The 57,671-nt window shown below is 42.1% G+C and carries 54 protein-coding genes, 2 tRNA genes and 1 pseudogene (1 of these 57 running past the window's edge); 22 read left to right on the top strand and 35 right to left on the bottom strand.

Annotation, left to right across the window (positions count from 1 at the left end; all coding sequences use genetic code 11):
• Both WS34_RS03600 and WS34_RS03595 read left to right on the top strand, forming a co-directional pair.
• Positions 1 to 417, top strand: the final stretch of a protein-coding gene (locus tag WS34_RS03600) for a carbamate kinase (protein WP_022160993.1). Its footprint begins 543 nt before the window's first position; only the last 417 of its 960 coding nucleotides appear in the window; its start codon lies off the left edge, out of view; the stop codon is at positions 415 to 417.
• A gap of 104 nt (positions 418 to 521) precedes the next feature.
• A complete protein-coding gene (locus WS34_RS03595; protein WP_022160992.1) occupies positions 522 to 1,523 on the top strand; it encodes an ornithine carbamoyltransferase in 1,002 nt (333 codons plus the stop codon).
• Positions 1,524 to 1,667: 144 nt separating this feature from the next.
• Here the strand turns inward: WS34_RS03595 and WS34_RS03590 are convergent.
• Positions 1,668 to 3,093 (bottom strand): annotated as a pseudogene (locus WS34_RS03590) (alpha-L-arabinofuranosidase C-terminal domain-containing protein).
• A gap of 314 nt (positions 3,094 to 3,407) precedes the next feature.
• Between WS34_RS03590 and WS34_RS03585 the strand changes: the two are divergent.
• Positions 3,408 to 4,493 carry a 6-bladed beta-propeller gene (locus WS34_RS03585; RefSeq protein WP_046402681.1) on the top strand — a complete coding sequence of 362 codons (1,086 nt, stop codon included), beginning with the start codon at positions 3,408 to 3,410 and terminating at the stop codon, positions 4,491 to 4,493.
• Between the two features lie 159 nt (positions 4,494 to 4,652).
• Here WS34_RS03585 and WS34_RS03580 read toward each other — a convergent pair whose 3' ends face one another.
• The 3 genes from WS34_RS03580 to WS34_RS03570 form a co-directional block, all read right to left on the bottom strand.
• Positions 4,653 to 5,960 carry an MATE family efflux transporter gene (locus WS34_RS03580; protein ID WP_046403198.1) on the bottom strand — a complete coding sequence of 436 codons (1,308 nt, stop codon included), beginning with the start codon at positions 5,958 to 5,960 and terminating at the stop codon, positions 4,653 to 4,655.
• Positions 5,961 to 6,419: 459 nt separating this feature from the next.
• Positions 6,420 to 6,493 (bottom strand) — tRNA-Asp (locus WS34_RS03575).
• 27 nt (positions 6,494 to 6,520) lie between these two features.
• Positions 6,521 to 6,594 (bottom strand) — tRNA-Asp (locus WS34_RS03570).
• Between the two features lie 330 nt (positions 6,595 to 6,924).
• On the opposite strand from WS34_RS03570, the gene gcvH reads away from it, so the two are divergent.
• Together gcvH and glmM are read left to right on the top strand one after the other, a co-directional pair.
• Positions 6,925 to 7,299 (top strand): glycine cleavage system protein GcvH, encoded by a 375-nt coding sequence (gene gcvH, locus WS34_RS03565; RefSeq protein WP_022159273.1) that lies wholly within the window; start codon positions 6,925 to 6,927, stop codon positions 7,297 to 7,299.
• A 130-nt stretch (positions 7,300 to 7,429) separates the two neighbouring features.
• Positions 7,430 to 8,812, top strand: coding sequence for a phosphoglucosamine mutase (gene glmM / locus WS34_RS03560; RefSeq protein WP_046403196.1), 1,383 nt, complete (start codon positions 7,430 to 7,432; stop codon positions 8,810 to 8,812).
• 83 nt (positions 8,813 to 8,895) lie between these two features.
• On the opposite strand, the gene WS34_RS03555 is transcribed toward glmM, so the two are convergent.
• Positions 8,896 to 10,074: a class I SAM-dependent rRNA methyltransferase gene (locus WS34_RS03555; RefSeq protein ID WP_046403193.1), complete on the bottom strand. Its 1,179-nt coding sequence runs from the start codon at positions 10,072 to 10,074 to the stop codon at positions 8,896 to 8,898.
• Positions 10,075 to 10,317: 243 nt separating this feature from the next.
• On the opposite strand from WS34_RS03555, the gene pgl reads away from it, so the two are divergent.
• The gene (gene pgl, locus WS34_RS03550) at positions 10,318 to 11,028 is read left to right on the top strand and encodes a 6-phosphogluconolactonase (protein ID WP_013612052.1); all 711 of its coding nucleotides are present in this window, start codon (positions 10,318 to 10,320) and stop codon (positions 11,026 to 11,028) included.
• A gap of 155 nt (positions 11,029 to 11,183) precedes the next feature.
• Here pgl and WS34_RS03545 read toward each other — a convergent pair whose 3' ends face one another.
• Positions 11,184 to 11,429: a coregulated in stationary phase A gene (locus tag WS34_RS03545; protein WP_013612051.1), complete on the bottom strand. Its 246-nt coding sequence runs from the start codon at positions 11,427 to 11,429 to the stop codon at positions 11,184 to 11,186.
• Between the two features lie 268 nt (positions 11,430 to 11,697).
• Between WS34_RS03545 and WS34_RS03540 the strand changes: the two genes are divergently transcribed.
• Entirely contained in the window at positions 11,698 to 12,996 is a 1,299-nt protein-coding gene (locus tag WS34_RS03540) for a DEAD/DEAH box helicase (RefSeq protein WP_022159277.1), read from the top strand.
• Between the two features lie 133 nt (positions 12,997 to 13,129).
• On the opposite strand, the gene WS34_RS03535 is transcribed toward WS34_RS03540, so the two are convergent.
• Positions 13,130 to 13,660 carry a DUF7935 family protein gene (locus WS34_RS03535; RefSeq protein ID WP_286693616.1) on the bottom strand — a complete coding sequence of 177 codons (531 nt, stop codon included), beginning with the start codon at positions 13,658 to 13,660 and terminating at the stop codon, positions 13,130 to 13,132.
• Between the two features lie 224 nt (positions 13,661 to 13,884).
• Between WS34_RS03535 and WS34_RS15395 the strand changes: the two genes are divergently transcribed.
• Both WS34_RS15395 and tnaA read left to right on the top strand, forming a co-directional pair.
• Entirely contained in the window at positions 13,885 to 13,998 is a 114-nt protein-coding gene (locus tag WS34_RS15395) for a hypothetical protein (protein WP_228026163.1), read from the top strand.
• Between the two features lie 232 nt (positions 13,999 to 14,230).
• Positions 14,231 to 15,610, top strand: coding sequence for a tryptophanase TnaA (gene tnaA, locus WS34_RS03530; RefSeq protein ID WP_022159279.1), 1,380 nt, complete (start codon positions 14,231 to 14,233; stop codon positions 15,608 to 15,610).
• A gap of 91 nt (positions 15,611 to 15,701) precedes the next feature.
• Here the strand turns inward: tnaA and WS34_RS03525 are convergent, their stop codons facing one another.
• Positions 15,702 to 16,310, bottom strand: a complete 609-nt coding sequence (locus tag WS34_RS03525; RefSeq protein WP_013612046.1) for a DUF4251 domain-containing protein — start codon at positions 16,308 to 16,310, stop codon at positions 15,702 to 15,704.
• A gap of 285 nt (positions 16,311 to 16,595) precedes the next feature.
• Between WS34_RS03525 and mnmE the strand changes: the two genes are divergently transcribed.
• Positions 16,596 to 17,990 (top strand): tRNA uridine-5-carboxymethylaminomethyl(34) synthesis GTPase MnmE, encoded by a 1,395-nt coding sequence (mnmE, locus tag WS34_RS03520; protein WP_046403191.1) that lies wholly within the window; start codon positions 16,596 to 16,598, stop codon positions 17,988 to 17,990.
• 383 nt (positions 17,991 to 18,373) lie between these two features.
• On the opposite strand, the gene WS34_RS03515 is transcribed toward mnmE, so the two are convergent.
• The 3 genes from WS34_RS03515 to WS34_RS03505 form a co-directional block, all read right to left on the bottom strand.
• Positions 18,374 to 18,775: a DUF4890 domain-containing protein gene (locus WS34_RS03515; RefSeq protein ID WP_013612023.1), complete on the bottom strand. Its 402-nt coding sequence runs from the start codon at positions 18,773 to 18,775 to the stop codon at positions 18,374 to 18,376.
• 100 nt (positions 18,776 to 18,875) lie between these two features.
• On the bottom strand, positions 18,876 to 19,412 hold the full coding sequence (locus WS34_RS03510) for a GNAT family N-acetyltransferase (protein WP_013612022.1): 537 nt from the start codon (positions 19,410 to 19,412) through the stop codon (positions 18,876 to 18,878).
• A complete protein-coding gene (locus WS34_RS03505) occupies positions 19,399 to 19,779 on the bottom strand; it encodes a hypothetical protein (RefSeq protein WP_140398549.1) in 381 nt (126 codons plus the stop codon). The genes WS34_RS03510 and WS34_RS03505 overlap by 14 nt, the downstream gene beginning before the upstream one ends.
• Before the next feature lie 237 nt (positions 19,780 to 20,016).
• Between WS34_RS03505 and miaA the strand changes: the two genes are divergently transcribed.
• Complete coding sequence (miaA, locus tag WS34_RS03500) at positions 20,017 to 20,937, top strand: tRNA (adenosine(37)-N6)-dimethylallyltransferase MiaA (RefSeq protein ID WP_286693615.1); 921 nt, start codon at positions 20,017 to 20,019, stop codon at positions 20,935 to 20,937.
• Here miaA and WS34_RS03495 read toward each other — a convergent pair.
• Entirely contained in the window at positions 20,921 to 21,415 is a 495-nt protein-coding gene (locus WS34_RS03495; RefSeq protein ID WP_013612019.1) for a hypothetical protein, read from the bottom strand. The two genes, miaA and WS34_RS03495, sit on opposite strands and share 17 nt — an antisense overlap.
• Before the next feature lie 61 nt (positions 21,416 to 21,476).
• Positions 21,477 to 22,400: a site-specific tyrosine recombinase XerD gene (gene xerD, locus WS34_RS03490; RefSeq protein WP_022159438.1), complete on the bottom strand. Its 924-nt coding sequence runs from the start codon at positions 22,398 to 22,400 to the stop codon at positions 21,477 to 21,479.
• Positions 22,401 to 22,706: 306 nt separating this feature from the next.
• On the opposite strand from xerD, the gene aroQ reads away from it, so the two are divergent.
• From aroQ to WS34_RS03475, 3 genes are read left to right on the top strand one after another with little or no spacing between them, the layout of a single operon-like run.
• On the top strand, positions 22,707 to 23,129 hold the full coding sequence (aroQ, locus tag WS34_RS03485) for a type II 3-dehydroquinate dehydratase (protein ID WP_046403185.1): 423 nt from the start codon (positions 22,707 to 22,709) through the stop codon (positions 23,127 to 23,129).
• 60 nt (positions 23,130 to 23,189) lie between these two features.
• Positions 23,190 to 24,587 carry a pyruvate kinase gene (gene pyk / locus WS34_RS03480; protein ID WP_046403183.1) on the top strand — a complete coding sequence of 466 codons (1,398 nt, stop codon included), beginning with the start codon at positions 23,190 to 23,192 and terminating at the stop codon, positions 24,585 to 24,587.
• Between the two features lie 25 nt (positions 24,588 to 24,612).
• Positions 24,613 to 25,395, top strand: coding sequence for a Cof-type HAD-IIB family hydrolase (locus tag WS34_RS03475; protein ID WP_013612015.1), 783 nt, complete (start codon positions 24,613 to 24,615; stop codon positions 25,393 to 25,395).
• A gap of 137 nt (positions 25,396 to 25,532) precedes the next feature.
• On the opposite strand, the gene WS34_RS03470 is transcribed toward WS34_RS03475, so the two are convergent.
• The 5 genes from WS34_RS03470 to WS34_RS03450 form a co-directional block, all read right to left on the bottom strand.
• Entirely contained in the window at positions 25,533 to 26,366 is an 834-nt protein-coding gene (locus WS34_RS03470) for a PepSY-like domain-containing protein (protein WP_046403180.1), read from the bottom strand.
• Between the two features lie 16 nt (positions 26,367 to 26,382).
• The gene (locus WS34_RS03465) at positions 26,383 to 26,820 is read right to left on the bottom strand and encodes a PepSY-like domain-containing protein (protein WP_013612013.1); all 438 of its coding nucleotides are present in this window, start codon (positions 26,818 to 26,820) and stop codon (positions 26,383 to 26,385) included.
• An 80-nt stretch (positions 26,821 to 26,900) separates the two neighbouring features.
• Positions 26,901 to 28,187 (bottom strand): sensor histidine kinase, encoded by a 1,287-nt coding sequence (locus WS34_RS03460; protein WP_022159442.1) that lies wholly within the window; start codon positions 28,185 to 28,187, stop codon positions 26,901 to 26,903.
• Entirely contained in the window at positions 28,184 to 28,867 is a 684-nt protein-coding gene (locus tag WS34_RS03455; RefSeq protein WP_013612011.1) for a response regulator transcription factor, read from the bottom strand. The genes WS34_RS03460 and WS34_RS03455 overlap by 4 nt, the downstream gene beginning before the upstream one ends.
• Before the next feature lie 225 nt (positions 28,868 to 29,092).
• Complete coding sequence (locus WS34_RS03450) at positions 29,093 to 29,431, bottom strand: STAS domain-containing protein (protein WP_013612010.1); 339 nt, start codon at positions 29,429 to 29,431, stop codon at positions 29,093 to 29,095.
• A 330-nt stretch (positions 29,432 to 29,761) separates the two neighbouring features.
• On the opposite strand from WS34_RS03450, the gene gcvT reads away from it, so the two are divergent.
• The 5 genes from gcvT to WS34_RS03425 all read left to right on the top strand — a co-directional run bounded on the left by gcvT (position 29,762) and on the right by WS34_RS03425 (position 35,690).
• Positions 29,762 to 30,862, top strand: coding sequence for a glycine cleavage system aminomethyltransferase GcvT (gene gcvT, locus WS34_RS03445; protein WP_013612008.1), 1,101 nt, complete (start codon positions 29,762 to 29,764; stop codon positions 30,860 to 30,862).
• 257 nt (positions 30,863 to 31,119) lie between these two features.
• Entirely contained in the window at positions 31,120 to 32,199 is a 1,080-nt protein-coding gene (serC, locus tag WS34_RS03440; protein WP_013612007.1) for a 3-phosphoserine/phosphohydroxythreonine transaminase, read from the top strand.
• 90 nt (positions 32,200 to 32,289) lie between these two features.
• Positions 32,290 to 33,210: a 3-phosphoglycerate dehydrogenase gene (locus WS34_RS03435; RefSeq protein WP_013612006.1), complete on the top strand. Its 921-nt coding sequence runs from the start codon at positions 32,290 to 32,292 to the stop codon at positions 33,208 to 33,210.
• 7 nt (positions 33,211 to 33,217) lie between these two features.
• Complete coding sequence (locus WS34_RS03430) at positions 33,218 to 34,468, top strand: DUF1015 domain-containing protein (RefSeq protein WP_013612005.1); 1,251 nt, start codon at positions 33,218 to 33,220, stop codon at positions 34,466 to 34,468.
• Positions 34,469 to 34,574: 106 nt separating this feature from the next.
• On the top strand, positions 34,575 to 35,690 hold the full coding sequence (locus WS34_RS03425) for a DUF4934 domain-containing protein (RefSeq protein WP_046403177.1): 1,116 nt from the start codon (positions 34,575 to 34,577) through the stop codon (positions 35,688 to 35,690).
• Between the two features lie 37 nt (positions 35,691 to 35,727).
• Here the strand turns inward: WS34_RS03425 and WS34_RS03420 are convergent, their stop codons facing one another.
• The 10 genes from WS34_RS03420 to WS34_RS03370 all read right to left on the bottom strand — a co-directional run bounded on the left by WS34_RS03420 (position 35,728) and on the right by WS34_RS03370 (position 49,546).
• On the bottom strand, positions 35,728 to 36,813 hold the full coding sequence (locus WS34_RS03420) for a BF3164 family lipoprotein (RefSeq protein ID WP_046403175.1): 1,086 nt from the start codon (positions 36,811 to 36,813) through the stop codon (positions 35,728 to 35,730).
• A gap of 155 nt (positions 36,814 to 36,968) precedes the next feature.
• Positions 36,969 to 37,226: a hypothetical protein gene (locus WS34_RS03415; protein ID WP_046403172.1), complete on the bottom strand. Its 258-nt coding sequence runs from the start codon at positions 37,224 to 37,226 to the stop codon at positions 36,969 to 36,971.
• 922 nt (positions 37,227 to 38,148) lie between these two features.
• Complete coding sequence (locus tag WS34_RS03405) at positions 38,149 to 39,495, bottom strand: ABC transporter permease (RefSeq protein ID WP_013611998.1); 1,347 nt, start codon at positions 39,493 to 39,495, stop codon at positions 38,149 to 38,151.
• A gap of 33 nt (positions 39,496 to 39,528) precedes the next feature.
• Complete coding sequence (locus WS34_RS03400) at positions 39,529 to 40,473, bottom strand: ABC transporter ATP-binding protein (protein ID WP_022159757.1); 945 nt, start codon at positions 40,471 to 40,473, stop codon at positions 39,529 to 39,531.
• Between the two features lie 259 nt (positions 40,474 to 40,732).
• Positions 40,733 to 41,059 (bottom strand): acyl-CoA carboxylase biotin carboxyl carrier protein subunit, encoded by a 327-nt coding sequence (locus WS34_RS03395; protein ID WP_046403166.1) that lies wholly within the window; start codon positions 41,057 to 41,059, stop codon positions 40,733 to 40,735.
• Between the two features lie 88 nt (positions 41,060 to 41,147).
• The gene (locus tag WS34_RS03390; protein ID WP_022159755.1) at positions 41,148 to 42,692 is read right to left on the bottom strand and encodes an acyl-CoA carboxylase subunit beta; all 1,545 of its coding nucleotides are present in this window, start codon (positions 42,690 to 42,692) and stop codon (positions 41,148 to 41,150) included.
• A 420-nt stretch (positions 42,693 to 43,112) separates the two neighbouring features.
• Entirely contained in the window at positions 43,113 to 44,063 is a 951-nt protein-coding gene (locus WS34_RS03385) for a Ppx/GppA phosphatase family protein (RefSeq protein ID WP_046403164.1), read from the bottom strand.
• On the bottom strand, positions 44,056 to 46,143 hold the full coding sequence (locus WS34_RS03380; protein WP_046403162.1) for an RNA degradosome polyphosphate kinase: 2,088 nt from the start codon (positions 46,141 to 46,143) through the stop codon (positions 44,056 to 44,058). The genes WS34_RS03385 and WS34_RS03380 overlap by 8 nt, the downstream gene beginning before the upstream one ends.
• Before the next feature lie 99 nt (positions 46,144 to 46,242).
• Positions 46,243 to 47,982 carry a thiamine pyrophosphate-dependent enzyme gene (locus tag WS34_RS03375; protein ID WP_286693617.1) on the bottom strand — a complete coding sequence of 580 codons (1,740 nt, stop codon included), beginning with the start codon at positions 47,980 to 47,982 and terminating at the stop codon, positions 46,243 to 46,245.
• 178 nt (positions 47,983 to 48,160) lie between these two features.
• Positions 48,161 to 49,546: an MFS transporter gene (locus WS34_RS03370; protein WP_022159751.1), complete on the bottom strand. Its 1,386-nt coding sequence runs from the start codon at positions 49,544 to 49,546 to the stop codon at positions 48,161 to 48,163.
• Between the two features lie 84 nt (positions 49,547 to 49,630).
• On the opposite strand from WS34_RS03370, the gene WS34_RS03365 reads away from it, so the two are divergent.
• Positions 49,631 to 50,224, top strand: coding sequence for a uracil-DNA glycosylase family protein (locus tag WS34_RS03365; RefSeq protein WP_046403212.1), 594 nt, complete (start codon positions 49,631 to 49,633; stop codon positions 50,222 to 50,224).
• Between the two features lie 10 nt (positions 50,225 to 50,234).
• On the opposite strand, the gene WS34_RS03360 is transcribed toward WS34_RS03365, so the two are convergent.
• From WS34_RS03360 to WS34_RS03350, 3 genes are read right to left on the bottom strand one after another with little or no spacing between them, the layout of a single operon-like run.
• Positions 50,235 to 51,185: a glycosyltransferase family 2 protein gene (locus WS34_RS03360; RefSeq protein ID WP_046403209.1), complete on the bottom strand. Its 951-nt coding sequence runs from the start codon at positions 51,183 to 51,185 to the stop codon at positions 50,235 to 50,237.
• Between the two features lie 16 nt (positions 51,186 to 51,201).
• Positions 51,202 to 51,732 carry a DUF4199 domain-containing protein gene (locus tag WS34_RS03355; protein ID WP_022159748.1) on the bottom strand — a complete coding sequence of 177 codons (531 nt, stop codon included), beginning with the start codon at positions 51,730 to 51,732 and terminating at the stop codon, positions 51,202 to 51,204.
• A 16-nt stretch (positions 51,733 to 51,748) separates the two neighbouring features.
• Positions 51,749 to 52,696 carry a glucosaminidase domain-containing protein gene (locus tag WS34_RS03350; protein ID WP_046403157.1) on the bottom strand — a complete coding sequence of 316 codons (948 nt, stop codon included), beginning with the start codon at positions 52,694 to 52,696 and terminating at the stop codon, positions 51,749 to 51,751.
• Between the two features lie 115 nt (positions 52,697 to 52,811).
• Between WS34_RS03350 and WS34_RS03345 the strand changes: the two genes are divergently transcribed.
• Entirely contained in the window at positions 52,812 to 53,279 is a 468-nt protein-coding gene (locus tag WS34_RS03345; protein WP_022159746.1) for a cytidine deaminase, read from the top strand.
• A 24-nt stretch (positions 53,280 to 53,303) separates the two neighbouring features.
• Here WS34_RS03345 and WS34_RS03340 read toward each other — a convergent pair whose 3' ends face one another.
• Positions 53,304 to 54,065, bottom strand: coding sequence for a M23 family metallopeptidase (locus tag WS34_RS03340; RefSeq protein WP_022159745.1), 762 nt, complete (start codon positions 54,063 to 54,065; stop codon positions 53,304 to 53,306).
• Positions 54,066 to 54,342: 277 nt separating this feature from the next.
• On the opposite strand from WS34_RS03340, the gene WS34_RS03335 reads away from it, so the two are divergent.
• Positions 54,343 to 56,004 (top strand): putative transporter, encoded by a 1,662-nt coding sequence (locus WS34_RS03335; protein WP_046403155.1) that lies wholly within the window; start codon positions 54,343 to 54,345, stop codon positions 56,002 to 56,004.
• Positions 56,005 to 56,039: 35 nt separating this feature from the next.
• Here the strand turns inward: WS34_RS03335 and WS34_RS03330 are convergent, their stop codons facing one another.
• From WS34_RS03330 to WS34_RS03320, 3 genes are all read right to left on the bottom strand, one after another.
• Entirely contained in the window at positions 56,040 to 56,762 is a 723-nt protein-coding gene (locus WS34_RS03330; protein WP_046403154.1) for a LytR/AlgR family response regulator transcription factor, read from the bottom strand.
• 262 nt (positions 56,763 to 57,024) lie between these two features.
• Positions 57,025 to 57,318 (bottom strand): hypothetical protein, encoded by a 294-nt coding sequence (locus WS34_RS03325; RefSeq protein WP_046403152.1) that lies wholly within the window; start codon positions 57,316 to 57,318, stop codon positions 57,025 to 57,027.
• Between the two features lie 152 nt (positions 57,319 to 57,470).
• Positions 57,471 to 57,671 (bottom strand): hypothetical protein (locus WS34_RS03320; protein ID WP_046403150.1); only part of this gene is annotated, 201 nt, incomplete at its 5' end.

Raw genomic sequence — 57,671 nt, 5'->3', positions numbered from 1 at the left:
TTGGTGGAACGGATGGCTCGTTCGGGAAGTATTGTGATCACCGGTGGAGGTGGCGGTATCCCTGTATATGTGGATGGGGAAGGAATGTTGCAGCCGCTCGAAGGAGTGATCGATAAGGATTTGGCTTCGGCAATGATCGGAGCAAGGGTGAAAGCCGATGAGTTGTATATTCTGACCGATGTCCCTTATATTTATAAAGATTTCCGTAAACCGACCCAAGAGGTTTTGGAGTTCCTCGATTATGCCGATACGATGAAATATCTGGAAGCCGGGACTTTCGGAGAAGGAAGTATGGCACCGAAGATCCGGGCTTGTCTTTCTTTTGTCGAGAAAGGTGGACAGAAAGCGGTAATCACCGAAGCTACCAAGCTGGAAGACCGTCGTTACGGTTCTAAAATTACCATGCATTACGATTAAGAATAGGTGTACGAAATTAGTGTTAGAATTAGTTTATTTTTTATACTTTTGTCCATTACCAGGATTTTGGAATCTGAAATTTACAATTTAAAATAAAGAAGATTATGGCTTTTAATTTAAGAAACAGGAATTTTCTGAAGTTGTTGGACTTCACCCCCGCAGAGATTAAATACATGTTGGATCTGGCTGCCGATCTGAAAAGAGCAAAATATGCCGGAACTGAACAGCCCCGTTTGAAAGGTAAAAATATCGCTTTAATATTTGAAAAGACTTCAACCCGTACCCGTTGTGCTTTTGAAGTGGCTGCCTATGATCAGGGTGCTCATGCCACCTATCTGGGACCTACCGGATCGCAGATAGGTGTGAAAGAATCGATGAAAGATACGGCCCGTGTACTCGGGAGAATGTACGATGGTATCGAATATCGTGGATTTGCTCAGGATGTTGTTGAAGAATTGGCTAAATATGCCGGTGTACCTGTTTGGAACGGTTTGACCAATGAATTCCATCCGACTCAGATCCTGGCTGACTTCCTGACTATGTCGGAACATACCGATAAACCCCTGAACAAAGTAACTTTTGCTTATTTGGGAGATGCTCGTTTCAATATGGGTAATTCTTTGATGGTCGGTGGTGCTAAAATGGGTATGGATGTTCGGATTGTTGCACCTAAAGCTTTACAACCGGCTGCAGAATTGATCGCTACTTGCCAGGAGATTGCAAAGGAAACGGGTGCAACGGTGACTGTAACCGATAATGTAGAAGCTGGAGTGAAAGGATGTGATTTCTTATATACCGACGTATGGGTATCTATGGGAGAACCTGCCGAAGTATGGGCAGAACGGATTAAATTGTTGATGCCTTATCAGGTGAATGCAAAAGTGATGGAAATGACAGGAAATAAGAATTGTAAATTTATGCACTGTCTGCCCGCTTACCATAATCTGGAAACTCAGGTAGGTCGTGATGTACATAAACAATTCGGCCTGAACGGTATCGAAGTGACGGAAGATGTATTCGAATCTCCGAATTCTATCGTATTCGATGAAGCTGAAAACCGTATGCATACGATTAAAGCTGTGATGGTTGCCACTCTGGGTGACTAAAATGAACTCTCGGCAAAAGAAATGTGTCAGGTTTTCCCTGGCACGTTTTTTTGTTTTCAGTAACCTAAGGTTAACTTATCTTATTGGTCCTGCTATTTCTTTTTGGAATTTATAGATAGCAAAAGTACTGGCAGGAATGGTTTGCTACAGCGTTTTGCCGGAAAATTGAATCGGAAATTCGTCCGGTTGGATCAAATTGGACTGCTCCAGGGTGTTTTCTAGTCTCGGTTCATTGGACCGGAGTTGGATGCAAGTTCCGTTTGTCAGTCTTTCCTGGGGGGGCAATCCGTCGAAATTGAATGCCAGCTTCTGAGGTTGCCCGGAAGTATTGACTACCTTCACAATAATTTCCCGGGTATCGTTATCCCAAACCGCGCTGGCAAAGAGGCCGTACTGATCGTCATTGCCGGCAACAGGCTTTTGATTCATCGTTAGGGGGAGTACCTGATTACCTTTATTTCTCGAAAATAGTTGTTGTACATAATAACTACTAGTGCGTACGGCATGTAGATTGTCGAACCAAATCATATCCGGTCGCCATTGCCATCCCTCTGTACGGGCAAAGAGAGGTGGTGCATAAGTGGCCATGTGGATTACGTCGGCGTTCCGTTCCATTCCCGTCATAAAGGCTGTTTCCAAAAGTGCTGCATTGAAATGATTCCATTTTTTCCCCTGACCATGACAAGCATACTCTCCTGCTAAAACTTTAGGACCTTTACGGTCATATCGATCATACCGGTTACCTTGGGATAAAAACCAGCTTTCCGGTCTGTAAAAATATTCGTTGACCAGGTCTACTTGTAGGCGTTTTATTTCCGGCCATAGATAGTCGAATTGATCTCCTTCGGAATTCGGACCCGAACTGCCGATAATCTGAATTTCCGGATAGGTATTCCGGATGGTCCATTTCTGCCCGTATTTTGCCCCAGGTTGTACTCGGAGTCGGAGTACCGTTAGCGAACTCGATCAAATCCAAAGCATTCTGAATATAAGGAGCGAGATCGTCGGGAGCTATGTGAGCAGAAGCATCGTTATTCTGGAACTGGCAAGCCGGGCCATAGCTTAAAACCGGAAGTGGTGTCGCTCCGATTTCTTCGGCTAATTGGAAAAACTCAAAAAATCCCCAACCGTAACTTTGGTAATTTACAGCTTCTTTCCCGTCAGGTATACGTGTCCAGACGCTGAAGCGGTATTGTTCTCCTTTTTTTACACCGATACCGAAATAACCTTCATTTTCCAGGCTTGTCCATTTATGGGGATAACCGGAGGGAGAGAGGCGAACATAATGAGGGTTGTATTCGAACGGACCGTCATTCTTTACTTCTAGCTTTCCGAATGTTTGCCAGCCCATCAAAGATTAAGGGAATTCGAAAGAGCGGTTTTTGATTAATTCTGCATACAATCCTCCGTCTGCACCATAATTGATGTCTTCAAAAAAGAGACCGTACATGGTAAGCTGAATGGGAGCTCCCGGTTTGTAGGTCGAAATGTTCATTTCGTGGATTTGACTTTGTACCAATAGGTGGGCGGACAAAAATAAGCCTGTAAATAATCTGTTGAGTTTTATCATTGTTTGGCAAATTTTGAATTTTATGTAATAATACATTCAAAAATTTATTTTTTAGGTAGAAAAATACTTGTAAAAGGTCAGTGTATAGCTAAACATTATAAAAACGTAATTTCAACACTTATGTTTGTTGTGCTGAGGGAGAAGGGATAATCAGCATAATTTTAAATCGATGAATTGGGGGAAATGTATAATTTTAGGTATATTGCAGACATAAATGTAAGGCAATAACCTTTGAAATTGACTTGAGCAAAAGCAAGTTGATAGGGGGTGGATAATTTTTTAGAAAGATGAGGAACGTTTGTATTTTTTTGCTTATGGTATGCAGTCTATACGCTTGCAAAGAGGGATGCGGAAACAAGGAAGTGAATGCAGATCTGACGATATCTTTTCCCCCTTCTGTTAACACACCTATCCTGGAATATATCGATACTGTAAAATACTTGAAATTGGAAGATAAAGACGAAGCTTTACTGGCTTATGTAAATAAAATGGTTTGCAGGGAAGATAAGATCTATCTGGGGGATTTTTCCAATCACAAAATAGTTGTCTATGATACAATAGGAAGGTTTCAGTATGTGATCGACCGGCAGGGGCGTGGCAGTGGAGAATATCTTCAGATCAAAAGTTTTGCCGTCGACGACTCCTGTCTTTATGTGTTAGATACTTTTCTGCCCGGTCTTCATGTTTTTGACAACCGGACGGGGGCCTATGTTGCCAAGAAAAAAATGGCTTTTATTGCTTGGGATTTCGAGACTTTGAGTCGGGGACGGATGATTTTTACTTTTTGTTTTTTCAAAGATGGGCATTTACCCCCCTCTCAACCTTCTTATCGTCTTTTGATTACGGACAACGATCTGAATATTATTCAACGCCTGTTGCCTTTTGAGGAAGAAGGCGATCCTATAGGAAAAGAGGTCTATTTTACTTCAAACGACCGGGAAGTGGTTTTTAATTGGTGTATGAACGATTCGTTCGTTATACTGGATAAAGCAAATCCGGATAGTCTGAGAAGAATCCGGATCGATTTCGGTGTGAATCAGATTCCGGAATCTTACCGCGGGGACTATGACTTGATAATCGGAGGTTCTTGTAACTATATATACGAAACTCCGGTTGTTGACGGAGACTATATCGCAATGGAAGTAAGGAAAAAAGATTTGGACGAATGTTATCTTTTTCATGTACCGTCCGGGCAGTTGCTTGCAAATCCTTCCGAAGTTTCCTCTCCTTATATGGCTTTTCCGGATTGCTGTGATACTCAGGGACATTTTATCGAAGCGATCGTCAATAAAGAGTTTTACGACGAGCACGTCGAATCCGGTTTTCCCCGGGCTGATGCAGAGTTCGAAAAACATTTGGAGGATGGGATGGCTTTGTTAATTTATAAAATGAAAAAGTAACTCGGGGTGCTAGAAATACTCCGCGGCTAAGCTTAAAAATATTAAACTGTCATCGAGACTTTAGGGTAATCCTTTATAACCATAGTGTCCATGCGTTTACAGATTTTGCGGGTAGGTATACCGTTTGTTTGTCTCCGGTACGAGGATATATTTTCGACATCATTTTATTTGTTTTTTAATAGTGTTTCTTTTCAGATAGACGATGGATTGTAAGGCCAATAAAATTACAAAAAGATATTCAGCCGTTAAGTATAGCGTTAGTGTAGTATTTGTACTGTTATTTAATCCATACAGATAAATTAAGTATATGCCTGTTGCGATGGCCTGAAATATAAAAGTGATCTTTGTTTTTCCGGTACCACCGACTGCATTGAGGTAAACATAACCGGGTAAAGCAAATGTATAATTCAGCAATGTGACAACCAAAGGTGCAACAGCCGATTGTATCAATGATTCATCGGTTGTATAGATTCCTATAATCGATCGGTGGCAGATCAGGACAATGCCAATCAAGGGGATACCGATGGAATACCCCAATTTTAGAATTTTTCGGCAGATAGGGAAGAGATTTGCTTTTTCTCCTGCTCCTATGGAATTACTGACTAATGCTCCGGTGGTGACAGCGAAGGAATTAACGATGACAAAAAATAGAGCGGAGACACTTCTGGTGATATTAGAAACAGCTAATTCGGTTTTACCTAAATGTTCGATACCTACAAAAAACAGGAACCAGGGGGCTACACTGATAAAAGCATGAAACATGCTCCATACCGATAATTTGAGTACTGCGATGAGTAATTGTCCATCATAGACTGTCCGTAAACCATATTTTATTTTGTCTGTTTTTATCCACATATAGATGCATAAGATAATGAAAGAACCTCCTTCTGCCAGTGAGGAGGCGATAGCCGCTCCGGATATGCCTAAATGCAGCATGAATATCAGGAAGTAGTTGAGAGGAATATTGATCCCTATTGCAACGATAGCTGCTCCTGATAGAGCCCGGGTATACGTTATGCCGACAAGGAAGGAACGTATAGCTAAAAAAGGAAATGAAAACAATAATCCCAGGCTACGCCAATCCAGATATCGGATAATTGCCTGGTAAATTTCGGGAGAATTGATCGATCTTTTGAAAATGACTGGCGAAACGATATGTACCGTTAGGTAAAGAAAGAGGGCTAGTCCCATTAGAAACAATAACCCTTGAAAAAATATTTTGCCTGTTTCTTGGTAATCTTGTTCTCCGTTTTTTCGGGCAATCATCACTTGCAATCCGATACTGAATCCGAACCCAAGCATATAAACGGCCAGATAATAAATTCCGGCAATGGCAGAAGCTCCTAATTCTATTTCTCCGACATGGCCTAAAAAGACTGCATCTGTAATATTGATCAGCTGTTCCATTAAAATGCTCATCATCACCGGAAAGTTGATGAGCCAGATTTGTTTATAGGTATAATTCATCGCTCAACTGTAAATAGTGCGGTCTGACTTGCTGTACACAAGCAGTTGCCTCAGTTCGTAAATTCATAAATAAAAGGATATAAAACTCAGGACAAATTTTTGGAAATATTTGTCTGATAGCTGAATAGCTTTATCATGTGGAGCTATTCGTCGGGCGTAGCTATATACAGAGTTTCATTGGAAGTGAATACTTTTTGTTAAGCGATTGCAGGACAAAAGTATAGAAAATAATTCTGTTTCGATGATCGTGTTTCCAACTTTTTTAGAATCAAGATTGTTTTATTAAAAATGAATAGATTTGCAAAGATGGAAAAACAAGGAAAATACACACTTTTTGAAACACTATCTGCACTATCTGGGAACTACCGGATTCGGGTACTTTCGCTTGGGTGAGTGGAAAAAGAAAAAGTCCCAAAGTATTAAACCTCAGGACTTTTCTTGTTTTTCCTCTTTATCAAGCGGTGCGGACGGGACTCGAACCCGCGACCCCAGGCGTGACAGGCCTGTATTCTAACCAGCTGAACTACCGCACCAAAATTATTTTCATCATTTCAAAAAAGCGGTGCGGACGGGACTCGAACCCGCGACCCCAGGCGTGACAGGCCTGTATTCTAACCAGCTGAACTACCGCACCTTTTTTCATTTATGCATCAAACAACCACTGTTGTTCTCAATTGCGAGTGCAAATGTAGGACGTTTTTTTGAATCTGCAAATATTTTATCAAAAAAAGAGAAGAAATTTTGTAGAAATTATTTTGTAGCTGTAATAAGAAATTCAGAATGAGAAGGTTGAAGAGAACAATGAGAGATGGAAAATAAATCTTGGGAAAAAATGTGCTTTTTTGACTTTTTCATTAACTTTGGCCTTAGTTAAAACAAATAATAAACTGGATTTGTTTTCAGGTTAGTCCGGTGACAGACTAATGTGTAAATATTTAAAATTATTAAATCTAAATCATTAATAATGAACGTACCAGCAGAATTAAAGTACACCAAAGAACACGAATGGATTCGTGTAGAAGGTGAGGAAGCAGTTGTAGGAATTACAGATTATGCTCAAAGTCAATTGGGCGATATCGTTTTCGTTGAATGTGAAACAGTCGGAGATGCATTGGAAGCAGGTGAAACTTTCGGTACCGTTGAGGCTGTGAAAACTGTTTCTGATCTTTATTTACCGGTGGCAGGTGAAGTGCTCGAATTTAATGAAGAGCTCGAAGGTGAACCTGAATTAGTGAATAAGGATCCGTATGGAAAAGGATGGATTGTAAAAATTAAAATCAGTGATGAGACTGAACTGGATGGGCTGTTGAATGCTGATGCATACAAAGCGATAATTTAAGTCCTTGGAATGAGATAATTAAGGCTGTATTACGTGTAAGTAATACAGCTTTTTTTATGTATATTAGGCGGACTAACTGATTTTTTATAATTTTGAATTTCTATTGAAATGAAATCTAAAATTTAAAGATATGACTTTGATAAAATCAATTTCGGGTATCCGGGGGACTGTCGGTGGTTGTCCCGGAGATAATCTTACCCCGCTGGATATCGTGAAGTTTGTTTCTGCCTATGCAACCTGGCTGAAGACAGGTGCCGGGAAAAAAAAGGCTAAAATAGTTCTGGGTAGGGATGCCCGGGTGTCGGGCGATATGTATGCCAAATTGGTGGCTGCAACATTGACGGGTTTGGGACACGATGTGGTCAATATCGGTTTAGCCACGACGCCGACAACAGAGATTGCTGTGACTGCTGAGAAAGCGGATGGAGGTATCATTCTGACAGCCAGTCATAATCCAAAGCAATGGAATGCGCTGAAATTATTGAATAGCCGGGGAGAATTTTTATCGGCAGCCGATGGGGAACAAGTCTTGAAATTGGCGGCAAAAGAAGAGTTCGAGTATGCTGAGGTGGATGAGTTGGGTACTGTTGTAGAAAAGGATTATACCCCATATCATATCAATCAGGTGCTGGCGTTAAAATTAGTGAATCGGGATGCGATAGCTCAGGCTGATCTTAAAATTGTCGTGGATGCGGTAAATTCGGTAGGAGGTGTTGTCATTCCGGCTTTATTGCGGGCCTTGGGGGTAAAAGAGATCATTGAATTGAACTGTGAGCCTACCGGACATTTTGCTCATAATCCGGAACCGATTCCTGAAAACCTGACTCAGATTGCTGCTAAAATGAAAGAATCCCGTGCAGACCTGGGAATCGTGGTCGATCCGGATGTCGATCGGCTGGCTTTGATCTCCGAGAACGGTGAAATGTTCGGTGAAGAGTATACCTTAGTGGCAGTAGCTGATTACGTATTGAAACACACCCCAGGGAATACCGTGTCTAATTTATCTTCCTCCAGGGCTTTGAAAGATGTGACAGAAGCTTACGGACAACAATATCATGCTGCGGCAGTGGGAGAAGTGAATGTGGTTGCCGAGATGAAACGAACGCATTCGGTGATCGGTGGAGAAGGGAATGGTGGTGTGATCTACCCGGAAAGTCATTACGGGCGGGATGCTTTGGTCGGAGTTGGATTATTCTTGTCCCATTACGTTGCCCAGAGTAAGAAGATGACCGAATTGAAAAGTACCTATCCGCCATATTTTATCTCGAAGAATAAGATGACCCTTTCCCCCGATATGGATGTAGATAAAATTCTGGAAGGGCTGAAAGAGAGATATGCCACAGAAAAAGTGACAGATATCGACGGGGTAAAAATCGATTTTGCACAAGGATGGGTGCATTTACGGAAATCGAATACTGAACCGATCATCCGTATTTACTCGGAAGCTAAAGACGAGGCTGCTGCCAATCAATTGGCAGAGGAAGTGATTGCCGCAGCTAAAAGTACGTTTTAGAGCGTGAGAAATTGAACTGTAAGCAGTGACCGTAAGGCTTATTTATCGTTTTCCGGATAAACCGGAAAACGATAGGCTGTATATTATTCGACATATAATACCAAGCCTTTCAGGTATTCGCCTTCCGGGTGGTATATGCTTACCGGATGATCTGCCGGTTGGGTTAACTGGTGGAGGATACGTACTTTCCTTCCTGTGTTGGCTGCTGCTGTGAATACGGTCTGACGGAACAGTTCCTTAGTCATGACTTGTGAGCAGGAGAAGGTGAAAATGATCCCACCGGGTTTGACTACTTCAATGCCTTTCCGGTTCAGTTTTTTATATCCCTGGATGGCATTGTTGAGTACATTCTGATGTTTCGCGAATGCCGGAGGGTCTAGAATGATCAAGTCGTATTTATTGTGAGATTGTTCCAGAAATCTGAAAGCTTCTTCTGCAAATGCTTCATGCCGCCTGTCTCCGGGAAAATTGAGTGCTACGTTTTGTTTGGCCAATTCGATCGCCCGGGTGGAGACATCTACGGAATGTACTGATCGGGCTCCTCCCCGCATGGCATAAAAAGAGAAACCTCCGGTGTAACAAAACATGTTTAAGACCTGTTTATTACCGGCATATTTTTCGAGCAGATGTCGGTTTTCCCGTTGGTCGATAAAAAAACCGGTTTTCTGGCCTTCTAACCAGTCGACATTGAATTTTAACCCATTTTCCTGTGCTATAAAATGATCCGCTTTTCCGTATAAGTAACCGTTATGTGGATCGATCGCCGCTTTGTAGGGAAGGGTAGATTCCGATTTATCGTAAATGGCGGTTAATCTGTCTCCTAAAGTTTCGAGTAGGGCCCGGGTGATATTTTCCCGTTCCAGGTACATACCTACGGAGTGGAATTGAACGACAGCAACACCGGCATAATAATCGACGACTAATCCGGGAAGATTGTCGCCTTCTCCATGGATCAACCGGAAAGTATCGTTGTCTGCTCTGTCGGTCAAACCGATAGCTCGGCGCATGTGATAGGCTGCTGTAATTCGTTGTAGCCAAAAAGAATAACCGATATCTTCATCTTTAAAAGTGAGAATTCGGACTGCGATAGAACCGATCTGGTAATGCCCTGTCGCCAGATATTGATTGTCCGAACTATAGACTCTGACCAGGTCTCCTTCCTGTAATTTCCCCTCTGTTTTGGCGATTGCCCCTGAGAATATCCAAGGATGATAACGAAATACCGAACGGTCTTTTCCTGGTTTTAGTATGATTTTATTCATGAGATGAAGCATAACTGATTACTGGACTGCAAAAATAGATAAAAAACTTTGATCTGTTTCTTTAAAAGTCGATATTATAACCCTAAAACGAACGATTGCGTAATACACAAAGAATATTTGAGAGATAGTTTCTTGTTTTTGTTGGAAAAGTTCTTAAAAATTCATAAATTGCGAATATTGTAGGGGTATGTAATTTTGAGCTGAAGTGCCCCCTAAGAAGTTTAATACGATAAATACAAATAGATGAGACTTAAAGTATTGGGTTCTGCTGAAGATGCTTTGCGTGCAATGACAGAACAATTGATAGAAAAAATGAATATGCGGGGAATCTCTCCGTTCCATTTAGCATTGTCGGGTGCCGGTACGGCCCAACAAATGTTCGGGCTTTGGATTCGGGAATACCGGGAGAAAATAAAATGGGAGCAATTGAGGTTTTATTGGGTGGATGAGCGATGTGTTTCTCCTGATGATGAGGAGAGTAATTTCAAACATGCGGATGAATTGTTGTTCCGGCCTTTGGATATTCCACATGCCCATGTCCATCGTATTCATGGTGAACGGGAGCCTGAAGTAGAGGCTGAACATTATTCGGAATTGGTGAAATGGGAACTACCCGGATATGCCTCTTGTCCTCGTTTTGACGCAATCATTCTGGGAATTGGAGAGGATGGACATACTGCTTCTATTTTTCCTTCAACGCCGGAATTACTAACGGCAAAATGTTGCTATAAAGTATCCCAACATCCGGAAAGTGGACAGAAAAGAATTACAATGACAGGTAGTTTGATATTGAATGCGAAACTACTTCTTATCCCTGTATTGGGAAATGCAAAGACAAGCATTTTACAAAGAGTGATCAATGCAGAAGAAAACTCGGTCCTCCCTGCGGCTTATATTATCAATCATGCGCCGGAAGCGATGATCTTTACAGATTTGCAAGTAAGTCTGGAGTAAAAAAAAGCATTTTGTATTCTGAAAGTCATATACCTCGGGTCAGGATACCGATGGGGTGGAGATATTGATATCTTCAAAACGATAGACTATCGTATGTATTTATCTGCCGGAGGTATATGTGCTGACTTTTAAAAGAATACAAAATGCTCTTTTATTTAACATTCAAGCATTTCTTTGGCTTTTTCCAGGATCGTAGTATCGTCTAATTTTACTATGCCCCCATTCGGACCTTGCTCAATATGTAAACCGACAGCCTTGCCCTCATCATAATGGTCTCCACCAAAATAATTACGTACTGTTTCTACGTCGAGTCCCAGTTCGTCCGCAATTTTTTGCATACTCCCTGAGGGCAACATGTCTTTGATTTGTCTCAACTCATTGAAGGTAATCATTGTAGTCATATCTCAAAAGTTTTATGGTTTATCAGTGGAATAAATATAGGACTAAATCTCTGAATAAACAAGTAAAACGTTTGCGAATTTCACATAAAAAAATTAATAAAATCAATTATTTGTGTAATCTATTGATATTAAGTGTATTTCTGTAATACTCAGAATGTCTGTGAAAATTGTTTCCTTACCGGATAACTTTTTGTACTTTTGTAGAGAAAAAACAGGATCGGTCGGATCTTATCCGACCGATGAATTGAATTTCTAATGCATTGTATACATGACTTTTAATGAATTGAATATTAGCAAACAGATCTTGATGGCTTTGGAAGATGCCGGATTTGAACAACCGACACCGATTCAGGAACGGGCTTTCCCTGTCATTCGTTCCGGAAAGGATGTGATTGGAATAGCCCAGACGGGGACCGGTAAAACTTTGGCTTATCTGATTCCTTTGCTGATGAAACTTCATTATGCGCAGGGAAATTACCCACGTGCATTAGTGATTGTACCTACCCGTGAGTTAGTGGTGCAGGTATGTGAGAGTGTAGAGTTGCTGACGGAGTATATGGATATCCGTTGTGTCGGCATTTACGGAGGAACGAATATCCGGACACAGCAAGCTGCGGTATACGAGGGAGTCGATTTGTTGGTAACGACTCCGGGACGTTTTATGGATATTTATATGAATGGCATTATCCGTACCCCTCAGATTAAGACTGTGGTTGTCGATGAGGCTGACCGATTGATGGATATGGGGTTTATGCCTCAGCTCAGAAGTATTCTTGAGGTAGTACCCGAGAAGCATCAGACTTTACTGTTTTCCGCGACCTTTTCAACTACAATTGCTGAATTGGCAGCAGAATTTTTGGCTCCGGAACCGGTCCGGATAGAGACAGGTAACCCGACGACTCCGGTAGAATTGGTTACCCAGCTGCGCTATGATCTTCCTAATATTCAGACTAAAATCAACTTATTGAAGTTACTTCTCACGGATAAAGAAGAATTTCGCAGGGTCATGATATTTACCGAAACAAAGAAAAATGCCGATCGGATTGTGGAGAGACTGGGCGACCACTGGAAGGGGGAACTGAGTGTACTGCATTCGAATAAGGCCCAGAATTCCCGATTAAATGCTTTGAAAGCATTTAAAGAAGGAAAGACTCGGATCATGGTTTCTTCAGATGTTGCGGCACGTGGAATCGATGTGCAGGATGTCAGCCATGTCATCAATTTCGATATACCTTCTATTCCTGAGGAGTATATCCACCGCATCGGACGTACTGCCCGTGCCGGAAAGGAAGGAACGGCTATCAGCTTCGTGACAGAAAAAGAAGAGCCGAAATTCGAAGAAATCGAAAAGCTGATCGGGCAGCAGGTCGAATGGGCTGCCTTACCGGAAAATCTGGTGATCTCAGATGTCTTACTTGACGACGAAAAAGTACAGACTTCGAATATTGTCTATCAAAAAGGTAAACCGAAAGGTGGTGGAGCTTTCCATGCCAAATCAGCCAAAAATAGTAAAACGCCCCAAAAAGTACGTAAAGACCGAACCAAAGAGGGAAGACGGAAAAAGTAGGAAAGGCTGAAAGCAATAAAGCTAAATGCTAAATGCTATAGGCTAAAAGCTGAAAAAATAATTTTAACTTTGCGTCATAGCCTCTAGTCTTTAGCTTCTAGCCTCTAGCCTTTAGCCTCTAGTTTTATCACTTTTATTGTATTTCTGCCTTGACGATTTTTAAAATCTGATCTCCTTTCAGGTCCGACGAAATATAATGCTCTAAAATTTTTCGGGCCAGATCGCCGGCTGTTGCTTGGGGAGGACAGGAGGTGGCTGCACTATTGATCAGCGTAATGATATTATCCTTGAAATTGACCGTGACCTCCCAGGCATTTTCGCTTAAATAAAGCTGCTGGGAAAGATTATATTCAAATTCTTTCCGAATTTCGTTGATCAGTAATAATTGATATTCCTGATAAGGAAGAGAGGGAGAAAGGGTACGGGGGATAAACGAATCCGGCTTTATTCTTTCAATAAATAGAATAATCCTTTCATAAGCTAATAATTTCAGATTAAATAGCGTTTGTGAAGTAGACGACGTATTCGCTTGCTTTTCCTGAGTAGTTTGCTGTACCTGTTTATTTACCAGAATTTCTAGTAAAGCAACAGCCTTCCTGACCAAGGGATACAGTAAAATAACAAATAAGACAAGGGGAATCAAAAAGTAAGTGGTGATGTTCATCGTCTTTATTTTTTGCAAATATAAAAGATATAGCTTGTTTTTAAAAATTTCTTATCGGCTGTTTTGAAAATAACTATTGAAGTAGTTGTATAATTATTTTTATAGTTGTGCGTTTGTGTAACGATACTTGGATGGGATAACTAAAAATGAGTGAATAATGAATAAAATGGAGGAATTAACGAAGGCAGAATTGCAAATCATACAAATCCTTTTAATATTATCCTTTGGTCAATCGGGAGGATTATATGGAACGGTATATGAATAGTGTGGTCAATAATTTTTTTAGTGGTTCGGTGAAAGTTGTAGTATCTTTTTTGTTCAAAACTTGTCATTTCTAAATTATTTTATATTTTTGCAATCGTATGCAACGCAGTGGAAACATATTGCCTTTAAACCGGCTTTTTCTGAATATTAAAAAGCGCGATGAGTTTAATTTCTGAAACTCATTTATTCTTGTTGTTCTATATTTTCTGTTTAAAAGGTCCTGAGGTGAGGATGTCTGTAAAGAGTTATAGATAACTTTCCGGTTTTGTTTTGTTATTTTTTGTTTAAAACTTAATTTATATTGTTATGGAATTACCATTTTCAGAATCATTTCGGATTAAGATGGTGGAAACCATCCGTAAAAGTACACGTGAAGAACGTGAACAATGGATTAAAGAGGCTAAATACAATCTTTTTAACCTGAAAAGCGACCAGGTATTCATTGATCTGCTGACCGATTCGGGTACCGGGGCTATGAGCGATAAACAATGGGCTGAGCTGATGTTGGGAGATGAAAGCTATGCCGGAGCCCGTTCTTATTATAAGATGAAGAATGCTATCAAGGAAATTCTGGGATTCGATTATTTCTTACCGACTCACCAGGGACGTGCTGCGGAGAATGTTTTATATTCTACCATTATCAAAGAAGGAGATGTGTTGCCGGGCAATTCCCATTTCGATACTACGAAAGGACATATTGAATTCCGGAAAGCTTTGGCTATCGATTGTACTATCGACGAAGCAGCTGATACGCAGTTGGAAATTCCGTTTAAAGGCAACATGGATCCTACCAAGCTGGAGGAAGTATTGAAAAAATATCCCAAAGAAAAGATCCCTGCAGTCGTATTGACCGTTACGAATAATACCGCCGGAGGTCAGCCCGTATCTATGCAGAATATTCGGGAAGTATCTGCCCTTTGTAAAAAGTACGGAGTGAACCTGCAGATCGATTCTGCCCGTTTTGCAGAGAATGCTTATTTCATTAAAACAAGGGAAAAAGGGTATGAAAACAAATCCATCAAAGAGATTGTAAAAGAAATGTTCTCTTATGCCGATATCATGACCATGTCTTCGAAAAAAGATGCGATTGTGAATATGGGTGGATTTGTAGCATTCAAAAGCGAAGAGTTGTGGAAAAAATGCCAGATGTTCTGTATCATGAACGAGGGGTTTATTACCTATGGCGGAATGTCGGGCCGGGATATGAATGCTTTGGCACAGGGATTGGATGAAGGTACTGAATTCGAATACCTCGAAACCCGGATTAAACAGGTGGAATATTTGGGGGCGAAATTGGATGAATACGGAATACCTTATCAGCGTCCTGCCGGTGGACATGCGATTTTTGTGGATGCCAAGAAAGTACTTACTCATGTACCTAAAGAAGAATTTATCGCTCAGACGTTGGGAGTAGAGTTGTATCTTGAAGCCGGAATCCGTGGTGTGGAGATCGGTTCGATATTGGCCGACCGGGATCCGGTAACCCGCGAAAACCGTTATCCCCGCCTGGAATTATTAAGGCTGGCTATTCCGCGCCGTACTTATACCAATAATCATATGGATGTAATAGCTGCTGCACTGAAAAATGTATATGATCGCCGCGAATCCATTACCCGTGGTTATGTAATTACGAAAGAATTTCCGATCATGCGCCACTTTACTGTCGAATTGGAAAAGGCAAAATAATTAGATTAACAACGATCGTAAAAAGGCGCCCCGCAAGGCGCCTTTTATTTTACCGGCTTTAAGTATAAAGCCGTAATTTATAAACTTCCGGTCAATAACTGATGAATCCACTTCTGAAGATTCCGGATTGTGAGGTGGGAACAAGAGTTCCGGAGAAAGTCAGGTTATTACCGTTCATCATCGGGTAAACCGTTGCATTGGCATAGTTACTGCCTGCACTCAGATTGACCACAACCTGGGCGGTTAAAGCGATTCCGTTCACATAGAAGGAATAAGTGATATTTCCATGTTTATCTGTATTGGTGGTGATTTGTGAAGGAGTACCCTGTACGGTGATTCCACCAAGACCGTTCGGACCAGCAATGCCGTTGAAAGCTAACTGTACATACACGGTATTGCCTTTAAATTGGATGAAGTTGGTATTGTCGGATACAGGTATAGCTGAACCTCTGGGGCCATAAAGTGTACTGGCCATTAATACCCAATTCCGGTCTTTCAAAGCATCTACAGCAGCGTTGAAAGCTTGTTGGTTAGCAACCTCACGGGCTTTCTTGCGAAGATCCCGCTTCACTTGTCGTTGTTGTTGTTTGGTTAGCTCCTGATAATGAGTCGGAGTTTGTGTTCCTTGTACCTGTGCTTCGCTATGGAAAGCGGGCAGCATAAATACAGATACCAGCAATAAAAATAATACTCGTTTCATAATAGGTCGTTTTTATTTAGTTGTTTTATATTATATCCGGTTATTCAGATTGTTATCATATATCACCGTTTATTAATTTCCCTCATATACGTGTTAATTTCTCCAATAGTTTTCAACCTGTATTTAAAAAAGTATAAAACTTCGTTTCTGTCATGTCAGTAAAAAAGAGTACTTTTGTCAGAAATAGCTGTTAGGAAAGGTTTTGCATATTTTATGCCATATTGGGAATGACGCTTCTAAAAAAATGATAAAATTGATTTTATAAAACGATAAATTCTGGCTATCATGGAAACTTCTGAGGTAATTTGCGCTGTATCGACGGCTCCCGGAATCGGAGCTATCGCAGTTTTGAGAATGTCCGGGGCGGGTTGTATCGCTCTTACCGACCGGATTTTCGAGTCTCCATCCGGGAAAAAACTGACCGGCGCGAAAGCGAATACAGTGCATTTCGGCAGGATCCTTGAAGAAGGTTGTTTGTTGGATGAAGTCCTGGTGACTATTTTTCATGCACCTCATTCATTCACAGGGGAGGAGTCTGTAGAAATCGCTTGTCATGGCTCCTTGTATATCCAACAGCGTTTATTGCAGCTGTTGGTGAATCAGGGGGCCCGGCTGGCTACTCCCGGCGAATTTACGCAACGGGCTTTCCTGAACGGAAAAATGGATTTGTCGCAGGCAGAAGCGGTTGCAGACTTGATCGCCTCTTCTTCGGCTGCATCGCATCGGATGGCTCTGAAGCAAATGAAAGGTGGCTTTTCAGCTGAATTGATGAAATTGCGGGCCGAATTGTTACATATTACTTCCTTGCTTGAGTTGGAGCTGGATTTTTCAGAGGAAGATGTTGAATTTGCCGATCGTTCGGAATTGAGACGTATTGCCGGAAATATCGATGAATTACTGACCCGCTTGTGTAGATCTTTTTCTTTGGGAAATGTGATTAAAAATGGGGTACCTGTAGCTATTGTCGGCAATACGAATGTAGGAAAGAGTACCTTGTTGAATGCTTTGTTGCGTGAGGACCGGGCTATTGTGTCGGATATTGCCGGTACAACCCGGGATGTGATCGAAGATACGATCAATTTGAATGGAATCACTTTCCGTTTTATCGATACGGCCGGTATACGGGCCACCTCGGATGAGGTCGAAAATATCGGGATCGAAAGGACTTTTGCTAAAATCGGTCAGGCTAGTGTCGTCCTGTTATTGACCGATCTGAATCGGGGAGTAGAGTCTTTCGAAGAATATTATCATCAGGTGAAATCCCGCCTCACTTCGGATGCAAAGTTAATCATCGTCCTTAATAAAACCGATCAGGTGGAAGATTTATTGACGCCTCAGGAAACCATCCGGCTTTTTACCTCCGGTGAAGAGATTATTCCGATTTCAGCCCGTACCGGAGCAAATCTGGATCGCTTGATTCAGGAATTGACCCGGACTGTAAATCTAAATACCCTCAATACTTCCGATGTCATCGTCAGTAACGTCCGTCACTACGAAGCCCTTCGTAATGCCCGCACAGCCATCGAGCGTGTGAACGAAGGTCTTGAATCCGGACTCAGTGGCGAATTCATCTCTCAGGATATCCGTGAGTGTCTTCATTATCTTGGTGAAATTACCGGCGAGATTACTACGGATGAGGTTCTGGGTAATATTTTTAAGAATTTTTGCATCGGTAAGTGATGGCTTATGACACGTACAATACATTGATTGTTAATATGCTCGTATGGAGAATTTCCCTTTGGAATTGTTCGATGCAGAAAGTCGGAATACTCTCTTGGAGCTGTTGTAGGAAATTGTGGTAAGTTGTTGGATGATGTATCGTGGGGAGTGTGAAAGATTTGATGATATAACCAGAAGTAGGAACTTAGGTCGGGAGGCAGGATGAAAGTAAACTATAAAGGCTTTAATTAAGATATTCTTTATGTTGTAATGGTCGATTGGATGGAACAAAGTCTATGCGTGTGTATGGATGAAGAGCTTGTCAATTCGGGCTGGAATGAACAGGGGATAGGGCTAGGATAAAAAATAACCTGAAAGTTGTTGCTTTCAGGTTATCAATTATTTTATCGTTGAGGGTGTCCGCCACCTTGACGACCTCTTTGTTGCCACTCTTTCATGCGTTTTTCTTCGTTGGCCTTGTAGGTTTTATATTGCTCTTCGGTCAATACTTTTTTTAGTTCGGCGTCTGCAGCTTCACGGTCTTTTTTCATTTGATCACGCATGGCTTCACGGTTATCCCGGTTTTTCTGCATGGCTTCTTCACGCTTTTTGAACGATTCGGTATACCATTTTTTCAGGTCTGCCTGTTGTTTGTCTGTCAACTTTAATTCGGTGGTCAGGCGTTCGACCGTCCGGGTCGCTTGCTGTTCCGGAGTCATTCGTTCACGCGGGCCCCTTTGTTGGGCATTTACTGTTATGGCCAGGAACATCAATAATGTGGTGGCTAAGAATACTAACTTTTTCATAATCGCTTTTTTAGTTCAATAAATGTTTTCTATAAAAATTGGTTTTATATTATATAAGACAATCTATCCGAACAAAGGTTTATAGCGTATGAGAGATTATTTAGTTGTTATTCCAGGTAGAGGCAAGTTGCTGGAAGTAAATGACATCTTCCCATTCATTACCCCTTTTTAACCATTGTTTCCGGTAACCGGTTTGGGTAAAGCCCGTGGCTTCGAAGAGTTTCAGACTGGCCACGTTACAACTGGGCACACTACTGTATACCTGATTCAAGCCCAGGGTTTCGAAACAATAATCCAGCATGAGCTTAATCGCCGAGCTGGCATAGCCTTGTTTGCGGTTTTCCATATTGTGAATCATGATTCCCAGGCCGGCCCGCTGGTGATAAGGGTCGAAATCGTACAGGTCGATCAGTCCGATGGGCTCTTGGGTATCGACACGTGTAATCATCAGCCGCAATTGCTTGCTGGTATAAATGTCTACATGGGCATTTTCAATGTATTTTTTCAGTGTGAAATGAGAGAATGGGGTCAGGGTGTCACTGACATCCCAAAGGTCCATATCGTTTTCCCACTTGTAGAGGTACTCCAAATCTTCGGGTTCGAGTGCCCGGATCAGAATGTTTTCATCTTGCATCATAAGTTTTGTCATTTATTCTATGGTCAATATTCATATCTATAATAGGGCCTAATTTTCCTTCCTGGTATTCCCGGATGCAGGCTTGTGGGTATAATCGGCGAATAGGGATTAACGCTTGACGGGCAGTGTCCAGTGCATGGTATTGAGAGAAAATATACCGGTATAATTCACCCATCCGGATGATCTTTATTTTGTTGCTTTCTGTTAGAATCGGATCTGCCGGTGTATCGAACGACGTGAATAATTGTATGGTATAGTTTTTACCCGGGAGAGTATCCCGGAAGTCGTATTCTCCGAAAGAAAAGGAGGATACGACTTTATTTTGCGGACCTGCAAAGGCCGAAGAATAGTGCCGACTCGTTACCATATTATTGTTTTGTTTGCTTCTGGATAAAGATTGACCTAAGAGAGCGGAATGAAAACCGCAGTAAAACAGACATACTGTAATCAATCCTTTTCTTAACTTTTCCCTTATCCGAATGGAAATTTCCATCTTTTACAAATATAGTTTTTTTACTCCGTATTTAACTCCTTTTGGCTTGTAATTAATTTATCATTTATATTTTCACTACCTTTGCCTGGGTAATACGTAATCGAAGATAAAATGTTTGATTTGTTGTGTATCGTCGGACCGACTGCGAGTGGAAAGACGAATTTGGCTGTTCGTTTGGCTGCTGCATTCGGCGGAGAGATCATCAGTGCCGATTCCCGGCAAGTATATCGGGGGATGGATATCGGGACCGGTAAGGATCTGGATGAGTATGTATGGGAGGGGAAAAAAATTCCTTACCATTTGATCGATGTTGTGGAGGCTGGGTATAAATATAATGTCTTTGAATATCAGTCGGACTTTGTGAAGGTTTGGGAAGATTGCAGGCAGCGGGGTGTTTTGCCTGTGTTATGCGGTGGAAGTGGCTTGTATGTGGAGGCTGTGTTGAAAGGGTATAAGTTATTGGCTGTACCGGTCGACGAGGATTTGCGGGCTTCATTGGCCGGACTGTCTTTGCCGGAATTGGCCGCTCGTTTGGCGACATATAAGAAATTGCATAATACGACAGAGATAGATACACCTAAACGGGCCATCCGGGCGATAGAAATTGAAGAATATTATAAGACACATCCTTATGAGGAGAAAGACTTTCCTCAGATCCATCCTTTGGTTGTCGGGGTAGGTGTGAGCCGGGAGGTGAGGCGTGAGCGTATCACGCAGCGATTACATGCCCGTTTGCAGCAGGGCATGGTGGAGGAGGTGGAACGGATTTTGCAAAGTGGTGTGAAGCCCGAAGATTTGATTTATTACGGTTTGGAATATAAATACCTGACGCTGTACCTGACCGGACAGTTGGGCTATGAGGAAATGGTGCAACAATTGAACGTGGCCATTCATCAGTTTGCTAAACGGCAAATGACCTGGTTCCGGAAAATGGAACGCGATGGATTCGATATCCATTGGTTGGAATCCGGGATGCCTATGGAAGAAAAAGTAGAGGTCGTAAAAAGGTGGTGGCTCACTCCTGATAACTGAGTTCTTCCAGTATATTTTCAGCTAAAAACTTTTTGTCTTCGGGAAATATTTGCAGTATGTCGGTTAATTTTGTCCGTTGTTCTGGCATCAGGTGAGGAACCAGATTTTCAATCACTGTGGAAGCTTCGAAAGCTACAGTAAAATCGTCCTCCTGCAAGATTTGTAAAAAATGATCTAAATAGGAGGAGTAGTCCAATGAAGATTCCCAGACAATCCGAAGTAATTCCTTCTTGAGCGTTCCTTCGGAAGTCTGTTCCAGTTTTTGGATTAACAGGTCTTTGAACTGATTATCTTTAATATCGGCCAGCAAATTGGCGATGATAGTGATTGTCGACGGTGCGAGAGGCTGGGACAGGATGTCCAGTAATTTACCGGCAATAACCAGGTCGCCGTTTTCCTTTACGGTATCGACAGCTTCTGCGATTGCTTCGGGATCTCCGCTGCTGATTTTCTTTAGTATTTCCTCGTTATTTTCCATCGTATTTTATTTTGCCGCGAAGATAAAAAAAAGAGCGTTGTTCACGCTCTTTTTTTATTTATTATTTCGTTTCTTCCTCATTCCCTTTGGAACGCGGGTGAAATTTATTAATTGTATCTTTCAGATAATGATCGTCGAGATGGGTATAAATTTCTGTTGTCAGGATGGATTCATGTCCCAACATATCTTGTACCGCTCTCAGGTCTGCTCCTCCACTCACCAAATGAGAAGCAAAAGAATGACGGAAAGTATGAGGAGACACATTTTTCTTGATTCCGGCACGGGTAGCCAGGTGTTTGATAATATTGAACACCATTACTCTCGAAAGAGCAGTTCCCCGTTTGTTCAGGAATAAAACATCTTCGTATCCTTTTTCAATTTCCAGGTAATCGCGGTATACTTTCATATATTGTTTGATTTCCTGTTTTGCATTTTTGCTCAGTGGAATCATCCGTTCTTTGTTCCCTTTCCCTTCGATTTTCACAACTCCCTGACGGAAATTGATGTTGGATAATTTTATACTGATCAGCTCTGAAACGCGTAATCCGCAGGAATAAAGCATTTCGATAATGGCTTTATTACGCTGGGCTTCCGGTTTGTACATCTCTACAGAATTCAACATGGCGTCGATTTCTTCGGTTGTCAGGATGTTCGGTAATTTCCGTCCGATTTTCGGAGCTTCGAGTAATTTGGTCGGATTGTTTTCCAACTGTCCGTCGAATACTAAAAATTTATAAAATGAACGAATACTGGAAATACATCTCGCTTGTGTACGATTGGTAACTCCAACTTCGTTTATAAACATCAAATAATCTTTCAGATGGTCGTAGGATATCGCATCAGGCGTTGTAACGTGATGTTTGTCAGCGCAATACTTTGCCAGCTTCTTAATGTCGTTTAAGTAAGCTTCTACTGAATTCGATGAAAGTGATTTTTCTAAAATCAGATAAGTTTTGTAACTTTCAATAGCATCTTCCCAAGTCATTGTTGTCAAATTTATATGTATTAATAATTAAACAAAAGTCCACCTTATCACACAGTATATTTTTAATTAATGCCTAAAGGTATATCTTTTTTTTTTATTCGATTTATATTTTTCTGAATTTAACTATGTAAAGTAAAATAATTAACAAATACATTTGTGTAAAAAGTTGATTATTATGGATTTGAGATTTTGAACAAATATAGTAAAAAAGTAGGAATTTGATATTAGAAATTTTGAAATACCGACGTAAAAGTTAGAAAAATGAGTAATTTTGTAGAATAAGTTTAGATCACAAATACGGAGAAAATGCAGATATTATTACTTAATGGCCCCAATTTGAATTTACTGGGAGTGCGGGAACCGGAGGTGTATGGAAAAGAAACATTTACAGATTATTTTCGTCAGTTAAAAAATAAATATCCGTCGGTGGATATTTCCTGTTTTCAATCCAATGTAGAGGGGGAACTGATCGATAAGATCCACGAGGTAGGTTTCAGTTACGACGGGATTATTTTGAATGCAGGTGCCTATACCCATACTTCGATCGCTTTAGCCGATGCGATTGCTGCGGTTAAAGCTCCGGTGGTCGAGGTACATATTTCCAATACAGCCCGGCGGGAGGCTTTCCGGCATGTTTCTTATCTGACGGCTGTTTGCCGGGGCGTGATCATGGGGTTCGGACTGAAATCTTATGAATTAGCCTTATTGGCTTTGATTAATGAAAAATAATGTATACGGAAAAGGACGGATTGCGTATATAAAAATATAACGGGATAAATAAATTACTAAATGAAAAGAACAAAGATTGTCGCAACCATTTCGGATAAAAGATGCGAAATAGGCTTTTTAAGAGAGTTGTATGAAGCCGGGATGAATGTGGTTCGGTTGAATACTGCTCACCAGACGCTCGACGAAGCGATGAAAGTGGTACGGAATGTACGTGCTGTCTCAGATCAGATCGCCTTGTTGATCGATACCAAAGGCCCCGAAGTCAGAACTTGTGATATTGTCGTGCCTGTCCGTGTCGAGAAGGGGGAAATTATTTTTATGACGGGTGACCGGACTTTGGTGGCTGAAAAGTTGATCCATGTGTCTTATGAACATTTTGTCCGTGATGTTCAGATCGGCGATAAAATTCTGGTAGATGACGGGGATGTCGAGCTGATCGTACGGGATAAAAAAGAAAACTGTCTCGAATTGGAAGCTTCGAATCCGGGAGAGATAAAAGATAAGAAGAGTATCAATGTGCCGGGAGTGAACATGCATCTCGAGTCGTTAAGTGATAAAGACCGGAAATTTATTCAGTTCGCTATGGATAATAAATTGGATTTCATCGCCCATTCTTTTGTCAGAAATAAGCAGGATGTGATGGAAATCCAGCAAATTTTGGATGAACAGCATAGCAACATCAAAATTATTGCAAAAATAGAAAATCAGGAAGGGGTGAATCATATCGATGAGATTCTCGATCATGTATATGGCGTGATGGTGGCCAGAGGGGATTTAGCTATCGAGATCGATGCTGAAAAGATACCCCTGATTCAGCGCTATATCGTCAATAAATGTATCGAGAGTAAAAAGCCGGTGATCATCGCAACCCAGATGTTGCACACGATGATCGACCATCTGCGTCCGACCCGGGCCGAGGTGAGCGATATTGCCAATGCTGTTTTCAGTGGAACGGATGCCATTATGCTGAGTGGGGAGACGGCTTATGGAGATTATCCTTTGGAAGCCGTTAAAGTGATGAGCCGTGTTGCTGAGGCCAATGAGTCGATTTTACCGCCCGATGCCAACCGGAATTTAGTTCGTATTAATAATGAGATTACAGCAGCTTTGGCCAGAGTGGCTGTCCGGATGACTACCATGTTGCCCATCAAGGCGATTGTGGTAGATACGAATTCCGGACGTACAGCCCGTTATCTGTCGGCTTTTCGGGGCGGTTTGCCTGTATATGCCCGTTGTTACGACGAACATGTGATGCGCGAATTAGCTCTTTCTTTCGGGGTGAGACCTTATTTTTCCGTAAAACCCCATTCAAGGGATGAGTTTATGCGGGACATTCCACAGGTATTATTGCAGAACGGTTACCAGCCTGAAGATCAGATCCTGGTGATCGGAGGAAGTTTCGGACATGTCCGCGGGGCATCTTTCCTTGAAGTTTGTAAAATCAGTGATATAAAATAACAGGGAACAGGCAGAGGAGTGTAGGATGATAAAAGCAGTTTTTTTTGATATAGACGGAACATTGGTGAGTTTTCACACTCACCGGGTTTCCGAAGCTACCCGGCAAGCTATCCGGCAGTTAAGGACTCAGGGAATAAAAGTATTTATAGCTACCGGGCGGCATTTACAAGTAATTAATAATCTGGGTGATCTGGAGTTCGACGGGTATGTGACCCTGAATGGCAGTTGTTGTTATATCGGACGGGATCGGGTCATTTACCGGAGGATGATTCCGGAGATCGCCTTGGAACATCTGATAAAGTATCAGGAAGAGAAGGAGACCTTCCCCTGTATTTTTGTCCGGGAGAAGGATATGTTTATCAACTATAATAATCAGCATACCCGGGAGGTATTCCGGATGCTGGATTTTCCGGAACCGGTAGTGAAAGATATTCATGAGGCTACCCGGGAAGGGGTTTTTCAGTTGATTGCGTTTTTCTCAGAGCAACAGGAAGACCGGATTATGCAGGCCTTACCGGAATGTGAGGCTACCCGCTGGAATCCGTTGTTTACCGATGTCGTGCCGGTTGGGGGAAACAAGAGTATCGGAATGGAAAAAATATTGGCTTATTTCGGAATTTCCCGCGAAGAGACGATGGCTTTCGGGGATGGAGGAAATGACATTCCTATGTTGGAATATGCCGGAATAGGGGTGGCTATGGGAAATGCTTCCGAAGAAGTGCAGCGGCACGCCGATTTCGTTACATCCGGTGTCGACGACGAAGGTATTGTACATGCCTTGAAACATTTTCATATCGGCGGACTTTAAAAGTGTGGGTGAATTCCGATTTCACATCGATACGTCCCCGGAGTTTATCTGTTATGCTGCGGCGGTATAGGTTTAAACGATTACAAGGGTTTCAGAAACTATCTCAAACCCTTGTCCGTTTTGCCCGTTGTCACTGTTTAAAGCAGTTTCCCTGACAGATCTATTTTTATTTCGATTTCTTTGGCTCCTTTTTCGAGTTCGAACAGGTAATAGGTTTGATCCGGCGTTTCGTAACGTTCAATATCGTCGATGATATAATCGGCATAAGCCGAAGTTTTCAAGGCATTCATTACGGCGGTTTCAACTTCGTTTTGACGGACATCGTAATGGGTATTCAGCCAATTGCCGGAGGCATCGAATATCACTTCTTTGCTGCGGTTTTCGTGTATGATATCTACCTCTGTACGGTTATGTTCGGTTTCAGTTTCGATGATACGGCAAGTCGGATATTTGTCATTGATGAATTGCTGGAGCGAAGCCGGTAATTCCGAGGCGTCGGGAAGATAGTTTTCGTAATCGTCATCGGTTAGGTCGGCCTGAACTTTGACCAAAATTCCGTCGGCTGAATAATAGAGATCGTATTCTTGTTTGTCTTTTTTCACTTCAATGACATAAATCGTTTCGGTTTCGTTACGCTCCAAACGATCGATATCGTCGATATACCATTGTGCATATTCACTGTTTGCCAAAGCTTTTTGTACGGCCTCAGGCAGTTGGCCGGTGTGGGTTAACTCGGTTTCGGTCATATACCATCGGCCTGTAGCATCGAACCAGGCTTTCCCGTCGAGTTGATTGTCGATGAATTCTGCTATCAGGTAATTGTTTTTCTTTTCCCATTCCACTTGTGTGGCGTTGGGATATTTACTTTCAAAAGCTTGGCGGGCTTGAGGATCAGGAGTTACCGAATCATCATTGTCGCAACTGCAAAAGCCGAATAGGGCTAATCCGAAAAATAATGCGTATAAGTTCATAGTTATTTATTTTTAATTAATTATCGATATCGATGAGTTGAAACGCTTTGTTGAATTCGAGTTCAAGCTGATTGTTCAATTTTACTTCATAAGTTTTACTGTCCCGTTCAATTTTCAAAATTTTAGCTTCCGGGTAGTGTTTGCTTACGTAGTCTTTAATGGCTTGAGGTACGATTCCTGTCGGTACTGTAGAATATTTACAGTCGACTTTTTCCCATGAGCCGTCTTTCAGAAATTCAGCTTTTTCTCCGTTGACAAATACAACTTCATATTTCTTTTCCCAAAAGTCTTTTTCCATTTTGGCCAGGGAAATTTCATTCTTAGGGAAATACTTTTGGATAAATTCCTGAGCTTTTTGAGGTAGTTGATCGACTGTAATTGCTCTATCGTCGTCGGCTTTCGCTAAGCCCTGCAAAGCGAACAGGCAGGCAAATAATAAAATGATTTGTTTCATAGCTTTCAAATTTTAAGTTTTACAATTCAAAAATAGAACCCAAAACTGAAAAGATTTTGAAATCGGGAAAAAAATGAATTTTATTTCGACTTATTGAGAAAATCGATCTGGAAACAATGCTTTCCTGTATAATAATATCGGATGTGAAGCTGATATAATTTGCAGATCGATTCGGCAATAGACAGGCCCAGGCCGCTGGAGCCTTCACCGGTATGTTTGCCTTGATAGAAACGATGGAATATACGGGAGGCATCCAGTGCTTCCGGGTGACCGGTATTGCAAATGGTAAGGTGATCGGACTGAATTTCGATGTCGATTTTTCCTTGTGATTTATTGTGGATAAAAGCATTTTTGAGCAGGTTTGTGATCAGGGCGGTTGCCAGTGTTTCGTTCATATTCACCGTTAAAGTGGCTGATTGATGCACTTCGACTTGGATGTTTTTATAGTCGTAGATCTCCTGGTAATCTTCGAGCTGTGAGCTGATCAGATCGTTCAGACAAATTTCCTGACTCTCCTGGAATTGGCCGTTTTCTATTTTGGAGAGGAAAAGCAAAGACTTATTCAGTCGGATAATATAGGTAAGGGTCTGTTGGATCTTGGCTATTTCGGTCAGTTGGTCTTCTGTAAGTGACTCGCTTTCTGCCATCATTTCCAGACGGTTTTGGCAGATTGCCAGAGGAGTCTGCAATTCATGCGAAGCATTACCGATGAATTGTTTTTGTTGTTCATAGATCGCCTGGTTACGTCGGTGAGTTTGAATGGCTGCTTCATTTAATTTCCGGAACTCTGTAATGTTGGTTTGCAAATCCGGAGGACTCTGGCTTTTACCGATCGTATATTGGTCCATCCATTTGAGTAGCACATAAAGGGGACGCATACTCCGGTAGTAAACCCAGGTATTCACCAAAAGAATAAGCAGGAGAAGCGAAAAATAGAGGAGAAGCATCCAATTCAGAATAGCTTCCTGTAAGTCTTGCTTTTCGATCGTCGGAGTACTGACCGTGAGTTCGTAATATTGTCGGTCTTTGTCTTTGAAAATGGTTCTTAGGACCCGTGCCGGCTCGGTTTCTCCCTTGGCTTCGATGTGGACCATTTCGTCGGAATACCGGATCCGTTTCTGTTTCTCGGCATAATCTGCAGTTACTGTAATCAGATAATAACTATTATTACTACCGTCAGATTGGGAAGGTAATTGTTCTCCTGCCAAGGCCCGGGTGATCAGTACCTCTGAATAATCTTCCAGAGAATCGTCTACTTCATCGTTGACTTCATCTATAATAGCCATATAAAATAGTATGCCCCAAGCCGCTAAAATGATCGGTAGGGCCAGGGACAGATGAATCAGGATGCGGTAGATTAATTTCATAGGGCTTGAAGTGACATTTTATATCCAAAACCATAGACTGCTTTGACCTCCGCGTTTGCACCCGCTTCGGTCAGTTTTTTGCGGAGGTTTTTCACCTGGGCATAAATAAAATCGAAATTATCCACCTGATCGATGTGATCTCCCCATACCGATTCTGCCAGAGTCATTTTATTGATTACTCTTTCGGGACGCTGGATAAAATAAAGTAGTATATCGTATTCTTTTCGGTTCAGTTCGATGGGGGTACCTGCAACAAATACCTGGAAATGGTCCGGGTCGATCCGGATATTACCGTATTCGATATAAGTGGCACCGGCGTGATGATTTCTACGGATAACACTTTTGACCCGGGCAATGAGTTCGGCCAGATGGAAAGGTTTGGGTAAATAGTCGTCGGCACCCAGATCCAGGCCGGTGACCTTGTCCTCCAGTGAATCTTTGGCCGAAATGATGATGATATTTTCTTTCTTATTTTCCTTTTTTAATTCTTCCAGCAGATCCAGCCCGTTTCCGTCCGGTAACATGATGTCGAGCAGAATACAATCGTAAGTATAATCGGCCGTTTTTTCCAACGCTGTTTGAAAATCAGGAGCTTCCTCCGTAACATACCTTTCTTTCTCGAGGCTACGGCAAATAATTTCGCGTAATGACGGATCGTCTTCTATAACAAGAACTTTCATAAACTCATTTTTTCTACAAACAAATATAGTAATTCTGAAATACAACTGAAATCGCCTGGTTGGAAATCTGCTCCGTTTTGGAGGGGAGAAATAAATTGGCGAACCGGGAGTCCCTGTTTATTATGGTGTCGGACTCTGGATTCGCCAATCGAAAATTTGCCTGACAGGCAATTCTCGGGTTAAAAAGTTCAATCTGATAAAAAAGACCCCGGGTAGGGAGCTTTTTTAGAAACTGGTCAGTGCACTGGCCAAGTCGGGTTCAATATCGAGAATCATGGGTAAGTGTAATAATTCCAGAACGTCCATGACTTCTGACGATATATTGCACAATTTGATTTCAGAATGATTGCTTTTGGCTGTTTTTACTAATGAGATAATACAGCCGATACCACTGCTGTCTATAAATTCAATGTTTTTAAAATCGAAAATCATTTTATTACCTTCTTGCGAAAGTATAGGTTTTAATTCTGATTTAACTTCTTCTGTCACTGCTAATGTAAATCTCTTTAAATCGATAAATTCTGCAATGATGCATCCTTTCTGCTCAGTTAATTTTGTAATCATTTTTTTGATTTTTAATAATGCGTTTTGGTTTAGATTAGTTGTTTTTCTTGAATGTAAATAAATTATGTTTCCTTAGGTTGCCTATAGAATGTCGAAAATAGGACAAAAAGTATAAATAACCAAATCTTTTTTATAAGAAAATCATATTCCGGCCGGATAAAAATTTGACGAAAGAGGAAGTCTGAACAGATATAAATTATATCTTTGTGATGTTTTTAAATGCTAACGTTTGCAATTATGACGGGGAAGATGACAGGTGGATTTGTGTGGAAGCGGTGACGGATCGGGATGAATGTGAATCGACTAAATTTACGATATAAATAAAATAAAATGAAAACAACACCTTTTACCCATTTTCATGAAGCTTTGGGAGCACGTATGGCTCCGTTTGCAGGATATAATATGCCCATCGAATATCCGACAGGAATTAAAGAAGAGCATCTGAATGTCCGTAATAAACTTGGAGTTTTTGATGTTTCCCATATGGGAGAATTTTGGATTAAAGGACCGAAAGCTTTTGAATTGGTTCAGAAATTAACCACAAATGATGTGGCCGCTTTGATAGACGGAAAAGTACAATATAGTTGTTTCCCCAATGATAAGGGTGGTATTGTAGACGACTTGCTGGTGTATCGTTTCAGTGCTGAAAAATACCTGCTGGTAGTTAATGCTGCTAATATCGAAAAAGACTGGAACTGGGTGGTAAAATACGGCGCAGAACTGGGTATGAAACCGGGCGTCGAACTGGAAAATGCTTCCGACAATATTTGCCAGCTGGCTATCCAGGGGCCTTTGGCATTGAAAGCCATGCAGAAGCTGACCTCGGAAAATGTTGTCGATATGGAGTATTATACTTTTAAAGAAATACCGTTTGCGGGGATCGATAAAGTTATTTTCTCCACGACAGGTTATACCGGTTCTGGTGGTTGTGAAGTTTATGCTTATAATAAAGATGCTGAGAAATTGTGGAATGCCGTTTTCGAAGCCGGAGCGGAATTCGGGATACAACCGATCGGATTGGGTGCCCGCGATACCTTGAGATTGGAAGCCGGTTTCTGTCTCTATGGGCATGAAATCGACGATGATCATTCGCCTATCGAAGCCGGTTTGGGATGGATTACTAAATTCGTGCCCGGAAATGATTTTATCATGCGGGAATACCATGAAAAATTGAAAGCAGATAAACCGACCCGTTATATGAAACCTTTTGAAATCATCGACCGGGGAATTGCACGGCAAGGATATCCTATCGAAGATGCCGAAGGAAATGAAATCGGTGTAGTATGTTCGGGAACGGTATCTCCTTTAACCGGAAAATCTATCGGTACGGGATATGTTAAAAGCGGTTTCCATAAATTAGATAGTGAAATATTTATCCGGGTGAGAAATAAGGCGTTGAAAGCAAAAATTGTAAAAACTCCTTTTTTCTGATACCGGAAATTCAAATACCGAAAAACTATCCCAAAGTCATTATTTTGACTTTGGGATTAGTGTCTCTCTTAGAGAGAGTGATTAAATGATTTCTTTTTTGAGGTATATTCGGCACCGATTTGTTAAGGTGATTTTAAATTATAAGTAAATCCGAATATTTCTCTTATAAAATGATATTTTGCGCAGTATATTTTGCATATTTGTAACGTTTGAAGAAAAATTGAATTAAAATTTAAAACCTTTAATTATTATACAAAATGAGAAAACATATTTTTAACGCAGGTCCTTGTAAGTTGCCGGATATGACATTGGAAAATACGGCAAAAGCTGTGATGGAATTAGGGAATTGTGGCCAGTCTATTCTGGAAGTATCTCACCGTTCAGCTGATTTTCAGGCTGTTTATGATGAGACTGTCGCCCTGTTCAAAGAAGTGTTGAATATCCCCGATAATTATTCTGTTATTTTCTTGGGTGGTGGTGCCAGTATGCAGTTCTGCATGATTCCTTACAATTTCCTGGGTAAAAAAGCGGCTTATGTGAATACCGGCGTTTGGTCTAAAAAAGCAATCGCTGAGGCTAAACTTTGGGGTGAAGTTGAAGTGATCGCTTCTTCTGAAGACCGGAATTTTACTTATTATCCGAAAGGATTCCAGATTCCTGCCGATGTCGATTATCTGCATATTACATCGAATAATACGATCCGTGGTACCGAGATTTTCGAAGATCTGGATAGCCCTGTGCCCTTGATTGCCGATATGTCGTCCGATATTTGTAGTCGTCCGATCGACGTAAAAAAATATATGATGATCTATGGCGGATGCCAGAAGAACTTAGGACCTGCCGGTGCTACTTTCGTGATTATCCGTAACGACTATCTGGATAAAGTAGTGGCTGACCGCAAGATCCCGACCATGCTGAAATATCAGACTCATGTCGATAACGGATCTATGTTCAATACCCCTCCTTGTATCAATATCTTTGCCGTTGGTCAGACCCTGAAATGGATCAAACAAATGGGCGGTGTTGAAGCTATGGAAAGACGTGCTATCGAAAGATGCAATGCATTGTACAGCGAATTCGACCGCAATACGGTATTCCGTGCTGTTGTTGAAGAAGGTTCACGTTCTCGTATGAATATTCCGTTCTTGTTAGCCGAAGGATATGAAGAACTGGAGAAAGAATTTTTGGATTTCTGTAAATCTAAAAACATCGTAGGCGTGAAAGGTCACCGTTTGGTGGGTGGTTTCCGTGCTTCTACCTACAATGCTTGTACGATGGAAGATGTAAATGCTTTGATTGCTGCCATGCAGGAATTTGAAAAAGCACATAAAAAATAAATAATATTAATTCAGATGAAAGATTTACGATTTACGACCGTGCTGAGGCCTCTCGTAAATTGTAAATCTTAATCGTAAATTTTGGTAGTTATGACAAAGGTTCTGATTGCAACCGATAAACCTTTTGCTCCGGTGGCAGTAAAAGGTATCCGCGAAATCGTGGAAGCTCAGGGTTATGAATTGGCTTTATTGGAAAAATATACTTCTCCGGAAGAATTGATCGCTGCTGTTGCCGACGTAGATGCTATGATCATCCGTTCGGATAAAGCGACAAAAGAAGTGATCGATGCTGCTAAAAAACTGAAAGTAATTGTACGTGCCGGAGCCGGTTATGATAATATCGACCTGCAGGCTTGTACCGATCATGGCGTAGTGGCTATGAATACTCCGGGACAGAACTCGAATGCTGTGGCTGAATTGGTATTCGGTATGGCTGTTTATCTGGCTCGTAATTTCTATAACGGTAAATCCGGGCATGAACTGAAAGGAAAGAAAATCGGTGTACATGCTTACGGAAACGTGGGACAAAACGTGGGACGTATTGCCAAAGGCTTCGGAATGGAAGTGTATGCTTTCGACCCGTTCATGACCGATGAACAAATCAAGGCTGCGGGGGCTACTCCGTTGCATTCTGCCGAAGAAATGTATGCGATGTGTGATTATGTATCTCTGCATATCCCGGCTACCGAGAAGACAAAGAAATCGATCAATTATGAATTGTTGAATCGCATGCCGAAAGGAGCTGTATTGATCAACACTGCCCGTAAGGAAGTGATCAATGAAGAAGAATTGGTGAAATTGATGGCCGATCGTCCCGATTTCAAATATATTTCCGATATCGCTCCGGACAATGCCGCTGAATATGCCCAGTTCGAAGGCCGTTATTTCTTTACTCCGAAGAAAATGGGTGCTCAGACTGAAGAAGCGAATGTAAATGCAGGCTTGGCTGCTGCCCGTCAAATTGTGGCTTTCCTGGAACATGGAGATGCTAAATTTAAAGTAAATAAATAATATTTTTATGGCTATAGTAAAACCATTCAAAGGCTTACGTACTCCTAACCAGGAAGTATGCGAGGAATTGGCTTGCCTCCCGTATGACGTGATGAATTCGGAAGAAGCTGCACAGATGGCTGCAGGAAAACCGAAATCATTGCTGCATGTTACCCGGGCCGAAATCGATTGCCCTGCCGGAACGGATATCCACTCGGAAGAAGTTTACAATAAGAGTGTTGAAAATTTCAAAATGTTTCAGGACAAGGGATGGTTGGTACAGGATCCGGAAGCGAAATTTTATATTTATGCTCAGACCATGGAAGGCCGTACCCAATACGGTATTGTCGGTTGTGCTGCCTGTGAGGATTATATGAACGGGGTGATTAAAAAACATGAACTCACCCGTCCCGATAAAGAAGAGGACCGGATGGTGCTGACCCGTTATGTGAATGCTAACCTGGAACCGGTATTTTTTGCCTATCGTGCCGTGCCTGAAATTGACGCTATCGTTGAAGATATTGTGAAGAATCAGAAAGCAGACTACGATTTTGTGGCAGAAGACGGGTTCGGACACCATTTTTGGGCGATCAACTGTCCGGAAACCAATAAACGGTTGGAAGAGTTGTTCGCAACGAAAGTGCCGAACACCTATGTGGCCGACGGACACCACCGTACAGCTGCAGCTGCCCGTATCGGTGCCGAATATACAGCAAAGAATCCGAATCATACCGGTAAAGAAGAGTACAACTTCTTTATGGCCGTACATTTCCCCGACCATCAGCTGAAGATTATCGATTACAACCGGGTAGTGAAAGATCTGAATGGTCTGACCGAAGCTCAGTTGCTCGAGAAATTGAACGCTCATTTCGAAGTAAAGGAAATGGGTACCGAGATTTATCATCCGGCAAAATTGCACGAGTTCAGTATGTATCTGGGCGGTAAGTGGTATCGTCTGACCGCTAAAGCAGGTTCGTATGATGACAACGATCCGATCGGAGTATTGGATGTGACCATTCTTTCCAAACATGTGTTGGCCGATATCCTCGATATTCAGGATTTGCGTACCTCTAAACGAATCGATTTCGTGGGGGGGATACGTGGATTAGGTGAACTGAAAAAACGCGTAGACAGCGGGGAGATGAAAGTGGCTTTCGCTCTGTATCCGGTTTCTATGGAACAGTTGCTGAATATTGCCGATACCGGTAATATCATGCCGCCGAAAACTACCTGGTTCGAACCGAAACTTCGTTCCGGTTTAGTAATCCATAAAATTTGATTTTTGAAAATCTGAAATAAGATACCATCTTCTCTCAGAGGATGGTATTTTTTTCGGATGTGAATTTGGGTGTTAGTTTCAGTACAGGATAAAGCGTTCATGATTTATGCTTAAAGATATTCTGATTTCGATGATTATTTGGGTGGTAGTGGGATGTGGTAACGGCTCCGGGGTGAAACGACTGGATACAAGAGCTGTGGAAAAGGACACTGTTTTGAAATGGAGTCAATTGGTCGGTGAGAGCCGGTTAGTGCGTATGGAGACGAAAGAAGAGGCTTTGTTAAACGATTATTTTCGGGTATGGGCCGGAGAGAAGTATATTATTACTTACGGAAACGAAGAAATGTATCAGTTCGCCGCCGATGGTACTTATATCCGTAAATTGGCTTCTTATGGACGTGCTCCGGGCGAATATCAGAATATTATAGCCCTCACAGTAGATGAACCGGGCGAACGATTGTATTTTTCGGATTATGGAAGGCAAAATAGTATCCAGGTAATTAATTTGAAAAATGGAGAATATGAAAATTCCCTGCCCGGAATTTACGGATTTCCGAAGAAGATGATACTGGCCGGTGATTCGGTTCTTTATTGTATTCCTTTGTTATTGAAAGATGCAGCCTATGAAATTTATGCCCTTACTTCTTCCGGACAATTCCTGGGAGGGATTAAAAAAGAGACTTGTCGGGAGGAGCGTCAGAAGAATCATTCTTATCTGGGGATAGCGGGAGGATTTGTTCACTATATGTCAGGGATAACGGATACTTTGTATCGGATAACTGCCGATACAAGAAAACCCGAATATTATTTTCATGCAGGACATTATTTGAAAGAATTCAAGCCTGATGAAAAAGGAGAAGAAATTGAAATGATAGTTGAAACTTCTCGGTTCATCTTATTCGATCGTTTATTCATCCGGATGGCTGATTCCAGATTTGGTAAAAATATAATTACTTACGACGAAAACCGGGATCCTGAAACTTATGTATTCGATAAACTGAACGATGGTTTATTCAAAGTAAAGAGTATTTATTTCGACGACCTTGACTTTGAATTGGAGGATTATCTGTTCGAAGTTTCTGAGCATTATCTTTGTCAATCTTTTTCTGCAATGGAATTTCGGGAAAGGATAAAATCAGCAAATTCCCCTTACCATGATTGGTATAATGCAATAGCCGATGATGATAATCCTGTATTGGTGTTGGGAAAGGTACGTAATTAAATTCGGATGACAGATTTCCCCGTTTTCGCAAATATCCTTAATTCGTTGAAGATAACGAATAACAGAGTATCTCCGGAGAGAAATTCTTATTGTTTTGGAAACTGATTGCGTATATTCGGTCGGATTTTTCATCGACACAGAAGCTTAAAATATAACGGTTCAAACGATATCTTTTCAAAAAACGGCCTTGCCAGTCGAATTGGTGTATTTCAAAATTATTATTGGAGATCGATAAATCTTTATTTTTAGAATCGCAGTATAATAAATAGATATAGTTGTCCGTGCTGAAATAGTTTTTATAGTAGTTGACTTCCTCTTCAACCCGGGCATTTAATTTGTCCAGGACGGTAACTTTATTTACAGATTTATCGATGGGAAATGGGTAACGGGTCGATTCTAAATTATTTAATGAAATAATATCGATGATGGGGAAATGCCTGTAAATAATGGCAACAGAATCCATCGTATTCGGTTTCAATATGTAAAATGCATGATAGATATTCGAATTGGCTATAAAATCGGTAATCTTTTTTTCTTTTATTATGGAAGGATAATTCTTGTAATTTAATAAATATCGATTACTGGAAATATTGGCAATGGAAAATTGATAATCAGACATACCTGAATTTGCAAAAATGGTCGAATCGTTGATTAAATATACACAATCCGCAGCTGTCAATCCCACTCTGACATTGATTTTCTCTGGGGTGTATAGAGGATTGGAGAATAAGCTATCGGTACAAAATAAAGTATATCTTAGTTTTTCAATAATAAGAAATTTATTCGGGGAATGCCGGTAAACCCTCGGCGTTAGATATTCATTGGGTCCCCGTCCTATACTTCCGTAGGTTTTTAATAAATGGAAAGAATTTAGGGAATAATATTTCAAGAATTTATTCTCGTCCGTTTCTGCATCTTTGATAATCAATAAGGTATCTGAAATCCAGATTTTTTCAGGATTTAATAATGTCGTATCCGTTAACGCGATAGAAGTCGGTGTTAAATCAATGGCAGGAAAAGTATTTAAATCTTGTAACTCAACTAGTTTACATGAATATGGTTTTTCTCTGGAGGTACAAGATAATACCAATAGTAATAAACATATATAAACTGTTTTTTTCATATTTAACCCTTTATATAATCGATAAATATATTCATTATCATTTTATTATCGAGAGGAGAACCACATAAAATTTTATTATCTTCAATTAGAAATGTTTGACTACGAGGAATAAGAGGATTTAGTTTAAAAAAATTATGAGTATAATCAAAGTAGAATTAAAAATCCTTATTTTGCTTAATAATTTCATCTAAACGTTCAAATTCATCTCCAATAACTAAAAATATTATTTTTTTCTGCAACTTTTTATTTTGGGAAGCAATTAATTCCCATTTGTTTAAATTTACATAACAGTCTTCACAGGTTGGACTGATTATATTTAAAATATAATTAGAATTTGAAATATGTTGATTTGTCGAATCTAAACAAGAATAATCTATCGGTTTGTTTATAATGAAAGAGTAATCAGAATTCATTATTTTTAAGAGTTTTCTTTTTTGAAAACTACTTAAATTTATGATAATTATCAATACGATTAATAGAATCCCTGATATGTAGTATATAATTTTTTTCATCTCTCTATAAAAAGTATCTTAAAATCTCTAAATTGCAAAATAGATATTTTAAGATAAAAATTTAACAATCCTGATATAAGGGGTTATTTCCTTGTTTATCTGGACATTTTCTTACACATGTTATACTTCGTAATAGCATTTGGATAGATATATTGTAAAGTTATGACAAATGTTGCTATAGTTATTCTAATTTGTTGTTCTATAATATTGTTTTATATATATATTTAACATATGGGTGGGGATATATGTTTTAGGGGTTTTATTTATGGTATAAATACCTTGCAAAATATAATGAAAGCATTGTAACAAATAATTTTCAGTTTCGATGATTTCACTTTTAAAACGATCCTGGAATAGATGATCATATCTGCCGTATTTATTATTGAACCACATGGCATAGCTGGTTACTATCCGCCGGATGTGTTCGCTGAGGGCAGGACTTTCAATTTTTTTTCCATATGAAGTATAGGGCGGTGAGCAGCAAAAGGGTAGTAAGGGCGAATGCCCATACATTCATTGCACGGGATTGAGCTGTCATAACGTAATCTTGTATTTCTAGTGTTTCCATAATTTATTTCGTGGATTTACTGATATAACGCAGAAAATCCTTATCGGTCGAAAAATTTGGGATTCCGGGACGGACCTTTTGTCCGGTTTTATATCAGACTTACCGCCCGGTATTTTGTTAGTTGCAATGGTTACAGTGGTTAAGGAGTAACCATTGAAACCGCTGTAACATTGCTAATCTTTTATTTTAGAAGTGGGTGAAAAGAGAGCTTGCTTAAAATGGGACGAAAAGTCCGTCCCGGAATCCCGGAAGAGGTTAATATTTCAGCCATTTGTAAAGTTCTTTCCAAGTGACTTTTTTGCCATACATTAAAATACCGATGCGGTAAATTTTTCCGGATAGCCAGGTAAAAAAGATAAAACTGACGATTAATAATGCCATAGAGGTCAGGATTTCCCAGGTCGGTACTCCGAAGGGGATACGGACCAGCATAACGATCGGTGAGGTGAACGGGATCAACGAACTCCAGAATACCATCGGGGATTCGGGACTTTTCATGGCGGCGAAACCGATGTATAACCCGATGACGAGGATAATCGACAAAGGGGTCAGGAATTGTTGCGAGTCGGTTTCGTTATCGACGGCAGCACCGATAGCGGCGAATAAAGAAGCATATAACAGGTAGCCTCCGATAAAATAGAATAAGAAAGAGGCCAGGAATTTAATGATAAAGATCGGGTCGATGGTCATCGCAACCTTTTGGATGATTTGCATTTTTTCAGCGCTCAGATTCCCTGTACCGGCTATATCCGGCAGGCCGCCGGCCAGGTTGCCGGCATTTCTCAGTGCTTCCAGATCGATACCCGGCAGGAAGAATGTTTGCATGACCAGGATCAGCACAAGGCCGAATACTACCCAAATCAGGAATTGTACGAGGCCGACAGCTGCTACTCCGATGATTTTACCTAACAGAAATTGAAATGGTTTGACAGAAGAGACCAATACCTCGATAATCCGGTTTGTTTTTTCTTCGATCACTCCTTTCATGACTTGAGAGGCATACATGAATATAAAGAAGTAGATAATCATGCCGCCGATCAATCCGATAGCCGAAGCGACTTCCGACGAGCTTTCTTTGGCTTCGCCCGAGTCGGTGATCTTTAACGTACGCACCAGTACAGGTGTTTGTGTGGCCGATAATTGTTCTTCCAAATCGGGGACTTGTGATTCGGCAATGACTTTTGCTCTTTTTATGTCTTCAATTTTTTTGCGCAATTGGGCCGCGATTTCATTTTTCAATTCCATAGGAACCTGAGAGAAAGAATAGACCGGAATTTCCGGGTGATCCATAATATTTTCCGGGATTGAAATCAGGGCGTAATAGTCATGTTGCCGGAGAAATTCCGAGGCTCCCGATTCATCGACCGGGGTATTCAGATATTCGAATGTATTGTTGTTGATTTGCTCGAATGGTGTCTCGAGTACTGACTGATTGATCACTGCAATTTTACGGTCCTGTGTGTCGTCTTTCAGAAGCATCCACATCAGGAAAGCATAAAAACCGGCTAAAAGAATGGGGACGACGAGTGTCAGTACCAGAAAACTTCTTTTCCGTACTCTGGTTGTAAATTCGCGTCCTATGATGATAAGCGTTTTATTCATTTCAGATTTATGATTTGGGGTTTACGAAGTGGATTATTCTTCCTGTTTGATGTCGTTAACCATTTCTCCTTTCACTAATTTGATAAAGATATCGTTCATTCCCGGTATGACCTTTTGATAAGAGATAATATCGGTTTTGTCGAGCAGACGACGTAATAAAGTATTGGTCGGACAAGCCACGAGGCGTTGCAGGACCAGTTCGTGTTGTCCGTCTTCTATTTTTTCGGAAAGCAGTTCATATTCTTCTCCGATCACTTCTTGCGGATGAAAATCCGGTTGATATTTACAGATGAGTCGGTAAGTATTGTTGGCATACTTATTCCGGATCTGATTGATCGGGCCTTCGATAATTTTTTTTGATTTGTTAATCAAGGCAATATGGCTACAGATTTCCTCGACGGAAGCCATATTGTGGGTGGAAAAAATAATGGTCGTTCCTTTTTTGCGCAGTTCCAGTATTTCTTTTTTTAGGAGTTCGACATTGATGGGGTCGAATCCGCTGAACGGTTCATCAAAAATCAGCATTTCCGGTTCGTGCAGGACGGTGGTGATGAATTGCACCTTTTGGGCCATTCCTTTGGATAATTCTTCTACTTTCCGATCCCACCAGGCCTCGATTCCGAATTTCTCGAACCAGGCTTTCAATTGTTGAATCGCGTCATGACGGCTCACTCCTTTCAGACGAGCCAGATAAACGGCCTGTTCACCGACTTTCATCTTTTTATAGAGGCCTCTTTCTTCAGGCAGATAACCGATGCGGTTCATGTCGGCAGGTTCCAGTTTATGGTCTTTAAAATAAAGTTCACCCGAATCCGGTCCTGTAATCTGGTTTATAATTCGGATCAGAGAAGTCTTTCCGGCTCCGTTGGGGCCTAACAATCCATAAATAGCTCCTTCCGGGATTTCGATAGATACATCGTCCAAAGCCCGGTGATTGGCATAATTTTTAATAATATTTTTAGCGACAAAAAAACTCATACCTTTTCACTTACAACAGTTACAAAAGTTACAACGGTTATAATGGTCAGGATTCACGTCTAAGATCCTTGTAACCTTTGAAATCTTTGTAACGACATAAATTGCAGAATTAAATTGGTTGATAAAGTCCAAAGACTTTATCAACTTTACCAATTCATTATACCTGCCATTATTATAAATACAAATGCTGATATGTTAATACGCTCCTGTGGTCGGCACATTTACATATTAGCACATCAGCATAACAGATCAGCTGTATTCAGACAGCTTCATTTTCTTCCATTTCGATCATCAATGTCCCCTTCGGAATTTTATCTCCTGAGTTGACATGTATTTTTTTGATTTTACCCGAAAATGGTGCAGCCAGTTTGTTATTCATCTTCATAGCCTGAAGAATCAGAAGAACATCTCCTTCCTGGACTTCCTGGCCCTCTTTCACTTCGATTTGCATAATGGTTCCCGGAATGTGTGAAGTCAGCAGATAGGGATTCGGTTCTTCCCATTTTTTTCGGTTTACCCATTTCTGGGTAAGCTGAGTTTTATATTCTACGCCATTCAGCAGGAATTTTTCATATTTAACAGTCATTTTACCTCCTTTTTAGTGGTTCTGAAACTTTTAAGTCTTTCAGTTTAAAAGTCCGGGAATTCCTGGACTTTATAAACTCTGAACACTGTTAGAACGGAGGAATTCCGTGTTTCTTAGCAGGTGTCATAACGGTTTTATTACCGGAAACTTCGATAGAATGTTTCAATAACAGGCGTGTTTCCGACGGTTCGATCACCGAGTCGATATATCCTTTGGAAGCTGCTACATAAGGATTAGCAAATTTCTCGCGATATTCGGCAACTTTCTGCTTCCGTGTTTCTTCCGGATTAGCAGATTCTTTTATTTCTTTACGGAAAATAATGTTTGCTGCCCCTTCCGGTCCCATTACGGCGATTTCGGCTGTCGGCCAGGCAAACATAAAGTCGGCTTTCAGGTGGCGTGAGTTCATGGCGATGTATCCACCACCGTAAGCTTTACGCAGGATTACCGTCACTTTAGGTACGGTAGCTTCACTATAAGCATACAATACTTTTGCTCCGTGGCGGATCACACCCATATATTCCTGTTCAACGCCCGGTAGATATCCCGGCATGTCTTCGAAGGTCACGATCGGAATATTGAATGCGTCGCAGAAACGGATAAACCGGCCTGCTTTATCGGCAGAGTCGCAATCCAATACACCGGCTAATACCAACGGTTGATTGGCCACGAAACCGATCGTTTCTCCATCTACCCGACCGAATCCGACAACGATATTCTGTGCAAAGTCCTGTTGTACCTCAAAGAAATCGGAATCGTCGGCAACGGCTTTGATAATATCTCTTACATCATAAGGCTGGGTAGGATCTGCAGGAAGGATTTTTTCGATATTGTATTCTGCTTTCGGAGCTTTTGACGGAAAGGCTTTCGCTTTACGTTGATTGTTCCAGGGGATAAAGGTGAGCAGTTTTTTTATTTGTTCGAAACATTCTGCTTCTGTAGAGGCAAAGAAGTGGGCATTTCCACTGATACAGGCATGAACGCGTGCTCCTCCGAGGTCTTCCATACTAACTTCTTCTCCCAGTACTGTTTTTACTACTTCCGGACCTGTGATGAACATTTTGGAAATATTATCTACCACAAATACGAAATCGGTCAATGCCGGAGAATAAACGGCTCCACCAGCACAAGGACCCAGAATAACGGACAATTGAGGGATAACACCGGAAGCCTGTGTATTGCGGAAGAAAATTTCTCCATAACCGGCCAGTGAATCCACCCCTTCCTGGATACGTGCACCACCCGAGTCGTTGATACCGATGATCGGCATCCGCATTTTGATGGCATGATCCATAATTTTGGTGATTTTACGGGCGTGCATCAGTCCTAACGAACCTCCTGCAACAGTGAAATCCTGAGCATAAATAGCAACGGGTTCTCCATAGACAGTACCGGTACCGATAACGACACCGTCGCCGTGAAGAACTTTCTTGTCCATATCAAAATCCTTAGATTGGTGCTCTACGAACATGTCGTACTCGTGGAAAGAACCTTTGTCCAAAATCCCCTCGATACGCTCACGGGCTGTCAATTTACCCATGGCGGCCTGCTTTTTGATAGCATCTTCGCCACCACCCTGAAGTACAATTTCTTTCCTCTTTCTTAAGTCAAGAATATTCCTTTTAAGTGACATAGTAATTTATTTTATTATTAACTTGCGTAATTCCTTCTCAGAAATTAACACACCATTTAAACTGCAAGATTACGTAAAAAAAATGATTTAAAAAATACCTATCTTTATTATACTAATCGGTATCTATTGATATCATTGAGGGTTGAAGTCGAAATTTTAACGGTTTATTTGAAAAATTTACTATTATCTGTATTTATTAATAAATGGGGAGGGGGGAATTTCCTGGCAAAGCCAGGAAGTTCTCTCAACAAACCGAAGGTTTTCAACGACTAATCTCTTAGGTGTAATTAGTTTTTAAACTTGTTCCTTCGCCGCTTACAGTTCATAAAGTTTGTAGACTGATTGAATTCTATCGTTTAAATAGTTTCAGCAGTTTAGAAGTAAGGCCTAATCGCTGTAACTGAAAAGCAGCATGTTTTACTACAAGCTTTGTGTATTTTCATCGCCTGTCGGGGGAAGGGGGATTTGTTCTTCCGGGGTTTTGTGGTGTTGCAGGTAGAGACTGTCGATGATACCGTCGACCAGGCCGATGGTAGGCACGACGATATGCTTCGCTTGGGTATGCTCTGCGACGAGCAGGAAGATATCTGCGGCATTGGTAATGACATCCGCACGGTCGGGTTTCAGATTGTATAACCGGGCACGTTCTTCTAAGGAATAGTTTTTTAGAGTGTTGTTGAGTTGTACTAATTTTTCTACCGGGAGAGTCATTTGATTTTTGGCCGGAAGTTTAGCTAACCGGAACAATTTGTTGATATTTCCACCGGACCCGATGATCGTGATTACCGGGTATTGTTCCCGCAATTTATTCAGGTCTCTTTTCAAACGGTTGTATACGCTGGGAACGACTTTCCCTTTCAACAGACGTACGGTTCCGATGTTGTAAGAACGTGAACTGCGGAGTATTCCTTGATGGATCAAGCTGATTTCCGTGCTACCTCCCCCGACGTCGACATAGATATAATCGGCGTTTTTATCCGCCAGGTATTCGATGTGATTATCGTATACCAAACGGGCTTCTTCCTCTCCGTTGATAATATCTATCCGGATACCTGACTTCCGGGTGATGGTTTCGATTACTTCTTTCCCGTTTGCGGCATCCCGCATTGCCGATGTGGCACAAGCCCGATAGGCATCGACTTCGTATATTTTCATCAGTTGCCGATAAGCCTTCATCAGACGGAGTAGTTTTTTAGCTTTACTGGCCGGTATTTCACCTTGTGTAAATACTTCTTCTCCCAGACGCAGGGGAACCCTTAGAAGGAGCTCTTTTGTAAACAACTGTTCCGATGTTTCGGGATTGATACTTTTGATCAATAATCTGACTGCATTGGAGCCGATATCGATCGCTGCATAATTTACTTTACTCATGGGGTATGTTATTAGTTGTGATTCCTTGTATGTCTTCCTGATAATAGTGATATAAGGCCGATTGTGACCGGAATAGCGAATGGTCTTCGTTTTCCCAGGGGATATTCTGTCCTGTGCCGTCGACTTGTCGTCCCTGCAGAGAGTCTTTCAGGCCATATTCGACGATTCGTTTCAATTCGGTTTGAATTTCCTTATCATAAACGGGGGTAAGTACTTCGATCCGGTTGTCCAGATTCCGGGGCATCCAGTCGGCAGAACCTGTCAGGCAGATCATATCACCTGCATTTTCGAAAATGAAAATTCGCGAATGTTCCAGATAACGGTCGATAATTCCGTTGATCCGGATGTTTTCGCTTATTCCCGGGATTCCTGTGACGATAGAACAATTACCTCGTACCACCAGGTCGATCTTTACGCCTGCGGCCGAAGCTTCATAAAGCTTAGCGATCAATGTCCGGTCTGTAATATGGTTTACCTTTCCTGATATTCGGGCCGGTTTTTGTTTTCTGGCATTTTTGACTTCCTCTTCGATCAATTTCAATAGTTTGGAACGCATATCGTTGGGAGAGACCAGTAATTCTTTGAATTTTACGGGTAGATAAGGTTTCTCAATAAAGTCGAAGACATGCCGGACTTCTTTTACCAGGGTTTTGCGTGCGGTAAAAAGAGTGACGTCGGTATATCGGGTGGCATTCTCTTCATGAAAATTTCCGGTACTGACACAGGCGATATCTCCCTGTCTACCCGATATATATACTAGTTTTGCGTGTATTTTCAGACCTTCGACTCCGAATACGACTTTGATTCCGGCGTCTTGCATTTGTTTAGACCAGCTGATATTCGATGCTTCGTCGAAACGGGCGAGTAGTTCGATAACTACAGTTACTTTTTTCCCGTTTCTGGCTGCTGCGATTAAAGTTTGGATAACCTTGGAATTTTTCGCTACCCGGTAGAGGGTCATTTTTATAGCTTTGACGTTCGGGTCGATCGTGGCTTCCCGGAGTACACGCAAGAAAGAAGAAAAACTGTGATAGGGATAGTGCAGGAAGAGATCGCGGGTACGGATGGTATTCAAGATGCTGTCGTCCCCTGAAAAGTCCGTTTTGAACAATGGAGGCTGAGGGGGATATTTTAAATCGTCACGTTTACAATCGGGAAATTTCATCAGATCTTTCAGATTTTGGTATCTACCGGCTCCGACCTGAGTATCCCAGCGGTCCATACAAAGCATCCGGCTGAGGTGGCGCTGCATAACCGCAGGCATCCGGCTGTCGTATACCAACCGGATCGGTTCCCCGTTTTTTCTGCTTTTCACCCCCTTCGATATTTTTTGCATAATGCTGTTCCGAAGATCTGAATCGAGTTCCATTTCTGCGTCTTTAGTGAACTTGAACGTGTAAGCCTCGAAGTGATCGTAAGGCCGACCGTTGAATATCAGGGGAAGGCAAAAGCGGACGATGTCGTCCAGGAACATCAGGCATATGCGGTCGTCATCGCCGGGGATCCGGATAAAACGGCCGTATGATTGCACCGGCAAAGCGATAATAGCAAAATCTTTTTTAGTTTTTCCTGTGGTTTGCAGACAGACGCTCAGATAGATATGGTCGTCGGGTTGGTCACTGAAATGACGGAAAGAAGAAGTGAAAAGCGGGGTCGTAGAGCCGATCAGTTGTGTTTTGTAAAATTCACGGATATAGTTGGCTTGCTCCTCCTGTAATTCTTGTTCGTTCAGGAGGTAAATCCGGTTTTGCCGGAGTGCTGTATTTATTGCTGTAAATGTTTCCTCGAATTTTTGTGTATACAGGGCATTCAACCGGCTGATTTCCCTGAAGGTTTGAATGGCGGTTTCTCTCTCTGCCTTAATGGTTTTATCCTCATATTCGATGATTCGGTTGAGGGTGGCTACCCGTACCCTGTAAAATTCGTCCAGATTATTGGAGTAGATTCCCAGAAAGGATAACCGTTCGAGTAAAGGAACCGGGGCTTTTTCTGCTTCGGACAGGATTCTCCGGTTAAAATACATCCAACTGATATCCCTTTCCAGGTAGGGAATCTCACCTTTTTTCTTTGTTACTTTCATGGATAAAATACAATGTATTGATTTAATTACGAATGTATTTTATCCATGTTACTATTTAATGACAGAAATGTGACATTGTCGTTGAGGCTGGAATTGTCTTTATAAAATTTCTTTCAGGTGTTTATAATTGGAATTGATCGTATCGATAATCTCCTGTGTCCGGCCGGTCAATAACATTTTATACATGGCTTGTGCGAATCCGGTCATTTGATTCCATTCTATTTGCGGGGGCATAGCCAGTGCATTCGGATCGGTCATTACATTCAGTAGAGCAGCTTCCGGTGAGTTCAAGGCTTCGACCAATACCGGGAGTACATCGTCCGGACGGCTGACGGTATAGCTCTTTATCCCCATCGCTTGAGCCACCAGGGCAAAATCCGGATTTTGCATGTCGGTTTCGTTGTCCGGCAGGCCGGCGACTTCCATTTCGAGTTTTACCATACCCAAAGAACGGTTATTGAATACAATAATCTTGACCGGTAGCTTATATTGGGCGATGGTTGCCAGATCACCCAGTAACATAGAGATGCCTCCGTCGCCGCAGAGAGCGATCACCTGTCTGCCCGGATAGGCGAACGATGCTCCTATAGCCTGGGGCATAGCGTTGGCCATTGTGCCGTGATTGAAAGAGCCTAACATCTTTCGCTGGCCGGAAGCTTTCAGGTAACGGGCTCCCCAGACACAGGTCATACCCGTATCGACGGTAAAAATAGCATTTGCCTGAGCAGTTTCGTCGACCATCGCCATGACATATTCCGGGTGAATCTTATTATCACTGCCTTTGTTTTCGACGTAAGCATTCAGGTCTTTAATTACTTTGGAATAACCGAGCAACTGATCGTTCAGAAAGCTTTTGTCGCTTTTGGCTTGTAAAAGAGGTAATAAAGCTTCGAGTGTCGTCTTGATATCTCCGCATAGCCCCATTTGTACTTTGGCTCTTCGGCCCAGGTGACTGGGATCGATGTCGATCTGAACGATTTTATTGTGAGTCGGTAAAAACGGGCCGTACGGGAAATCGGTACCTAATAAAACCAGTACATCGGCCGCATGCATGCTGTTGTAACCCGATGCCATGCCTAATAAGCCGGTCATCCCTACTTCATTGGGATTATCATATTGGATTTCCATCTTACTTTTGAAAGAATAGGCTACCGGGGCTTTCAACCGATGGGACAATTCGACGATTTCTTCGTGTGCATCTTTGGCTCCGATGCCACAAAACAGGGTTATATTGCTATTGTTGTTCAACAGATCGGCCAGCGCCTGTAATTCGCTATCCGATGGACAGGTGCGGGGATGAGTCGGATAGTTGATCTCTGAAGAAGGAATATTGACCTGGCTTTCTCCGGTCAAATCTCCGGGGATACCGATGACACTGACTCCTCTGCGGGAGAGAGAGGTTTGTATAGCCCCCTGTAGCATGCGGGGGAGTTGCCCCGGTGTAGTCGCTAATTGGTTGTAATAACTGCAGTCGTCGAACAGGCGGATGGTGTCGGTCTCCTGGAAGTAGGTCGTTCCGAATTCACCTGAAATAATGGTAGAAGCGATGGCTAAGACAGGAGCCCCTGAACGGTGGGCGTCATAGAGCCCGTTGATCAGGTGCACATGGCCGGGACCGCTGCTACCTGCACAACAGGCCAGGTCGCCGTGAAGCTGGGCTTCTGCTCCGGCAGCAAAAGCTCCGGTTTCTTCGTGACGTACGTGAATCCACTGAATCCGGCCGTCTTTGCGGACAGCATCGTTAATCTTATTTAAACTGTCACCTGTGACAGCATAAATTCTTTTTACACCGGCTTTTACCAGCATATCTACAATTTGCTCTGCTATGTTTGCCATAATTTAAACGTTTCAATTTTTATATCAAACGAGCTTTAGCCGGAAAGGTTTATTTTTAACTTTAGAATCTGAAGAAAGAAGGCGATAGTTTATAAAATTGAGAGTCCGTAAAGTTTATAAAGTATCCCCGAAGGCCATCGACTTTACAAACTTTACAGACTTTACAACCGATGCTGTTATTTTATGCTTTTGCCTGATCGAGGCGCTTGACAACTTGGCCGTAGATGATCAGGGCAATGGCGGAAGCCAGTGCGATTACAGCAAAATAATACCAGATGTAATGGGCATTACTGCTGGCAGCGAGCCATTCGCTACGAGTGGCGAACAGGCTTTCGTCAGGGCAATATTTACTTAATAAATAGCCGGAAAGTCCGAATCCTAAAATGGAAGACAAAAACGAATGCAGGTGGCTGAAACCCAGGTATAATCCTTCCTCGCCCTTGGGGGCTTGCAGGGAGAAATATTCCAGAAAACGCGGGGAAATAAAAGTTTCCGCCAGTCCCTGGAAGACGATACCTACAACCATCATAAAAGCTACCGGGTGCATGGTCAGAATGGTCGATTCCGGATTCAGCATATTTCCCGAAGCCATGCACAAAGCGGACAACGGCATGATAAACATTCCGACGGTCATCGAAGTAAGGGCTGTCCGGTGACGCATCAGCTGGGTGACCAGGTTGACACACAGCACTACGACCAAAGGGTTGACATTGGCATACCAGGAAGGGGATGCGCCTTCCCCGGCCAGACGGAGTACGTATTTGGGCATGGTTGCATACAATTGATGTTGTACCATCCAGAAACCCGTAATGATCAGGATCAGGATGATCAGCCGGCCGTTAGAACATACTTTTAATAGAGCATTCCAGATTTGCCGGAAAGTTTTTCCCTCTCCGCTGTGTTGAGCACTTTTATAGAAAAACCAGATCGCTATGAGAGCCAGAAAGGTCATACTGGCCGAAAAATAATTCAAGGTGATCAATCCTTCATTCCCTAAAGCCTCTCTAAGGGGTTTTACAATGGTTTTACCCGAGAATGCACCGATATTGACCATGCCGTAAAAGATGGCGAATCCTTTGGCCCGGGTAGCTTCTGTCGTTTCTTTGGCCACCGTTCCCGAGATTACACTTTTGATAAAAGCTCCTCCGATGACGATCAGAGCCATAATCGGGATAATGCCGTATTGCAGGCCACTCTCGGTGAGGCCTTTAAAGACGGTGGTATGCCCATATTCTACCAGTCCGGCACTTTCGAGCCAGGTAGGAAATAAAGCCAGGCCACCGTAACCGATAGTCAATAAGGTGAAAGCCAGGAGCATAGAGTTCCGGAAGCCGATTTTGTCGGCCAAAGCTCCGGCAAAAGTTGGCAGCAGATAAAGGAAAGCGGAGAAAGTACCTGCGATGGTGGCAGCCTGAATGTCATTGAACCCCAATATACGGCTAAGGTAGAGGGTGATCACGATAAATACACCGTAGTAGGCAGCACGTTCGAACAATTCCACGGTGTTGGCCACCCAGAATGCTTTACTGAACCTGATTTTTTCTTTGTTTTTTGCTGTCGTTGTCATACTTTTTTTGTTTTAGATTTTTTAGCACGGGGCAAAACTAGTAAAATAAACCAAAGTATGTATGTTTTGATTAATTTTGTATGTATGAAAACAGATGAAATAAAAACTGAAATCCATCCCTTGGAGCCTTTCTTCCCGCAAGGGGCAAGGCTATTGATGATGGGAAGTTTCCCGCCGAAACGTGAACGTTGGAAAATGGATTTTTACTATCCTAATTTTCAGAATGACATGTGGCGTATCTTTGGATTGGTATTTTTCGACGACAAGGAACATTTTCTGACGGCAGATAAAAAATCATTTTGCGAACAACGGATCCGGGATTTTCTTATCCGGCAAGGAATTGCCTTGACCGATTCCGGCCGGGAGGTCGTTCGGCAGAAAGATAATGCCTCGGATAAATTTTTGGAAATCGTCCGCAAGATCGATTTGTCCGACGTACTGCGGCAATTACCGCACTGTGTAGCCATTGCGACAACAGGGCAGAAAGCGACGGACACTTTGCTTTCTCTGGTCGAAGCCTCTCAGCCACCGGTAGGAGGTTTTTCGACTTTTCATTTCGAGGATAGAACGATCCGGTTATACCGCATGCCCTCTTCTTCCCGTGCCTATCCGAAACCCTTGCCTGAAAAGGCAGCGGTTTATAAGCGTATGTTCGGGGAGGTCGGTGGTTTCTTTTAGAGAAAGGGCATCAGATTTCTTTCTCTATCAGATAGACGTTGCGGTCGGTAGCCGAACGGGATACCAGCTCGGCTACAAAGCCGGCTAAAAACAGTTGGGTCCCGAGGATCATACAAACCAAAGAAATATAAAAATAGGGATTATCGGTTACCAAACGGGCCCTGATCCCTTGTGAAAGACAGATCAGTTTATCTATACCGATCCAGCCGGCTGCACAAAACCCGATGATAAACAGCAAGGTTCCTATAGCCCCGAACAGATGCATCGGTTTTTTGGCAAAACGGGTAATAAAGGTGATAGACAACAAATCCAGCATTCCATTGATAAATCGGTTTAAACCGCCGAATTTGGTTACTCCGTATTTCCGTGCCCGGTGCTGTACGACCTTTTCTCCGATTTTAGTGAAGCCGGCCTGTTGGGCCAGGATAGGGATATAGCGGTGCATTTCTCCGTATACTTCGATGCTTTTCACAACTTTATTCTTGTAAGCTTTGAGCCCACAGTTGAAATCGTGCAGATGGATCCCTGAAAATTTCCGGGCTGTCGCATTGAATAATTTGGTGGGTATTGTCTTTGATTTCGGATCGAATCTTTTTTTCTTCCAGCCGGAAATCATGTCGTAATCTTCGGACATGATCATTTGATAAAGAGCCGGTATTTCGTCCGGGCTATCCTGCATATCGGCGTCCATCGTAATGACAACATCTCCTTGGGCATTCTGGAACCCGCAGTGTAAGGCTGCGGATTTACCGTAATTCCGCCGGAATTTTATGGCACGGATATGTTTGTTTTGGGTAGAAAGGGTTTCGATGAGTGCCCAGGAATTATCGCTACTGCCATCGTCTACCATGATGATTTCATACGTAAAATGATTCGCTGCCATGACCCGTTCGATCCAGGCTGTTAGTTCCGGCAGAGATTCGTCTTCATTATATAACGGTATAACGACTGATATGTCCATGATCTGAAAATTACGGTTAAATAAATTCATTTTTTCGGGTGCGCCTGAGTAATCCTGCCAGGAGCAAGGAGAAAATAAATCCGGTGAATATTTTATTGAATGTTTCTGCAAAGGCAATTGTAGCAGGCGTTGTAAACGCTTTTAACATCGAGATCATATTTTCGGTGAAAGCCGAATCCGAATACACCTCTTTGAACGTCGTTTCTATTGAAGTCAGATAATTCTCCAGTAATTCCGGATGGTGACGATAGAGATAGAATACAAAGCATCCGTAGATGACCGAGGCTACAGCGATCAGATAGGTACAAGCGCCCAGTGCTTTCCCGTAAGACAGACAATTATCCGGCAATTCGTCCCGGTATTTACGAACTCCGATAAATGCTCCGACGATGGAGAGCAGCAGGATCACATTGTTCAATTGCGGATTGAGACTGACTCCCCGTCCTGAACGGTAGTAGGCATAAGCTACAGCAATAAAACTCAGTCCGACGAATAAACCGAACAGGGTATTTTGTGAAAAAAAATTCTTTTTCTTCGAAGGTTCCATGTATTTTTCTTTATCCTTACAATAAATCGGCTTGTTTACGCAGATAGATCTTTTCTCCTTCTGTCAGCGGACTGTCGGCCGACAGGTAGTTGAACCTGCAAAGATTTTTGAGCCGTACTCCGTATTGCTGTGAGATACTGTACATGGTATCTCCGGCTTTTACACGGTGGAATTCGTATCCCCGTGCCGCTTTGCTCTTTTTCTTTTTCAGGAAGACCAATTGACCGGGGTCCAGGGTACTGCTGGATTTGTCGTTGTATTGTAATAATTTTTTAAGTTTGATTCCGTAATAACCGGCAATTTTTTCAAAAGAATCGCCCGGCATTGTTTCTATACAGATAATGCCATTGCGCATTTCTTCGCGGTTACGGTAGTTGGTAGTATTCGGGTGGTCCTGGGTTGCTACACTTTGGGCAAATTCTTCTGCAGTGATCGTCGGCGGTGTACCCGGTCTTTTGATCGAGCGGTCGAATTTGTACAATTCTTCTTCTTCGATAATTTTAATCAGCATATTGGCATATTGCGGGTTGGTCGCATATCCGGCGGCTTTCAACCCTTTCGCCCAGGCTTTATAATCTGTAGTAGGAATACTGAATAAACCGGCATAACGGGGACGGCTAGTCAGAAAATCACTGTGGTCGATCCACGATTGTTCGATATTTTTATATTTCCGGAAACATTCGTCCCGGGTATCGTCGTCCATGGTATATGTATCGCCGTTCCAGGTTTCGTGGCATTTGATCCCGAAATGGTTGTTGGCATTGACGGCCAGTTCCGATTCGCCGCAACCGGATTCGAGAATACCTTGTGCAAGCGTGATGCTGGCCGGAATTCCGGTCCGTTCCATCTCGCGGATAGCTATATGTTTGTATTTGCGGATAAACTCTTTACGTTTGTCTGCCATAACATTAAAGCTGATGAGCAACAGGCTAAGCAATACCAATATTTTCATACTCTTTTTCATAACACTCACTCGTTGGCTTCAGGCATTTACCTTGCAAAAGATAAATGCTGATTTTTCAATTTCCGGTTTATAATTATTCTGTATCTTAGGGGGGTAAAAATAGTAAAAAATAGTGATGGATAAAAGAGAACTGAAAATAGATTATTTTGTGTGCCGGAATTCAGTGCCCGCATGCTATGAGGAATTGTCTGAAAAAGCTCTGGCTGCTGCCGGCAAAGCTTATTGCATCTATTCCGATTTTGCTGTCGGAGCGGCTGTTTTGCTGGAAAATGGAACGATCGTTTTAGGCAATAATCAGGAAAATGTGGCTTATCCCAGTGGACTATGTGCAGAACGGACGGCTTTATTTTATGCTAGTGCTGCTTATCCGGATGTTCCGGTCAAGGCATTGGCTATTACAGCTTGTTTTAAAGGGCGTCCCAGAAAAGAGGTCGTTTCTCCTTGCGGGGCTTGCCGGCAGGTGATGGCGGAAGTAATCCGGCGTTACGGCCGGGATTTTGATGTACTGATGATAGGTGAAGAAGAAACGGTAGTGATAAAAGCCTCTTCCTTGTTGCCTTTTAGTTTTGAATATATAGGCTGATCCGGTAACCGGGGCCCGAAGTTTTTACACCGCCTCTACCTGAATTTTTCCTTTCGGGGTAGGAGTAAATACCAGGCGTTTGTGCAGAAGGGTTTGGGTGTTGAGATTGATCACCAAAGCCGGATCGATGGTTTTTCCATTTACCCGGATTTCAAAATGTACGTGGTCGGTGGTGGCCCGGCCTGTTTCGCCGGTAATAGAAACCGGTGTACCTGCTTTCACATGATCGCCCGAACGGACCAGGTGTTTGGAATTATGGGCGTATACCGTTTCCAGGCCGTTGTAATGACGCACGACGACTACGTTGCCATAACCCCGGCTCCAACCTGTCATTCTGACGATCCCGTCGAAAGCTGCCAGAACGGTGTCCCGACGATTGATTTTCAGGTCTATGCCGGTATGATTTCTTCCATTCCGTCGTCCATAAGGAGATAATACCCTTCCGCCGGGCAGGGGAAAAACAAAAGCACCCTCTTCCAGGTCGGCCAGGTCTAATACCAATTCGGGCTGGCGGACGAAAAATTGATCGTCTGCATAACCGACCATCGTTTTTTCGATCCGGTTAAAAGAATCCCGGACTTCTGGTTTCGGTTCGAAGAATTCGACGGGCTCCGCTTTATAAAAAGCATATTCGATCGGAGAAGTTGCTAAAAGACTGTCTGGGATAGTAAATACAGGAACAGGGGTATAAGTTAACTGAGTGGGAATTGTGGCTTGACGTGAACAAGAATAAAATCCTGCCAAACTCAAAATAACAGCAACCAGTGCTCTGTTGTGCAATCTCATACTGTATCTTTTTGGTGAATATTAAGTTAGAAATGACTGTTTTTACTATTAAAAAGACAAATTAGATCATTCCTGAAACGCAAAGATAATTGAAAAAGTTTCAAAACCTACTGATTGTCTATAGATTACAACTTTATTTAACATGTTAACGTTTTCTGTTAAAGCATTGTTTTCGTTGCTTTTACCTGTTTATTTTTAATGAATTGAAGTTATTTGTACTACCTTTGTGCCCACTTTTAAATTAGGAAAAACGGGTTCGGATTTTAATAAATCGACTATGGAATGGATAAATAGTATATTGATAGAACACAGTGTCATACAGGCTGTTGTTGTGATTGCTATGATCTCGGCTTTAGGATTGGCTTTGGGAAAGATCAGCGTCTACGGAGTTTCGCTGGGGGTTACTTTTGTTTTTTTTGCCGGAATTGCGGCCGGACATTTCGGCTTGTCGATAGATCCCCAAATGTTGAATTATGCCGAGAGTTTTGGATTGATTATTTTTGTTTATGCCTTGGGATTGCAGGTCGGGCCTGGTTTTTTCGGTTCGTTCCGGAAGGGAGGTATGACATTGAATATGCTTGCATTTGCTGTGATCTTGGTGGGCACGGCAATGACTTTGGGCTTTCATGTGGTGACAGGCGTGTCGTTGCCCGATATGGTAGGTATATTGAGTGGTGCTGTGACCAATACCCCTGCTTTGGGGGCTGCACAGCAAACTTTGAAGCAGATGCATATCGATGCGGCTGATCCTGCTTTAGGGTGTGCGGTGACCTATCCTTTAGGAGTGGTCGGTGTCATTCTGGCGGTTATCGTATTGCGTAAGATATTTCCTCGCCGGACGGCAGAAACCGTTGTGGCAGAAGATAAAAGCAAGCACACTTTTATTGCCGGTTTTGAAGTCCGCAATCCCGGAATTTTTGGGAAGAATGTAAAAGAAGTAGCTCATCTTGCGGCACATCGATTTGTTATTTCACGCTTATGGCGCGATGGGAAAGTGACGATCCCCACTTCCGATACGGTATTGCTCGAAGGAGACCGTTTGCTGGTGATTACCACCGAGGCTGAGGAAGAATCCTTGCGTATCCTTTTCGGTGAAGAGGAAAAGGTGGATTGGAATAAAAAGGATATCGACTGGAATGCCATCGATAGCCAGTTGGTTTCCCAGCGTATTGTCGTGAGCCGTTCGGAGATCAATGGAAAGAAATTGGGATCCTTACGTTTGCGTAATCATTATGGTATCAATATCACCCGTATATATCGGGCTGGGGTACAGTTGTTGGCAACTCCCGAGCTGGTACTGCAATTGGGAGATAAATTGACCGTTGTGGGTGAAGCTGCTGCTATCAGCAATGTGGAGAAAGTGTTGGGAAACCGTATTATTAGTCTTAAAGAACCGAATTTGATCGCCGTATTTGTGGGGATTGTGTTGGGTTTGGCTGTCGGGGCTATTCCCTTTTCTATCCCCGGAGTCAGTTTCCCTGTCCGTTTGGGAATAGCAGGCGGACCGATTATCGTCGGGATTCTGATGGGGGCGTTCGGACCGCGTTTACATATGATTACTTATACGACCCGGAGCGCCAATCTGATGCTCCGGGGATTGGGACTTTCCATTTATCTGGCTTGTCTGGGGTTAGATGCCGGGGTACATTTCTTTGAGACGGTGTTTCGTCCCGAAGGGCTGCTGTGGGTAGCTTTGGGATTTGCGATCACTTTTGTACCTGTTGTCCTGGTGGCCGTTATCGCTTTGAAATTGATGAAAATAGATTTCGGTTCCCTGGCAGGGATGTTGTGTGGAAGTATGGCGAATCCGATGGCGTTGAATTATGTCAATGCGACCGTCGAGGGAGATAATCCGGCCGTATCTTATGCGACGGTATATCCGCTGTCCATGTTTATCCGTGTGATTTTTGCTCAATTGATCTTAATGTTGTTTTTGTAGGTTCTGGATGTTTTTCCTGTCAGGATTTTTAAGCCCTATTCTTTATGTTGACGGGAAATACCGACGCTGGATCCGTCTTTCATCCGGATATACCCGCCGTCACTTTTGATATAACTTTTCATTTCGTTCAGATTGATCAGATGGGATTGATGTACCCGTAAAAAGTGGTAGGGGACGAGCAGCTCATCGAACTCTTTCAGCGTTTTAGAAACGACTAATTGCTGTCCGTCTTTCAGATAAAAGGTAGTATAGTTATTTTCAGCTTTACAACGGACAATAGAACCGATTTCTATAAATTCGATTTTATCGGCTAGAGAGAGGGCCGGGGTTTTGTGTTTATCCGGCAGTTTATTGTTTTGGAGTAAATGGAGCATTTGCCGGTTTTCTGCTTGGGTACTGATTTTTTTCTTCGCTTTTGTAACTGCCTGGATCAGTTCATCGATATCTGTCGGTTTAAGAATATAATCTAAGGCACTGAATTTGATGGCCTGTATCCCATAGTGGTCATAGGCAGTGACAAAGATCACTTCAAAATGAATTTCCGGCAGGTTTTCCAGTAATGAAAATCCATTGCTTCCTGGCATTTCGATATCCAGAAAAACCAATTCGGGTTGAAGGGACACAATGATTTCATAAGCTTCGGCTGCTGAACTACAGCAGTCGATAATATCGATTCCCGGGCAATGTTTCAACAGAAGTTGCCGTAGGTTTTCGCGGTTCTTTTGTTCATCTTCGGCAATAATAGCTTTTATATTCATCAGGTGACAGATTTGGTTACAAAATTGCTTCTCCGTATTTGGAGAATAACTGTTCGTAGATGTTTTTACCCTGCTCTAGTGTTGCGGCAAATTCTTTGTAAGTCATTAAATGTCATATATTTGTGTAATTGAAAAAGAAATTGTGATGTTTGTAAAGTGCCTGATTGAAAAAGCAATCGGCAGCTCCCCGGCCTTGGTCGGTGAAGCAGGCTTCTCCGATTTCGGATGATCAGAGAATCTTCCGGCATCAGCTGAATAGGGCTTACTCCGATCCCTCCTCGTGCAGGTTGGGATAAATGAATGTCAACGGTATAACTGCTGTCTGCATGAAATTCCAAGGGGTAGGAGTGATTGCCCAGGGATAATTGGGCATCTTCTGCGGACAGGGGAAACAGGGGATATAAGTGAGATGTACATTAGGGTGTAACGGGAAAGAAACTTCGATCAGACGATAGTCGTATTCGGGTTTATCCGGGGTATCTCCGGATAAAAAGGGAAGGAGTATCCGATCGGCCAGGAGGGTAATGTTGAACGACGTGGACCTCCTGGCTTGCATATGATTGTTGTGTGCTTTGATACCTGCCGGAATGATTTCGTATTCGAATATATATAGTTGGAGTCACTGAAGGTATTGGTGATTTTTTTCCATTTGTGTAATGGAACTTCTACCGTTAACAACGGCTTTTCGTAAGGTAAGTTGTTTTTCTGCTAATAGAAATCGAAATAGTATTGAAAATTGTCGGTGAAGTGGGAACTCGGTGAGGTTTGTTTTTGGTTTAGGTATACCTGTTCGAGATAGAATACAATTGGGGTTTTCCGGCTGGATTTTTCGGTGACTTTTCTACGGAGCAGAGTCTTCATAACGTTTTCGACTTCGGAGGGAGAAACTGCGTGTAAAGGAAACGACAG

The organism is Odoribacter sp. N15.MGS-14, from assembly GCF_000980245.1.
GTDB classification, from domain to species: domain Bacteria; phylum Bacteroidota; class Bacteroidia; order Bacteroidales; family Marinifilaceae; genus Odoribacter; species Odoribacter splanchnicus.
The sequence above is the reverse complement of the archived record's forward strand: the minus strand, read 5'-3'. Positions and strand labels throughout refer to the sequence as shown.

What these genes read in the sequence shown, in the direction of transcription:
- gcvT (WP_013612008.1), top strand. Translation starts at nt 29,762, where the DNA reads ATGAAAACAACACCTTTTACCCATTTTCATGAAGCTTTGGGAGCACGT.
- WS34_RS03415 (WP_046403172.1), bottom strand. Translation starts at nt 37,226, where the DNA reads ATGAATTCTGATTACTCTTTCATTATAAACAAACCGATAGATTATTCT.
- WS34_RS03395 (WP_046403166.1), bottom strand. Translation starts at nt 41,059, where the DNA reads ATGACTGTTAAATATGAAAAATTCCTGCTGAATGGCGTAGAATATAAA.
- WS34_RS03425 (WP_046403177.1), top strand. Translation starts at nt 34,575, where the DNA reads ATGCTTAAAGATATTCTGATTTCGATGATTATTTGGGTGGTAGTGGGA.
- WS34_RS03360 (WP_046403209.1), bottom strand. Translation starts at nt 51,185, where the DNA reads ATGGACATATCAGTCGTTATACCGTTATATAATGAAGACGAATCTCTG.
- WS34_RS03515 (WP_013612023.1), bottom strand. Translation starts at nt 18,775, where the DNA reads ATGAAAAAGTTAGTATTCTTAGCCACCACATTATTGATGTTCCTGGCC.
- WS34_RS03475 (WP_013612015.1), top strand. Translation starts at nt 24,613, where the DNA reads ATGATAAAAGCAGTTTTTTTTGATATAGACGGAACATTGGTGAGTTTT.
- WS34_RS03405 (WP_013611998.1), bottom strand. Translation starts at nt 39,495, where the DNA reads ATGAATAAAACGCTTATCATCATAGGACGCGAATTTACAACCAGAGTA.
- WS34_RS03335 (WP_046403155.1), top strand. Translation starts at nt 54,343, where the DNA reads ATGGAATGGATAAATAGTATATTGATAGAACACAGTGTCATACAGGCT.
- WS34_RS03430 (WP_013612005.1), top strand. Translation starts at nt 33,218, where the DNA reads ATGGCTATAGTAAAACCATTCAAAGGCTTACGTACTCCTAACCAGGAA.
- WS34_RS03330 (WP_046403154.1), bottom strand. Translation starts at nt 56,762, where the DNA reads ATGAATATAAAAGCTATTATTGCCGAAGATGAACAAAAGAACCGCGAA.
- pyk (WP_046403183.1), top strand. Translation starts at nt 23,190, where the DNA reads ATGAAAAGAACAAAGATTGTCGCAACCATTTCGGATAAAAGATGCGAA.
- WS34_RS03510 (WP_013612022.1), bottom strand. Translation starts at nt 19,412, where the DNA reads ATGATGCAAGATGAAAACATTCTGATCCGGGCACTCGAACCCGAAGAT.
- miaA (WP_286693615.1), top strand. Translation starts at nt 20,017, where the DNA reads ATGTTTGATTTGTTGTGTATCGTCGGACCGACTGCGAGTGGAAAGACG.
- serC (WP_013612007.1), top strand. Translation starts at nt 31,120, where the DNA reads ATGAGAAAACATATTTTTAACGCAGGTCCTTGTAAGTTGCCGGATATG.
- WS34_RS03340 (WP_022159745.1), bottom strand. Translation starts at nt 54,065, where the DNA reads ATGAGATTGCACAACAGAGCACTGGTTGCTGTTATTTTGAGTTTGGCA.
- WS34_RS03390 (WP_022159755.1), bottom strand. Translation starts at nt 42,692, where the DNA reads ATGTCACTTAAAAGGAATATTCTTGACTTAAGAAAGAGGAAAGAAATT.
- WS34_RS03495 (WP_013612019.1), bottom strand. Translation starts at nt 21,415, where the DNA reads ATGGAAAATAACGAGGAAATACTAAAGAAAATCAGCAGCGGAGATCCC.
- WS34_RS03505 (WP_140398549.1), bottom strand. Translation starts at nt 19,779, where the DNA reads ATGGTAACGAGTCGGCACTATTCTTCGGCCTTTGCAGGTCCGCAAAAT.
- WS34_RS03585 (WP_046402681.1), top strand. Translation starts at nt 3,408, where the DNA reads ATGGTATGCAGTCTATACGCTTGCAAAGAGGGATGCGGAAACAAGGAA.
- WS34_RS03540 (WP_022159277.1), top strand. Translation starts at nt 11,698, where the DNA reads ATGACTTTTAATGAATTGAATATTAGCAAACAGATCTTGATGGCTTTG.
- WS34_RS03380 (WP_046403162.1), bottom strand. Translation starts at nt 46,143, where the DNA reads ATGAAAGTAACAAAGAAAAAAGGTGAGATTCCCTACCTGGAAAGGGAT.
- tnaA (WP_022159279.1), top strand. Translation starts at nt 14,231, where the DNA reads ATGGAATTACCATTTTCAGAATCATTTCGGATTAAGATGGTGGAAACC.
- WS34_RS03345 (WP_022159746.1), top strand. Translation starts at nt 52,812, where the DNA reads ATGGATAAAAGAGAACTGAAAATAGATTATTTTGTGTGCCGGAATTCA.
- WS34_RS03400 (WP_022159757.1), bottom strand. Translation starts at nt 40,473, where the DNA reads ATGAGTTTTTTTGTCGCTAAAAATATTATTAAAAATTATGCCAATCAC.
- WS34_RS03525 (WP_013612046.1), bottom strand. Translation starts at nt 16,310, where the DNA reads ATGAAACGAGTATTATTTTTATTGCTGGTATCTGTATTTATGCTGCCC.
- WS34_RS03545 (WP_013612051.1), bottom strand. Translation starts at nt 11,429, where the DNA reads ATGACTACAATGATTACCTTCAATGAGTTGAGACAAATCAAAGACATG.
- WS34_RS03535 (WP_286693616.1), bottom strand. Translation starts at nt 13,660, where the DNA reads ATGAACATCACCACTTACTTTTTGATTCCCCTTGTCTTATTTGTTATT.
- glmM (WP_046403196.1), top strand. Translation starts at nt 7,430, where the DNA reads ATGACTTTGATAAAATCAATTTCGGGTATCCGGGGGACTGTCGGTGGT.
- WS34_RS03365 (WP_046403212.1), top strand. Translation starts at nt 49,631, where the DNA reads ATGAAAACAGATGAAATAAAAACTGAAATCCATCCCTTGGAGCCTTTC.
- WS34_RS03420 (WP_046403175.1), bottom strand. Translation starts at nt 36,813, where the DNA reads ATGAAAAAAACAGTTTATATATGTTTATTACTATTGGTATTATCTTGT.
- WS34_RS03370 (WP_022159751.1), bottom strand. Translation starts at nt 49,546, where the DNA reads ATGACAACGACAGCAAAAAACAAAGAAAAAATCAGGTTCAGTAAAGCA.
- aroQ (WP_046403185.1), top strand. Translation starts at nt 22,707, where the DNA reads ATGCAGATATTATTACTTAATGGCCCCAATTTGAATTTACTGGGAGTG.
- pgl (WP_013612052.1), top strand. Translation starts at nt 10,318, where the DNA reads ATGAGACTTAAAGTATTGGGTTCTGCTGAAGATGCTTTGCGTGCAATG.
- gcvH (WP_022159273.1), top strand. Translation starts at nt 6,925, where the DNA reads ATGAACGTACCAGCAGAATTAAAGTACACCAAAGAACACGAATGGATT.
- WS34_RS03455 (WP_013612011.1), bottom strand. Translation starts at nt 28,867, where the DNA reads ATGAAAGTTCTTGTTATAGAAGACGATCCGTCATTACGCGAAATTATT.
- xerD (WP_022159438.1), bottom strand. Translation starts at nt 22,400, where the DNA reads ATGACTTGGGAAGATGCTATTGAAAGTTACAAAACTTATCTGATTTTA.
- WS34_RS03385 (WP_046403164.1), bottom strand. Translation starts at nt 44,063, where the DNA reads ATGAGTAAAGTAAATTATGCAGCGATCGATATCGGCTCCAATGCAGTC.
- WS34_RS03595 (WP_022160992.1), top strand. Translation starts at nt 522, where the DNA reads ATGGCTTTTAATTTAAGAAACAGGAATTTTCTGAAGTTGTTGGACTTC.
- WS34_RS03350 (WP_046403157.1), bottom strand. Translation starts at nt 52,696, where the DNA reads ATGAAAAAGAGTATGAAAATATTGGTATTGCTTAGCCTGTTGCTCATC.
- mnmE (WP_046403191.1), top strand. Translation starts at nt 16,596, where the DNA reads ATGGAAACTTCTGAGGTAATTTGCGCTGTATCGACGGCTCCCGGAATC.
- WS34_RS03460 (WP_022159442.1), bottom strand. Translation starts at nt 28,187, where the DNA reads ATGAAATTAATCTACCGCATCCTGATTCATCTGTCCCTGGCCCTACCG.
- WS34_RS03555 (WP_046403193.1), bottom strand. Translation starts at nt 10,074, where the DNA reads ATGAATAAAATCATACTAAAACCAGGAAAAGACCGTTCGGTATTTCGT.
- WS34_RS03435 (WP_013612006.1), top strand. Translation starts at nt 32,290, where the DNA reads ATGACAAAGGTTCTGATTGCAACCGATAAACCTTTTGCTCCGGTGGCA.
- WS34_RS03470 (WP_046403180.1), bottom strand. Translation starts at nt 26,366, where the DNA reads ATGAACTTATACGCATTATTTTTCGGATTAGCCCTATTCGGCTTTTGC.
- WS34_RS03465 (WP_013612013.1), bottom strand. Translation starts at nt 26,820, where the DNA reads ATGAAACAAATCATTTTATTATTTGCCTGCCTGTTCGCTTTGCAGGGC.
- WS34_RS03355 (WP_022159748.1), bottom strand. Translation starts at nt 51,732, where the DNA reads ATGGAACCTTCGAAGAAAAAGAATTTTTTTTCACAAAATACCCTGTTC.
- WS34_RS03450 (WP_013612010.1), bottom strand. Translation starts at nt 29,431, where the DNA reads ATGATTACAAAATTAACTGAGCAGAAAGGATGCATCATTGCAGAATTT.
- WS34_RS03325 (WP_046403152.1), bottom strand. Translation starts at nt 57,318, where the DNA reads ATGCAAGCCAGGAGGTCCACGTCGTTCAACATTACCCTCCTGGCCGAT.
- WS34_RS03580 (WP_046403198.1), bottom strand. Translation starts at nt 5,960, where the DNA reads ATGAATTATACCTATAAACAAATCTGGCTCATCAACTTTCCGGTGATG.